The 57185-nt window shown below is 56.0% G+C and carries 56 protein-coding genes and 1 riboswitch (2 of these 57 only partly in view); of the genes, 41 read left to right on the top strand and 15 right to left on the bottom strand.

Annotated elements, in window-relative coordinates; all coding sequences use genetic code 11:
• From RDQ42_RS01080 to rpoD, 4 genes are all read left to right on the top strand, one after another.
• Positions 1–7, top strand: partial view of a YigZ family protein gene (locus tag RDQ42_RS01080; protein ID WP_054331804.1) — the 3' end only. The gene continues 626 nt to the left of window position 1, outside the view; only the last 7 of its 633 coding nucleotides appear in the window; its start codon lies off the left edge, out of view; it ends in the stop codon at positions 5–7.
• Between the two features lie 183 nt (positions 8–190).
• On the top strand, positions 191–1186 hold the full coding sequence (locus tag RDQ42_RS01075) for a deoxyguanosinetriphosphate triphosphohydrolase (protein ID WP_231358185.1): 996 nt from the start codon (positions 191–193) through the stop codon (positions 1184–1186).
• 22 nt (positions 1187–1208) lie between these two features.
• Positions 1209–2966 carry a DNA primase gene (gene dnaG / locus RDQ42_RS01070; RefSeq protein WP_071428029.1) on the top strand — a complete coding sequence of 586 codons (1758 nt, stop codon included), beginning with the start codon at positions 1209–1211 and terminating at the stop codon, positions 2964–2966.
• 11 nt (positions 2967–2977) lie between these two features.
• Complete coding sequence (gene rpoD / locus RDQ42_RS01065; protein WP_071428031.1) at positions 2978–4066, top strand: RNA polymerase sigma factor RpoD; 1089 nt, start codon at positions 2978–2980, stop codon at positions 4064–4066.
• Positions 4067–4708: 642 nt separating this feature from the next.
• Here the strand turns inward: rpoD and RDQ42_RS01060 are convergent.
• Complete coding sequence (locus RDQ42_RS01060) at positions 4709–5707, bottom strand: zinc ribbon domain-containing protein (RefSeq protein ID WP_308588111.1); 999 nt, start codon at positions 5705–5707, stop codon at positions 4709–4711.
• Between the two features lie 314 nt (positions 5708–6021).
• Here RDQ42_RS01060 and RDQ42_RS01055 point away from each other — a divergent pair, with 314 nt between their 5' ends.
• The 17 genes from RDQ42_RS01055 to RDQ42_RS00975 all read left to right on the top strand — a co-directional run bounded on the left by RDQ42_RS01055 (position 6022) and on the right by RDQ42_RS00975 (position 23091).
• Positions 6022–6561, top strand: coding sequence for a stage V sporulation T C-terminal domain-containing protein (locus RDQ42_RS01055; RefSeq protein ID WP_054331812.1), 540 nt, complete (start codon positions 6022–6024; stop codon positions 6559–6561).
• 202 nt (positions 6562–6763) lie between these two features.
• The gene (rimP, locus tag RDQ42_RS01050; RefSeq protein WP_308588109.1) at positions 6764–7255 is read left to right on the top strand and encodes a ribosome maturation factor RimP; all 492 of its coding nucleotides are present in this window, start codon (positions 6764–6766) and stop codon (positions 7253–7255) included.
• A complete protein-coding gene (gene nusA / locus RDQ42_RS01045) occupies positions 7255–8307 on the top strand; it encodes a transcription termination factor NusA (RefSeq protein ID WP_054331814.1) in 1053 nt (350 codons plus the stop codon). The genes rimP and nusA overlap by 1 nt, the downstream gene beginning before the upstream one ends.
• Before the next feature lie 61 nt (positions 8308–8368).
• A complete protein-coding gene (gene rnpM / locus RDQ42_RS01040; RefSeq protein ID WP_054331815.1) occupies positions 8369–8638 on the top strand; it encodes an RNase P modulator RnpM in 270 nt (89 codons plus the stop codon).
• Entirely contained in the window at positions 8631–8960 is a 330-nt protein-coding gene (locus RDQ42_RS01035; protein ID WP_054331816.1) for a ribosomal L7Ae/L30e/S12e/Gadd45 family protein, read from the top strand. Before rnpM ends, RDQ42_RS01035 begins: the two co-directional genes overlap by 8 nt.
• Complete coding sequence (gene infB, locus RDQ42_RS01030) at positions 8957–11407, top strand: translation initiation factor IF-2 (protein WP_195254295.1); 2451 nt, start codon at positions 8957–8959, stop codon at positions 11405–11407. The genes RDQ42_RS01035 and infB overlap by 4 nt, the downstream gene beginning before the upstream one ends.
• Before the next feature lie 148 nt (positions 11408–11555).
• On the top strand, positions 11556–11906 hold the full coding sequence (gene rbfA, locus RDQ42_RS01025; RefSeq protein ID WP_231358187.1) for a 30S ribosome-binding factor RbfA: 351 nt from the start codon (positions 11556–11558) through the stop codon (positions 11904–11906).
• Positions 11907–11916: 10 nt separating this feature from the next.
• Positions 11917–12858, top strand: a complete 942-nt coding sequence (locus RDQ42_RS01020; protein WP_308588107.1) for a bifunctional oligoribonuclease/PAP phosphatase NrnA — start codon at positions 11917–11919, stop codon at positions 12856–12858.
• Positions 12848–13768: a tRNA pseudouridine(55) synthase TruB gene (truB, locus tag RDQ42_RS01015; protein ID WP_308588105.1), complete on the top strand. Its 921-nt coding sequence runs from the start codon at positions 12848–12850 to the stop codon at positions 13766–13768. Before RDQ42_RS01020 ends, truB begins: the two co-directional genes overlap by 11 nt.
• Positions 13769–13786: 18 nt before the next feature.
• A complete protein-coding gene (ribF, locus tag RDQ42_RS01010) occupies positions 13787–14710 on the top strand; it encodes a riboflavin biosynthesis protein RibF (protein WP_308588103.1) in 924 nt (307 codons plus the stop codon).
• Positions 14711–14881: 171 nt separating this feature from the next.
• Positions 14882–15148, top strand: coding sequence for a 30S ribosomal protein S15 (gene rpsO, locus RDQ42_RS01005; protein WP_054331824.1), 267 nt, complete (start codon positions 14882–14884; stop codon positions 15146–15148).
• Between the two features lie 187 nt (positions 15149–15335).
• Entirely contained in the window at positions 15336–17450 is a 2115-nt protein-coding gene (locus RDQ42_RS01000; RefSeq protein ID WP_308588101.1) for a polyribonucleotide nucleotidyltransferase, read from the top strand.
• 228 nt (positions 17451–17678) lie between these two features.
• Complete coding sequence (locus RDQ42_RS00995; RefSeq protein WP_054331825.1) at positions 17679–18299, top strand: hypothetical protein; 621 nt, start codon at positions 17679–17681, stop codon at positions 18297–18299.
• A gap of 13 nt (positions 18300–18312) precedes the next feature.
• Positions 18313–18540 carry a helix-turn-helix transcriptional regulator gene (locus RDQ42_RS00990; protein ID WP_054331826.1) on the top strand — a complete coding sequence of 76 codons (228 nt, stop codon included), beginning with the start codon at positions 18313–18315 and terminating at the stop codon, positions 18538–18540.
• 240 nt (positions 18541–18780) lie between these two features.
• Entirely contained in the window at positions 18781–20067 is a 1287-nt protein-coding gene (locus tag RDQ42_RS00985; RefSeq protein WP_054331827.1) for a hemolysin family protein, read from the top strand.
• 260 nt (positions 20068–20327) lie between these two features.
• Positions 20328–22289 (top strand): methionine--tRNA ligase, encoded by a 1962-nt coding sequence (gene metG, locus RDQ42_RS00980; protein WP_195254294.1) that lies wholly within the window; start codon positions 20328–20330, stop codon positions 22287–22289.
• Positions 22290–22302: 13 nt separating this feature from the next.
• The gene (locus tag RDQ42_RS00975; RefSeq protein WP_308588098.1) at positions 22303–23091 is read left to right on the top strand and encodes a TatD family hydrolase; all 789 of its coding nucleotides are present in this window, start codon (positions 22303–22305) and stop codon (positions 23089–23091) included.
• Between the two features lie 173 nt (positions 23092–23264).
• Here the strand turns inward: RDQ42_RS00975 and RDQ42_RS00970 are convergent, their stop codons facing one another.
• The 5 genes from RDQ42_RS00970 to RDQ42_RS00950 all read right to left on the bottom strand — a co-directional run bounded on the left by RDQ42_RS00970 (position 23265) and on the right by RDQ42_RS00950 (position 28700).
• Complete coding sequence (locus RDQ42_RS00970; protein WP_308588096.1) at positions 23265–24440, bottom strand: phosphoribosylaminoimidazolecarboxamide formyltransferase; 1176 nt, start codon at positions 24438–24440, stop codon at positions 23265–23267.
• A 44-nt stretch (positions 24441–24484) separates the two neighbouring features.
• Positions 24485–24564: riboswitch (ZMP/ZTP riboswitch) on the bottom strand.
• Positions 24565–24605: 41 nt separating this feature from the next.
• The gene (locus RDQ42_RS00965) at positions 24606–25319 is read right to left on the bottom strand and encodes a hypothetical protein (protein WP_143117213.1); all 714 of its coding nucleotides are present in this window, start codon (positions 25317–25319) and stop codon (positions 24606–24608) included.
• 18 nt (positions 25320–25337) lie between these two features.
• Positions 25338–26573: a glutamate-5-semialdehyde dehydrogenase gene (locus RDQ42_RS00960; RefSeq protein ID WP_231358193.1), complete on the bottom strand. Its 1236-nt coding sequence runs from the start codon at positions 26571–26573 to the stop codon at positions 25338–25340.
• Positions 26570–27364: a glutamate 5-kinase gene (proB, locus tag RDQ42_RS00955; protein WP_231358194.1), complete on the bottom strand. Its 795-nt coding sequence runs from the start codon at positions 27362–27364 to the stop codon at positions 26570–26572. The genes RDQ42_RS00960 and proB overlap by 4 nt, the downstream gene beginning before the upstream one ends.
• Before the next feature lie 262 nt (positions 27365–27626).
• On the bottom strand, positions 27627–28700 hold the full coding sequence (locus tag RDQ42_RS00950) for a DUF6612 family protein (RefSeq protein WP_231358195.1): 1074 nt from the start codon (positions 28698–28700) through the stop codon (positions 27627–27629).
• 295 nt (positions 28701–28995) lie between these two features.
• On the opposite strand from RDQ42_RS00950, the gene RDQ42_RS00945 reads away from it, so the two are divergent.
• The 3 genes from RDQ42_RS00945 to RDQ42_RS00935 all read left to right on the top strand — a co-directional run bounded on the left by RDQ42_RS00945 (position 28996) and on the right by RDQ42_RS00935 (position 31485).
• Positions 28996–29691, top strand: a complete 696-nt coding sequence (locus RDQ42_RS00945) for an aspartate/glutamate racemase family protein (RefSeq protein WP_231358196.1) — start codon at positions 28996–28998, stop codon at positions 29689–29691.
• 160 nt (positions 29692–29851) lie between these two features.
• Positions 29852–30730 carry a transporter substrate-binding domain-containing protein gene (locus tag RDQ42_RS00940; protein WP_054332488.1) on the top strand — a complete coding sequence of 293 codons (879 nt, stop codon included), beginning with the start codon at positions 29852–29854 and terminating at the stop codon, positions 30728–30730.
• Positions 30731–30813: 83 nt separating this feature from the next.
• Positions 30814–31485: an amino acid ABC transporter permease gene (locus RDQ42_RS00935; RefSeq protein WP_071428053.1), complete on the top strand. Its 672-nt coding sequence runs from the start codon at positions 30814–30816 to the stop codon at positions 31483–31485.
• Between the two features lie 67 nt (positions 31486–31552).
• On the opposite strand, the gene RDQ42_RS00930 is transcribed toward RDQ42_RS00935, so the two are convergent.
• Positions 31553–32572, bottom strand: coding sequence for a peptidylprolyl isomerase (locus RDQ42_RS00930; protein WP_231358197.1), 1020 nt, complete (start codon positions 32570–32572; stop codon positions 31553–31555).
• Between the two features lie 245 nt (positions 32573–32817).
• On the opposite strand from RDQ42_RS00930, the gene RDQ42_RS00925 reads away from it, so the two are divergent.
• The 3 genes from RDQ42_RS00925 to RDQ42_RS00915 all read left to right on the top strand — a co-directional run bounded on the left by RDQ42_RS00925 (position 32818) and on the right by RDQ42_RS00915 (position 33878).
• Positions 32818–33183, top strand: coding sequence for a DUF3796 domain-containing protein (locus RDQ42_RS00925; protein ID WP_054332490.1), 366 nt, complete (start codon positions 32818–32820; stop codon positions 33181–33183).
• Positions 33184–33195: 12 nt separating this feature from the next.
• Entirely contained in the window at positions 33196–33399 is a 204-nt protein-coding gene (locus tag RDQ42_RS00920) for a helix-turn-helix transcriptional regulator (RefSeq protein WP_054332491.1), read from the top strand.
• 110 nt (positions 33400–33509) lie between these two features.
• Positions 33510–33878, top strand: coding sequence for a DUF3796 domain-containing protein (locus RDQ42_RS00915; protein ID WP_269215248.1), 369 nt, complete (start codon positions 33510–33512; stop codon positions 33876–33878).
• A gap of 122 nt (positions 33879–34000) precedes the next feature.
• On the opposite strand, the gene RDQ42_RS00910 is transcribed toward RDQ42_RS00915, so the two are convergent.
• Positions 34001–37423 (bottom strand): pyruvate carboxylase, encoded by a 3423-nt coding sequence (locus RDQ42_RS00910; RefSeq protein ID WP_308588092.1) that lies wholly within the window; start codon positions 37421–37423, stop codon positions 34001–34003.
• A gap of 451 nt (positions 37424–37874) precedes the next feature.
• On the opposite strand from RDQ42_RS00910, the gene RDQ42_RS00905 reads away from it, so the two are divergent.
• The gene (locus RDQ42_RS00905; protein WP_071428057.1) at positions 37875–38984 is read left to right on the top strand and encodes a M20/M25/M40 family metallo-hydrolase; all 1110 of its coding nucleotides are present in this window, start codon (positions 37875–37877) and stop codon (positions 38982–38984) included.
• Between the two features lie 69 nt (positions 38985–39053).
• The gene (locus tag RDQ42_RS00900; RefSeq protein WP_231358199.1) at positions 39054–39536 is read left to right on the top strand and encodes an HAD family hydrolase; all 483 of its coding nucleotides are present in this window, start codon (positions 39054–39056) and stop codon (positions 39534–39536) included.
• 137 nt (positions 39537–39673) lie between these two features.
• Here the strand turns inward: RDQ42_RS00900 and RDQ42_RS00895 are convergent, their stop codons facing one another.
• A complete protein-coding gene (locus tag RDQ42_RS00895) occupies positions 39674–41173 on the bottom strand; it encodes a TrkH family potassium uptake protein (RefSeq protein ID WP_341484278.1) in 1500 nt (499 codons plus the stop codon).
• A 26-nt stretch (positions 41174–41199) separates the two neighbouring features.
• Complete coding sequence (gene trkA / locus RDQ42_RS00890; RefSeq protein ID WP_054332495.1) at positions 41200–42561, bottom strand: Trk system potassium transporter TrkA; 1362 nt, start codon at positions 42559–42561, stop codon at positions 41200–41202.
• A gap of 366 nt (positions 42562–42927) precedes the next feature.
• Between trkA and RDQ42_RS00885 the strand changes: the two genes are divergently transcribed.
• Positions 42928–44100, top strand: a complete 1173-nt coding sequence (locus tag RDQ42_RS00885; protein WP_308588090.1) for a M20 family metallopeptidase — start codon at positions 42928–42930, stop codon at positions 44098–44100.
• 140 nt (positions 44101–44240) lie between these two features.
• On the opposite strand, the gene RDQ42_RS00880 is transcribed toward RDQ42_RS00885, so the two are convergent.
• Positions 44241–45059 (bottom strand): metallophosphoesterase, encoded by an 819-nt coding sequence (locus RDQ42_RS00880; RefSeq protein ID WP_071428061.1) that lies wholly within the window; start codon positions 45057–45059, stop codon positions 44241–44243.
• Between the two features lie 91 nt (positions 45060–45150).
• Here RDQ42_RS00880 and RDQ42_RS00875 point away from each other — a divergent pair, with 91 nt between their 5' ends.
• The 11 genes from RDQ42_RS00875 (at position 45151) to RDQ42_RS00825 (ending at position 53511) form a co-directional block, all read left to right on the top strand.
• The gene (locus tag RDQ42_RS00875; RefSeq protein ID WP_054332498.1) at positions 45151–45585 is read left to right on the top strand and encodes a DUF6838 family protein; all 435 of its coding nucleotides are present in this window, start codon (positions 45151–45153) and stop codon (positions 45583–45585) included.
• Positions 45582–46874: a phage tail sheath C-terminal domain-containing protein gene (locus tag RDQ42_RS00870; RefSeq protein WP_231358200.1), complete on the top strand. Its 1293-nt coding sequence runs from the start codon at positions 45582–45584 to the stop codon at positions 46872–46874. The genes RDQ42_RS00875 and RDQ42_RS00870 overlap by 4 nt, the downstream gene beginning before the upstream one ends.
• Complete coding sequence (locus RDQ42_RS00865; RefSeq protein WP_308588088.1) at positions 46874–47341, top strand: phage tail tube protein; 468 nt, start codon at positions 46874–46876, stop codon at positions 47339–47341. Before RDQ42_RS00870 ends, RDQ42_RS00865 begins: the two co-directional genes overlap by 1 nt.
• 368 nt (positions 47342–47709) lie before the next feature.
• Entirely contained in the window at positions 47710–48132 is a 423-nt protein-coding gene (locus RDQ42_RS00860) for a phage portal protein (RefSeq protein ID WP_308588086.1), read from the top strand.
• Positions 48133–48614: 482 nt separating this feature from the next.
• Positions 48615–49610, top strand: coding sequence for a hypothetical protein (locus RDQ42_RS00855; protein WP_308588084.1), 996 nt, complete (start codon positions 48615–48617; stop codon positions 49608–49610).
• Positions 49610–50362 (top strand): phage baseplate protein, encoded by a 753-nt coding sequence (locus tag RDQ42_RS00850; RefSeq protein WP_308588082.1) that lies wholly within the window; start codon positions 49610–49612, stop codon positions 50360–50362. Before RDQ42_RS00855 ends, RDQ42_RS00850 begins: the two co-directional genes overlap by 1 nt.
• An 11-nt stretch (positions 50363–50373) precedes the next feature.
• Complete coding sequence (locus RDQ42_RS00845) at positions 50374–51300, top strand: hypothetical protein (RefSeq protein WP_054332567.1); 927 nt, start codon at positions 50374–50376, stop codon at positions 51298–51300.
• Entirely contained in the window at positions 51297–51530 is a 234-nt protein-coding gene (locus RDQ42_RS00840) for a hypothetical protein (protein WP_231358206.1), read from the top strand. Before RDQ42_RS00845 ends, RDQ42_RS00840 begins: the two co-directional genes overlap by 4 nt.
• Positions 51531–51534: 4 nt before the next feature.
• Positions 51535–51894, top strand: a complete 360-nt coding sequence (locus RDQ42_RS00835; protein ID WP_231358207.1) for a DUF2634 domain-containing protein — start codon at positions 51535–51537, stop codon at positions 51892–51894.
• A complete protein-coding gene (locus RDQ42_RS00830) occupies positions 51884–52945 on the top strand; it encodes a baseplate J/gp47 family protein (RefSeq protein ID WP_231358208.1) in 1062 nt (353 codons plus the stop codon). Before RDQ42_RS00835 ends, RDQ42_RS00830 begins: the two co-directional genes overlap by 11 nt.
• Entirely contained in the window at positions 52945–53511 is a 567-nt protein-coding gene (locus tag RDQ42_RS00825) for a putative phage tail protein (RefSeq protein ID WP_231358209.1), read from the top strand. Before RDQ42_RS00830 ends, RDQ42_RS00825 begins: the two co-directional genes overlap by 1 nt.
• A 288-nt stretch (positions 53512–53799) precedes the next feature.
• On the opposite strand, the gene RDQ42_RS00820 is transcribed toward RDQ42_RS00825, so the two are convergent.
• The 4 genes from RDQ42_RS00820 to RDQ42_RS00805 form a co-directional block, all read right to left on the bottom strand.
• Positions 53800–54603 carry a transporter substrate-binding domain-containing protein gene (locus RDQ42_RS00820; protein ID WP_071428081.1) on the bottom strand — a complete coding sequence of 268 codons (804 nt, stop codon included), beginning with the start codon at positions 54601–54603 and terminating at the stop codon, positions 53800–53802.
• Between the two features lie 51 nt (positions 54604–54654).
• Positions 54655–55389 (bottom strand): amino acid ABC transporter ATP-binding protein, encoded by a 735-nt coding sequence (locus RDQ42_RS00815; RefSeq protein WP_054331564.1) that lies wholly within the window; start codon positions 55387–55389, stop codon positions 54655–54657.
• Positions 55390–55411: 22 nt separating this feature from the next.
• Entirely contained in the window at positions 55412–56074 is a 663-nt protein-coding gene (locus tag RDQ42_RS00810) for an amino acid ABC transporter permease (protein WP_308588079.1), read from the bottom strand.
• 476 nt (positions 56075–56550) lie between these two features.
• Positions 56551–57185, bottom strand: the 3' portion of a protein-coding gene (locus tag RDQ42_RS00805; RefSeq protein ID WP_308588078.1) for an ABC transporter ATP-binding protein. It continues 379 nt past the right edge of the window; 635 of the gene's 1014 nt are visible here — the last part of the coding sequence; its start codon lies beyond the right edge, outside the window; the stop codon is at positions 56551–56553.

The following is a 57185-nucleotide window of genomic DNA, read 5'->3' as shown; positions in this document are numbered from 1 at the left end:
ACCGTGACGAGGGCGTGTTTTTTTCCCCTTGGATTGTCGAATCCAGACCCCTTGTGGGGAACTGAGGCTGATTCACCGTTTTTCAAGAATTTTTGGGCGTCAGGCAGGAATTTTTAAATCGATACGGTATATAGTATATATCTAAGGATTCTACCCCTACATCGTTGGGTTTTGACAGGAGGGACGTTTTATGACCATACGGGAACAGACCGAGGAGCTGGAGCGGAAAACCCTGTCCAGCTTCGCCACCCTGGCCTCTGAGACCAAAGGCCGGGTCCGGCCAGACGAACCTTGCCCCATCCGCACCGATTTCCAGCGGGACCGGGACCGGATTATCCACTGCAAATCCTTCCGGCGTCTCAAGCACAAGACCCAGGTGTTTCTCTCCCCGGAGGGGGACCATTACCGCACCCGCCTGACCCATACCTTGGAGGTGAGCCAGATTGCCCGGACCATCGCCCGGGCCCTGCGGCTCAACGAGGATCTGACCGAGGCCATCTCTCTGGGGCACGACCTGGGGCACACCCCTTTCGGCCACGCCGGGGAACAGGTGCTGGATGAGATCTGCCCCCATGGCTACCGCCACAGCGCCCAGAGCGTCCGGGTGGTGGAACGGCTGGAGAACGACGGCCGGGGCCTCAACCTGACCTGGGAAGTCAAAAACGGCATCGCCTGCCATTCCAGCGGCAAGGAGGCTGAGACCTTGGAGGGGCGGATTGTCCGGTATGCGGACAAGATCGCCTACATGAACCATGACATTGAGGACGCGGTGCGGGCCGGTGTCCTGCGGGAGGACGACATCCCCTGGGATTTGAAATACCTGTTGGGGAGGACCAAATCTGACCGGATTACCACCTTTATCACCGCCATCATCGAAAACAGCAGCGACAACATCCGCCTGGGGCAAGAGATGCAGGATGCCTACAACAAGCTCAACCGCTTTTTGTTCGACGCAGTCTACACCAACCCCAGCGCCAAAGGGGAAGAGGGGAAAGCCCAAACCCTGTTGCGCTATCTCTATCGCTATTTTGCCTCCTCACCGGAAAAAATGCCGGAGGAATACCAGAAAATCGCCCAGCAGGAAGACCTGGACCGGGCGGTCTGCGACTACATCTCCGGCATGACCGACCGCTATGCCGTCGCGGTGTATGAGGAGCTGATGATCCCCCGGGCCTGGGGGATTTAACCGCCAAAAAGGGGGGAGCGGTTTGATTCCGGAACGCTTTATTGAAGAACTGAAATACCGCAGTGACATCGAACAGGTCATCTCCTCTTACGTGCCCCTCAAACGCACCGGGCGGAACTTGAAAGGGCTTTGCCCTTTCCATTCAGAGAAGACGCCCTCTTTCACCGTCTACCCAGAGAACCAGTCCTTTTACTGCTTTGGTTGTGGGGCAGGGGGGGACGTGGTCACCTTCATCCGCAAGATTGAAAACCTGGAGTATGTAGAGGCGCTGCGCTTCCTGGCCCAGCGGGCGGGGATGACCCTGCCGGAGGAGGCGCGGGACGATGGGACCGCCCTTCTGCGGACGAAGATATTGGAGATCAACCGGGAGAGCGCCCGCTTCTTTTTCGACCAGCTGGCCCACGGGCCGGACCGGCGGGCCATCGCTTACCTGCGGGGCCGGGGCCTCTCGGATAAAACCATCAAGCGATTTGGGTTGGGATATGCCCCCAACACCTTTGACTCCCTGAAAAACCACCTGAAGGGGAAGGGGTATTCCTTTGAGGAAATGGCCGCCGCGGCGGTGGTGGGCAAGGGAAAAAACGGGGGCTATTACGATATGTTCCGCGACCGGGTGATGTTTCCTATTATCGATTTGCGGGGCAGCGTCATCGGCTTTGGCGGCCGTGTGCTGGAGGGGGACGGGCCCAAATACCTCAACTCCCCAGATACGTTGGTCTTTAAAAAGACCCGGAACCTCTTTGCTATGAATATCGCCAAGAACACCAAAGAGGGCTCTTTGATTCTGGCCGAAGGGTATATGGATGTCATCTCCATCCACCAAGCGGGGTTTGACAACGCTGTGGCCTCCCTGGGGACCAGCCTGACCGCGGAACAGGCCCGGCTGATCTCCCAGTACGTGAACCAGGTGATCATCGCCTACGACGCTGACGGCGCCGGCCAGAAGGCTACCCGGCGGGCTATCAGCCTGTTTGAGGAGACTGGGGTAAAGATCCGGGTGCTTTCCATCCCGGACGCCAAGGACCCCGACGAATACATCAAGAAATTCGGCCCCGCCCGGTTTAAGCTCCTTCTGGAGGGGAGTGCCGGTGCGGTGGATTTTGAAATTGCCAAGCTCCGGCAAAAGTTTGACCTGGAGACCGCCGACGGCAAAGTGGCTTTCCTCAAGGAGTTCTGCTCTCTGATGGCGGGCATAAACAGCCCGGTGGAGCGGGATGTCTATATCATCCGCACCGCCCAGGAGCTCTCGGTCTCCAAGGAGGCGGTGGCCGACCAGGTGGCAGCTCTGCGCCGGCGGCGGGCTGGGGCGGCAGAGAAAAAAGCCCGGCGGGACATCCGCCCCTACAGCGAATCAGCCGCCGGCCAGCCCCGGGATTTGGAGCGGAGCCGGAACATCCGCTACGCTTTGGCGGAGGACAAGCTGATCACCACACTGCTCAAGCACCCGGACTTCTACGATGCCATCGCCGCCAAAATCCGGCCGGAGCAGTTTGTCACCCAGAAAAACCGGGAGCTGTTTGAGGCTTTGTGGCAGCGGCTGCAAAACCGGCAGGACATCGGGATGATGTCCCTCTCCGCTTTGTTGGAGCCGGAACAGATGGCCCGGGTCTCCTATCTGCTGGCATCGGCGGAAGGGGTGGCCTACACGATGCAGGAAGCTGAGGACTGCATGAAAACTATACTGGAATACCAATCGGTAAAAACACCGGATCAGGTCGCAGGCATGTCCAATGAGGAATGGCTGGAATACGCCAAAAGCCTGGCGGCCAACAAGAAATAGGGGGAATCAATTTGGCTACACAAGACAAAAAGCAGGTCATCCGCGATCTTCTGGAGCAGGGGAAGGCCAAAGGCAAGCTGACCACCAAGGAGATCACCGACGCTCTTGAGGAGCTGGATTTTGACGTGGAGCAGGTGGATAAGCTCTACGACACCCTGGAATCTTTGAATATTGAGATTGTAGAGGACTACGCCCAGACCATTGACACCGAGTTCGCCACACCCATGCTGAACAACGAGGATCTGGAGGTCTCTCTCTCCGCCGAGGGTATCAGCATCGACGACCCAGTCAAGGTCTACCTCAAAGAGATCGGCCGGGTGCCGCTCTTGACCCCAGAAGAAGAGATCGACCTGGCCACCCGTATGGCCCAGGGGGATCCTTACGCCCGCAAACGCCTCTCGGAGGCAAACCTGCGGCTGGTGGTCAGCATCGCCAAGCGGTATGTGGGCCGGGGGATGCAGTTCCTGGATTTGATCCAGGAGGGCAACTTGGGCCTGATCAAAGCGGTGGAAAAGTTCGACCACACCAAGGGCTTTAAGTTCTCCACCTATGCCACCTGGTGGATTCGCCAGGCCATCACCCGCGCTATCGCCGACCAGGCCCGGACAATCCGCATTCCAGTCCACATGGTGGAGACCATCAATAAGGTGAAAAAGGTATCCAGCCAGCTGCTCCACAAAAACGGCCACGAACCCACCGCCGAGGAGATCGCCGACGAACTGGACATGCCGGTGGATAAGGTGCGGGAGATCATGCGGGTCGCCCAGGAGCCGGTCTCTCTGGAGACCCCTATCGGCGAGGAAGAGGACAGTCATTTGGGCGACTTCATCCCTGATGACGATGCCCCCGCCCCGGCAGAGGCCGCTTCCCACACCCTGCTGCGGGAACAGCTGGGCGAAGTGCTTCAGACCTTGACTCCTAGAGAGGAGAAGGTGCTGCGGCTGCGCTTCGGCTTGGAGGACGGCAGAAGCCGCACCTTGGAAGAGGTGGGCAAGGAGTTTAACGTCACCCGGGAGCGCATCCGCCAGATCGAGGCCAAAGCCCTGCGGAAGCTGCGCCACCCCAGCCGCTCCAAAAAGCTGAAAGACTTCCTGGACTAAGCTATTTTCCCCTCTTTCATGGGAATAACAACATACCGGCAGGACATTCCGGCCGGAGGAAATGCACAATCCATACATGCTATAGTAGAAAAAGGGGTCATCCCAATTGGGATGACCCCTTTTTGTTTTATTGTGCTGCAGTTGTGGGATGCTTGCCCCTCCATCTGGACAATTTTTCCCGCTGGCAATGATGGTGAGAAACCTGCAGATTATAATAGAACCCTATTCGGCCATCTTTTGGAATCCTCTGGTTCCATAGTGTGCTAAGGACACAAATAGGCCTATAATGGCAAGATATTCCACAAAAAACAGAGGGAACGGTCGTTCAAAATCAAAGAAGATAAACCTGGTTGTTAGGAACATATCAGCAAGAAACTGATTCTTAAGGAAAATTACATCATAGCTGTCGGGATTTTCAATTTGTTCGGCAAGCTCCGGCTTTGCGTTCTTCGGGCGCTCGTTGCAGGCGAATTCCAAAAGAGGATCGTGTCAGACGGGATACTCCTAGACCGTTTCAATACAGAATAGATCGCCGCTAGTTTCCTGCTGGATGAGTTGGGCGATATATTAATTAGTTTTTTAAACAAGGCGGCCATCCACGGATGGCCGCCTTGTTGTTTGGAAACCCTAAGAGGCAAGGAATCAATAAACGATATAGATGGGATCATCCAGGTCGTAGATAGGATCCCCAGCTTCATAACCATAGTCGCCCAAAACCTCAGCCCCTTCGGGGGTGAGACAGCCAAAGCTGTCCAGCAGCTCCCGCTGATCGGTAATTTCTGTATCATCCAGCCTCAAATAGACCACATAATAGCTGTATTCCGAAACCATGATACAGGCGGTGAAGTCCGAAGAGAGGGAGGAACCATCCAGGCTGTAATCCATCAGCCCGCTGCACCACAACTGCCCGTAGTCCTCAAAGTACAGCTCGTCGTCAAAGGTGATGGACAGGAACTGGGCGTCTGCGTCGGCGTACACAGCCAAGTTGGAGGCGATGTCCATCTCCACAATATCATAGACCTGCTGCTTCCGATAGTCGGGGTCATCCAGCGGGGAACCAGCCGGGCGGGCATCCTCATAGGCCGGGGCACTGTAGGACGGCTCAGGGACGGCGGGTTCCGGACGAGGGGAGTCAAAACTGTCTTCCACAAATTCAAACGCCAGCTGGATGATGCTGATCAGCATGGGAAAGAAGATCAGCAGAAAAACGATAGTCACCAAACAGCCCCGGGGACTACCCTTTTTTGCGCGAGCATCCCGAGAGGAAGAGGTGGTGCGGCTTCGAAATGTCTTAGGCCGGACCTGTTCCGCCGCTTGGCTAAACTGCTCCAGGGTGGTCTTCACCCGCCCTTGGTCGCTGCTTCTGGCCTGGGAAGCAGCGCTTTTTTGCAGCTGTACCCTCTCCTGGGCCTTTTGATAGGTTTTGGGATCCTTGAGGCAGTGGCGGCAATATCCGCCCAGCGAACCGGCACCCAATATCTCCCCGCAGCTGCGGCAGGTAGTCTCCGGCTCGGAGCTGCTGTCATAACGGGTGGTTTTATCGCAGAACTGACAATAGCGGGAATCGTCCACCGGGGAGCCGCAGAAGGGACAGGTCTTGGCGTTGGGCGGCAGCGTGCGCCCGCACCGGGAACAGAACATGGTCATTCCCCTTTCAGATGGTATTACTCTTAAAGACACAGAATGCGCTGGGTTTCGCTGGAAATCCCCCGCCCACGACCAAAGCTGAGGAGATAAACGGTAGGGGCGCGACGGGTTTTGACAAATTTTTCTTCTGTTTTTATATTAAAGATTCGGGGCACAAATGTCAATCGACCGGCAAAAATTCCCTTGTGTGGGCCCGGCGGAATTTCCGTTTTTTTCGGGTTTTGGCGGCATAATCCTTTGGGCGTTGTAAATAATAGGAATAGTTCGGCGCGAACGATGGATTAGTCAATACAGGAGGTATATCATAGATGAAAGCTACGGGAATTGTGAGAAGAATCGACGATCTGGGCCGTGTGGTCATCCCCAAAGAAATCCGGCGCACCATGCGCATCCGGGAAGGCGACCCCTTGGAAATTTACACCGACAACGACGGAGAAGTGATCTTTAAAAAATACTCCCCCATCGGGGAATTGGGCATCTTTGCTGCCCAGTACGCCGATGTGCTGTATAAAACCTCTGGCCTGCCAGTGGTGGTCTGCGACCGGGATCATGTGATCGCCGTTGCGGGCATCCCTAAAAAGGAGCTGCTGGAGCGCCGGGTTTCCCCCGCCTTGGAAGAGGTGATGGAACACCGCAGAAGCTTTGCCTTCACCGATGACGGCCGCCGGATCCAGCCGGTGGAGGGGGTGGACCGGTACGCCATGGTAGCAGCCCCCATCGTGGCGGCGGGCGATGTGTGCGGCTCTATCCTGCTGCTGGCCGGGGAGGGTGGAGGCCCTGCCGGTGACACCGAGGTCAAGCTGATTGCAGCGGCGGCGGCCTTTCTGGGCAAGCAGATGGAGGAATAATTCCCCTCTCTATCCAATAAATACGGGATTTTGCGCCTTTTTAAGCCTAAAATCCGAAAGAAAGACTTGAATGTTGGGCGGAGTTGTGGTAAATTATATATATAGTACGCAAGACGAAAGAGTGGGAAACGATTCCCGCTCTTTCGTTTATGTAGGGCAAAATTGCGGGGGTCCCCTTGGGGGACGCCATGAGGAGGATACAATGGCAGGCAGTAAAAAACCAAACACAGTGGCCGTCGCCACCCAGCTGGCCGAGCCGGTGATTGAGGAGATGGGCCTCATGCTGTGGGACGTCCGGTATGAAAAGGAAGGAAGCTCCTGGTACCTTCGGTATTTTATCGAAAAAGAGGGGGGCGTCACCATCGACGACTGCGAGGCGTTCAGCCGCCGGATGAGCGACATTTTGGACGAGGCCGACCCCATCAGCCAGAGCTATTACTTAGAGGTCTCCAGCCCCGGCATCGAACGGGCGTTGGTGAAAGACTGGCATTTTGCCCGGTACATCGGCGCCCCAGTCAGCGTGCGGTTAATCCGCCCTGTAGAGGGCGTCCGGGATTTTGTGGGGGAACTCACCGCCTATGAGGATGGCAAAATCACCGTCCTCCTGGAAGACGATGTGGAAATGACCTTTGACAAAAGCGAAGCTGCTTTTGTCAGATTGTATGACGACTTTACAACCGGAGGAGAAGAGTAATGAACAGCGAATTTTTCGAGGCCCTCGCCCTTTTGGAGAAGGAAAAAGGCATCCCCATGGAGTATTTGATCGAGAAGATTGCCGGTGCGATCTCCATCGCAGTCAAGCGGGACATGGGCGGCAGCGAGGACAATGTGGTGGAAATTGACCCGGCGAACCAGCGCTTCTATGTGGCGGTCCGCAAAACGGTGGTGGAAGATATTGAAGACCCCACCACCGAGATCCTGATGGCCGACGCTGCCAAATACAACAAGCACGCCATGGTTGGCGAAGTGGTGGAAATCCCCTTGGAGACCAAGGAATTCGGGCGCATTGCCGCCCAGGCCGCCAAACACGTCATTCGCCAGGGCATTCGGGAGGCGGAGCGGGGCCAGCTGTTGGCCGAGTTCCAGAACCGGCAGTATGACATCGTCACCGCCACCGTGCTGCGCCACGACCTCAAAAAAGGCAGCGTCACCCTGGAGATCGGCAAGAACGAAGCCATCCTCCCCAAAGCGGAACAGGTCCCCGGGGAGGAATACAACGACGGCGACCGGATTAAAGTATATGTGGTGGATGTCTCCAACGGGGAAAAAGGCCCCCGGATGATGATCTCCCGCACCCATCCTGGGCTGGTTAAACGGCTGTTTGAAATGCAGGTGCCCGAGATCTACGACGGCACCGTGGAGATCAAGGCCATCAGCCGGGAGGCGGGGAGCCGCACTAAAATCGCCGTTTACTCCAAAGACCCCAACGTGGATGCGGTCGGCGCCTGCATCGGCCCCAAAGGCGCCCGGGTCTCCAGCATTGTGGATGAATTGGGTGGGGAGAAGATCGACGTGATCAAATACTCCGAAGACCCGGCGGAATTTATCTCCGCCGCCCTCTCCCCAGCCGAGGTGCTGGGTGTGGACATCGAGGAGGAGTCCCCCAAGAGCTGCAAGGTCACTGTGCCGGATAACCAGCTCTCCCTGGCCATCGGCAACAAGGGCCAGAACGCCCGCCTGGCCGCCCGCCTCACCGGCTGGAAGATCGACATCCGGCCGGAAAGCGGCTTCTACGGCGAGGAATAAACCCGCTGATTCCGCCCTATAAGGGCGTTTTCATACAACCCTGTAGGAAAGGATGGTTGACGTGCAAAATCGGAAGATCCCGGTCAGAATGTGCACCGGCTGCGGCGAGCAAAAGCCCAAGAAAGAGCTGGTGCGGGTGGTAAAAAGCCCCGAAGGGGAGATTTCCCTGGACTTGACGGGCAAAAAGTCCGGCAGGGGCGCATACGTCTGCCGGAATGTTGACTGTCTGAAAAAGGCGCGAAAGGCCCGCCGCCTGGAGCGCGCTTTCTCCTGCCAGATTCCCGAAGAGGTATACGACCGCATGGAGGAGGAAATGCAAAAAGGTGAATAACAACAGGATTCTTTCCACCATCAGCCTGTGCAAACGGGCCGGCAAGCTGCTATTGGGCTTTGACGTCGTGGGGGAGGCCATTCTGTCAGGAGAGGCCAAGGTGGTAATCATCGCCAGCGATCTTTCCCCAAAGACCCAAAAAGAGGTGGAACTTGCCGCTCAAAAGGGCGGGGTGCGGGTGCTCCCCATCCCCAGCACCATGGATGAGATTTGGCAGTTCGTAAACAAACGGGCCGGCGTACTGGCGGTAAGCGACCAGGGTTTGGCCGGCAAGCTGTGTGGATTGATTGACCACCAAGACAAGGAGGACGAGTGCTTATGATGGATAAATACCGCGTACATGAAGTGGCAAAAGATCTGAATGTACCCAGCAAAGAGGTAGCAGATCTTTTGACCCAAAATACCGACAGCCCCAAAAAACACATGACCGCACTGACCGAGGAAGAGCTGGACATCGTGTTTGACCACTACACCAAGCAAAAGGAAGTACGGAGCTTTGAAACCTATTTTAAACTAGGTGAAAAAGCCCGGCCCCAGCAGGCTGCCGCCCCGAAGGGCGAGGAGAAGCCCGCCGGGGAAGGCCGCCCCGCCCAGCAGGGCCAGCGTCCCCAAGGCCAGCGGCCCCAGGGGAATTCCCAGCAGCCCCGCGGCGGCCAACAGCGCCCTCAGGGCGACCGTGGCCCCCGTCCCCAGGGGGGGAGCCAGCCCCGCCAGCAGCAGGGCCGGCCAGCTCCCCGTCCTGCGGCACCTGCCCGCCCCGCTCCCGATCCCTCCAAACGGACTGACGATGGCACCGGTGTGCGCCATGTCGACATGCGGGCGAGCCATGTGGATTTGGACAAATACAACGAGCGGTATGAGCAGATTGCCCCCACCAACCTGGTGGCCCAGAAGGATACCGGCGTCAAAAAACAGAAGATCAACCAGCGCTCTGCCCAGCGGGGCAAGCCGGTGCTGAGCCGCAAACAGAAGGAGGAAGAGAAACTCCGCCGCCTGGAACTGGAGCGGCAGCGCCGCCAGAAACTGGAGATCACCATCCCCGATGAGATCACCGTCGGCGACCTGGCCCTGCGCCTGAAAGTCACCGCCGCTGAGATTGTCAAACGGCTGATGGGGGTAGGCGTCATGGCTTCGGTCTCCCAGGTGATCGACTACGACACCGCCGCCCTGGTGGCCATGGAAATCGGCGCCAAGGTGGAAAAGGAAGTGGTGGTCACCATTGAGGACCGGTTGTTTGTGGAAGAGGAAGACTCGGAAGAGAACCTCCAGCCCCGCTGCCCCATCGTGGTGGTCATGGGCCACGTCGACCACGGCAAGACCTCCCTTTTGGATGCCATCCGCAACACCAACGTCACCAGCGGCGAGGCCGGCGGCATCACCCAGCACATCGGCGCTTACCAGGTTCAGGTGAACGGCGAGCCCATCACCTTCTTGGATACCCCCGGCCATGCGGCCTTTACCTCCATGCGGGCCCGCGGCGCCCAGGTCACCGACATCGCGGTGTTGGTGGTGGCCGCCGACGACGGCATCATGCCCCAGACGGTGGAGGCCATCAACCACGCCAAGGCGGCCGAGGTGCCGATCATTGTGGCCATCAACAAAATCGATAAACCCACCGCCAACCCTGACAAGGTGAAACAGGAGCTGACCGAGTACGGCCTGGTGCCCGAGGAGTGGGGCGGCGATGTGATCTGCGTTCCCCTTTCTGCCAAGACCGGCGAAGGGGTCAACAACCTGCTGGAGAATATTCAGCTGGTGGCCGAAGTCCAGGAGCTGCGGGCCAACCCCGACCGCCTGGCCAAGGGCGCAGTCATCGAGGCCAAACTGGACAAAGGCCGCGGCCCTGTGGCCACCATCCTGGTCCAGAACGGCACCCTGCACACCGGCGACATCGTCATTGCGGGCACCTCCCTGGGCAAGGTCCGGGTGATGCTCAACGACAAGGGGCAGCGGGTCCAGTCCGCCGGACCCTCCACCCCTGTGGAGATCACCGGCTTGGCGGAAGTCCCCTCTGCCGGCGATATCTTCAATGCCGTTGAGGATGAGCGCCTGGCCAAAGAGCTGGTGGAGAAGCGCCGCACCGAGGCCAAGGAAGAGGTCTTCAAGGCTTACCAGAAGGTCACCCTCGACAACCTGTTCAGCCAGATCTCCGAAGGGGAGATGAAGGAGCTGCCCATCATTGTCAAGGCCGACGTCCAAGGTTCGGTGGAGGCGGTGAAACAATCCCTGGAAAAACTCTCCAACGACGAGGTCCGGGTACGGGTCATCCACGGCGCGGTGGGCGCAGTCAGCGAGTCCGACGTGATGCTGGCCACCGCATCCGGCGCCATCATCATCGGCTTCAACGTCCGGCCCGACCCTGTCGCCCGGGACAACGCCGAGCGGGATGGGGTGGAGATCCGCCTGTACCGCATCATCTACGACGCCATCGAGGATGTGCAGTCCGCCCTCAAGGGCATGCTGGCTCCCAAATACCGGGACGTGGACCTGGGCCGCGCCGAAGTGCGCCAGGTGTACAAGATCAGCAATGTGGGCACTGTGGCCGGCTGTTATGTGGTGGAGGGTAAAATCACCCGCTCCGCCAACATCCGGGTGGTGCGGGACGGCATCATCATCGCCGACGACAAGCTCTCCAGCCTCAAACGCTTCAAAGACGATGCCAAAGAGGTGGCAAGAGGCTTTGAGTGCGGCATGACCTTGGAGAAATACAGCGACATCAAGGAAGGCGACGTGTTCGAAGCATACATTGTGGAGGAATACCGCGACTAGCCCTTTGGAACAATACAACCGTGCTGTTGTCCCCTCTTCAGTAGGGAGGGCGGGGCGGCAGCTGAGCAAATAGGACAACCCGACTGCACCCGCTTCCCGCCGCCTGCGCGGTGGGAAGTTGTGCTTTCTGGCAAAAGGAGGCAACAACATGGCTTCGTTTCGCGTTTCCCGCCTGTCGGAAGACATCCACCGGGAATTGACCGACATCATGCGCTCCCTGAAAGACCCCCGGATTACCGGCCTTTTAAGCATCGTAAAGATCGACCTTTCCAGCGATCTATCCTACTGCAAGGTGTATATCTCCTCCATGGAAGGGATGGAGAACGCCAAAACCGCAGTAAAGGGCCTCAACAGTGCAGCTGGCTTTATCCGCCGGGAGATCAACAACCGGCTGGAGATGCGCCGCAGCCCGGCGTTCCAGTTTGTGGCGGATGACTCCATCGCCCACAGCGCGGACATCGCCCGGATTCTGGGCAACCTGGCTGATGAAAAGAAATAAGGAGGCCGCCATGCTGACCGACTACGCAAAGGCAGCGGGCCTTCTGACCGCAAGTGAGGATATTGCCATCCTCTGTCACCGCAGCCCCGATGGGGACACCCTGGGCTGTGGCTACGCCCTCTGCCTGGCCCTCCTGGGCCTAGGCAAACGGGCCAGGGTTCTGTGCAGCGACCCTCTTCCCCGCAGGTATCAATACTTGGCCCAGGGGGTTCCCTCCCTGGACTTTTCCCCGCAGTTTGTCGTTGCGGTGGATGTGGCGGACGCAGCCCTCTTGGGCGGCCTTTCCTCCTATGGCGACCGGGTAGACCTGTGCATCGACCATCACCCCTCCAACACCGGGTATGCCAAAAGCCTGCTGCTGGAAGGGGATTCGGCGGCGGCCTGTGAAATCCTCTTCCTGCTGCTGGGGGAGATGGGGGCGGCAATCACTCCGGCTATTGCGGGCTGTCTGTACACCGGCATGGCCACCGACACTGGCTGCTTCCGGTACAGCAACACCACCGCCCGCACCCATCGCATCGCGGCCCAGCTGATGGAGCTGGGGGCAGATGTGGGGGCTATCAACAAGTGGCTGTTTGAGACAAAGACCAAGGCTAGCATGGAATTGAAGCGGCTGGCGGAGGGAACCCTGGAATACCACTTTGGCGGCCGCTGTGCTTTTATCACCGTCACCCAGGAGATGCTGCAAAAGTCCGGCGCGTTGGAGGAGGACCTGGAAGGGGTTTCCTCCATTCCCCGCCGGGTGGAGGGGGTTGTGGCCGGCGCCGCATTCCGGGAACAGCCGGACGGCATCTGGCGGCTCTCCCTGCGGACCGGCGAACCCATCGATGCTAGCGAGGTCTGCCGGAGGATGGGGGGCGGCGGCCATTCCCGCGCTGCGGGATGCACCCTGCGCTGCCCTTTGGAACAAGCAAAACAAACTGTGCTGGAGGCCCTATCCCATGACCTGTAATGACACCATGAACCTGTGCGGTATCATCTGCATAGACAAGCCGGAAAACTACACCTCCTTTGATGTAGTGGCCCGGATGCGGGGCATCTGCCGCACTAAAAAAATTGGACACGCCGGCACCCTTGACCCTATGGCCACTGGGGTTCTGCCCCTGTTTTTGGGGCGGGCCACCAAGGCCTGCGCCATCCTGCCGGATCAGAACAAGCGCTACCGAGCCTCCTTCCGGCTGGGGATCACCACCGACACCCAGGATATCACTGGAAAAGTGGTAAGGGCGCGGCCGGTGACCGCCTCTGCCCAAGAGGTTCGGCAGGCCCTCCAGGGCTTTGTGGGGGACATCCTCCAGCTGCCGCCCATGTACTCCGCTGTACAGGTGGGGGGACAGCGGCTCTACGACCTAGCCCGCCAGGGCATCGAGGTGGAGCGGGAGCCCCGGGAGGTCTCCATCCTCTCCATCGACCTGTTGGAGGAGAGCCCGGAGACGGGGGAGTATGCCATCGACGTCCTCTGCGCCAAAGGGACCTACATCCGCACCCTCTGCCACGATTTGGGGGAGAAGCTGGGCTGCGGCGCCACCCTGACCAAGCTGCGGCGCACCATGGCAGCCGGGTTCACCGAGGCGGACTGCATCACCTTGGAGCAGGCGGAAGAACTGCTGGCCGACCGGGAGCTGGCCAGCCGGGTGCTGCCGGTGGAGAAGGCGTTCGCCTCTTTATACCGGGTGGATTTGAGCGAAAAACAGGCGAAGATGTACCAAAACGGGGTGAAGCTGGACCCGAAAAAGACCCGTTGTTCCCATGTGGAGGGGGACATCGCGGTCTACGGGCCAGGGGGCATCTTTTTGGGGGTCTCCGCCGTTAACCGGGAGACCGGCCTTTTGGAAACCAAGAGTTTATTTGCGCTGGCATAGTTAAGGGAGGGACAGCCTTTGATTACAACAGAATCTTTGGAGGAAAACCTCCCCGCCGGGCCGTCGGCCATCGCCTTGGGGCTGTTTGACGGGGTCCACCGAGGGCACCAGGCGGTGATTGGGGCAGCAGTTGCCCAAAGGGGGGCGGGTTTGATCCCCTGCGTTTTCACCTTCACCACCATAGGCGGTGCGCCAGAATCCAAACGGGATTTCAGCCTGCTGCAAACCGAGGCCCAGAAGGAAAAAACCCTGGAACGGTTGGGGGTGGAGTGGGTCATCACCCCGGATTTTTCCTGCTTCCGGGGGATGAGTCCTCAGGACTTTGTCACCCAGATCTTGGTGGAGAAGATGAACGCCAAATTTATCGCCTGCGGGGAGGACTTCCACTTTGGGAAGGACGCCGCCGGTTCTGCCCGGGATCTCCAGGAGATCTGCGCCCCCTTGGGCGTAGAGGTCCAGCTGGTCCCCCCGGTGCTGGAGGAAGGGGAGCCCATCAGTTCCACCCGCATCCGCCGGGCGCTGCGGGAAGGGGAGGTGGAGGCGGTGGACCGTCTGTTGGGCCGCCCCTTCGCCATAGAAGGGGAAGTGATCCACGGCCGGCAGCTGGGCCGCGCCATGGGCTGCCCCACCACCAACCAGCGGTTCCCCATAGGGATGACCATCCCAAAATTCGGGGTGTACGCCGTGGTGGTCACCCTGCCCGACGGCAGGCGATACACCGGTGCTGCCAATGTGGGGGTCAAGCCTACGGTGGGCAGCGAGGAAGTTCTCTGTGAGACGCTGCTCAACGGCTTTTCCGGCGACTTGTACGGCCAGAACCTGACGGTGGAGTTCCACCGCTTCATCCGGGGGGAGCAGAAGTTCCCCTCTCTGGAAGAACTGTTTGACACCATCCGGGAAAACGCCCGCCAGGCAGGGGAGATCTGCCGGGAGGCCCTGTAGCTGTTTTTTCCTGCGGGAGCGGGGAAAAGCCTTTACAACACATTCTCAATATGCTATAATCTTTTCTTGATATGACCATTTCTTGGCTTTGTGGAGAAAATGCCTCTTGATGAGGGATCACCCGTCCCGTTGCTATGATTTGAGTCGTAAATTTAATTTGAGGTGATACCAATGCTGCTGAAAGAAGACAAAACCGCAATTATCGAAGCTAACCGCACCAGCGAGAATGACACCGGTTCCCCTGAGGTCCAGATCGCTCTGCTCACCAAGAGAATCAACGACCTGACCGAGCATGTGAAGGTCCACAAAAAGGACCATCATTCCCGCCGCGGCCTGTTGAAGATGGTCGGCCACAGAAGAAACCTGCTCAACTACCTCCAGAAGAAGGACATTGAGCGGTACCGTGCCATCGTCGCTAAACTGGGCCTTCGTAAGTAAGTTTTTGCGCAAAAAGGCAGGTGTTTTGGCACCTGCCTTTCACTGCGTTTAGCAACTGGAATCCGCCGGAATCCATACGGGGGTTTTAGCAGTGAATCGAGGGCTTGAAAGCACAGTCAAGCGCTGGGTTAATTGCTAAAAGCATCCCGGGTGGGGCCGGCCCAATCAACAAGGAGGAAACACCCGCATGTTTGAAAACTACCACGTATTTGAAACCGAGTTCGCCGGCAAAAAGATCAGCTTTGAAACCGGCAAAATGTGCTGCCTGGCCGGCGGTTCCTGCTTGGTCCGCTACGGTGAGACCACGGTGCTGGTCAACGCCACTATGGCGGCCAAACCCCGGGACGGCATCGATTTCTTCCCCCTCTCGGTGGATTTTGAAGAGAAGCTGTACGCCGTGGGCAAGATCCCCGGCTCCTTCTTGAAACGGGAGGGCCGCCCCAGCGAGAAGGCCGTCCTCACCTCCCGGATGGTGGACCGCCCCATCCGCCCCTTCTTCCCCCACGACCTGCGCAACGATGTGTCGGTAGTGATGACCGTTTTGTCGGTCGACCCCGATTACTCCCCTGAGATCGCTGGCCTGATGGGCACCGCCTTCGCCCTGTCCATCTCCGACATCCCGTGGAACGGGCCGGTGGCCGGTGTCAGCGTGGGCCTGGTGGACGATAAGATCGTCCTCAACCCCAACGCTGAGGAGCGGGAGAAATCCACCCTCAACCTGACCGTCGCCGGCACCGCGGAGAAGGTCTGCATGATCGAGTGCGGCGCCAATGAGGTCCCCGAGGACACCATGTTGGAGGCCATCATCACCGGCCACAAGGAAATCCAGAAGATGTGCGCTTTCCTGAAGGATGTGCAGTCTAAGATTGGCAAACCCAAGATCAACTTCGTCTCCCAGGAAGTGCCTGCCGAGATGTTCGAGGCCATTAAGGACTTCGCCATCGACAAGGTAAAGGCCGCCCTGGACACCGACGACAAAAACATCCGCGAGGAGCGCCTAGCTCCCGTTGTGGCGGAGATCCACGAGAAATTCGACGAGGTTTACCCTGAGGAGATCGCCAAGATCGACGAGTGCATCTACAAATTGCAGAAATTCGTCGTCCGCCGCTGGCTCCTGGACGAGGGCAAGCGGGTCGACGGCCGCGGCCTGGATGAGATCCGCCCCTTGGCGGCTGAAGTTGGACTGATCCCCCGCGTCCACGGCTCCGGCCTGTTCACCCGCGGCCAGACCCAGGTGCTGACCATCACCACCCTGGGCCCCATCAGCGACAGCCAGCTGCTGGATGGCATTGACAACGAGGAAACCAAACGGTATATGCACCAGTACAACTTCCCCTCCTACTCGGTGGGTGAGACCCGTCCTTCCAGAGGCCCCGGCCGCCGGGAAATTGGCCACGGCGCCCTGGCGGAGAAGGCTCTGGTGCCGGTGCTCCCCTCGGTGGAGGAGTTCCCCTACGCCCTGCGCGTGGTCTCTGAGGTTCTGTCCTCCAACGGCTCCACCTCCCAAGGTTCTATCTGCGGTTCCACCCTGTCTCTGATGGACGCTGGCGTTCCCCTGAAAGCCCCGGTGGCCGGTATCTCCTGCGGCTTGATCACCGAGGGCGACCGCTGGATGACCATGGTGGATATCCAGGGCCTGGAGGATTTCTTCGGCGACATGGACTTTAAAGTGGGCGGCACCCATAAAGGCATTACCGCCATCCAGGTGGATATCAAAAACGACGGCCTGACCTATGACATCATCAAAGAGGCCTTTGAAAAGACCCGCGCCGCCCGGATCCACATCCTGGACGACATCATGCTCAAAGCCATCCCCGCCCCCAGAGCGGAGCTTTCCAAATACGCGCCCAAGATGCTGACCATCAAGATCCATCCCGATAAGATCCGTGAAGTTATCGGTTCCGGCGGCAAGGTCATCCAGAAGATCAGCGCGGAGTGTGGCGTCAAGATCGACATTGAGGACGACGGCAGCGTCTTTGTCTCCTCCGTTGATATTGAAGGGGCAAAACGGGCCATCCAGATCATCAAGACCATCGCCATGGACCCTGAGGTGGGCGCCATCTACAAGGGCCGTGTCACCCGCCTGATGGCCTTTGGCGCCTTTGTGGAGATCGCCCCTGGCAAGGAGGGCTTGGTTCATATTTCCAAGCTGGATACCAAACGGGTGGAGAAGGTAGAGGATGTAGTCACCGTCGGTGACGAGATCCTGGTCAAGGTCACTGAGATCGATTCCCAGGGCCGGATCAACCTGTCCCGCAAGGATGCGCTGGCTGCCGTGGAAGCCAAACGGAAATCTGAATAATCCCTGTTTTTAAGCGGAGGGCACTGCCCTCCGCTTTTTTGTTTTGTTGAAAAGGGGGAAAACGGGTAGAGAAGAAGACTTAAGCTCGAGAACCTGGACGCGATTATGAAAGAAAAACGGGGAAATACTGTAAAACGAGAAATATTTAACGATAAACATTAAAAATATATTGAAAAACAGTATATTCCTTGTTATACTGAAGGCAGAAACTAGATGGGGGGGATTGGAATGAACCTAAAAATTGAACGCTTTCGCAAATACAGCAAACTGGTGGGCCTGGTGATCAAAGCGGCCAGCATCCTGTTGTGGCTGTCGGTTCTAAGCGGGATGATCGGCCTTTTGTACTGCGCTGTCTCTTCGGAAGAGGATTTCGGGGTGTTCCCGGCCGGGGAGGGGACGGTCTACTATGGCTTAAAGAACAGCTCTACCCGATATGGGCCACTGCCCGCTCCCTTGCCGGATGAGTTTAGCGTCCGAGGGGAAACCCTTTCTGCCATTGTGGTTTCCACCAGCATTAATGGGTTGGCCGCCTACTCCATCCATTGCTTAGTCAAAATTTTCCAGGATGCCGCAGGGGAAGAATATACCCCATTTTCCATCCCGACCGCCAAGCGGCTGAAACGGATGGGCATTTCCACCGCTCTTATTGCACCAGTGTTCAACATCACAAACAGCTATGCCCTGTCGATGATGTACGGCGTCCCCTTTCAGTTGGAAATCACCCTTGGCGGTTCGCCCCGTGGTTATTTTTATCTGTTGCTGCCGTTGATGGGCCTGGCCCTCTATGGGGTGGGGCTGATCTTTGAATACGGGATAGAGTTACAGCTCCAGGCGGACGAGACGTTATAAAGGGGGCGGGGCTATGGCAATTATCCTGCGATTGGACCGTGTGATGGCCGACCGGAAAATTTCTCTCAACCAGTTGGCAGAACAGGTGGGCATCAGCAACGTCAACCTCTCCAATATCAAGACGGGAAAAATCAGCGCCATCCGGTTTTCCACTCTGAACGCCATCTGCCGGGTGCTTGATTGCCAGCCGGGGGATATCCTGGAATATCAGCCCGACGACCCGGAAGAGATGGGCAAATAGTCGGTCCCCTTTTCATGTTTTGTTGGGAAGGGGGAAAAGTGAAATTGGAAGCGGGCTTGTGCGGGCGACCTAGCGGGCGGCAGGATTTGAGCGAGGGTCACCTTGGGCAAAAACCCCTGAGAAAGGGAAAAAATCGGTGGAAACCACCCTTTTGACCCATTGAGGGAACGCCGGGTTTCTGATACAATTAGTAACTAACAAGCCTAAAAATACAGTAAATGAAATTGGAGTTGAGACAGTTTGGACAGTAGCAGTTGGGTCATGTTCGCATCCATCGTGGTGTTGATCCTTCTATCCGCATTCTTTTCCGCTTCGGAAACCGCATTTTCCACCGTCAACAAAATACGCCTGCGCAACTATGTGGACGGCGGCAGCACCAAGGCGCAGCGAGCCTTGGAAATCGCCGAGGACTATGACAATGTCCTTTCCACCATTCTCATCGGCAACAATGTGGTGAACATCGCCTCCACAGCCATCGCCACCATCTTGTTCACAAATTTGTTTGGCGCGTCTGGCGCGGCAATTTCCACAGCAGTGATGACTGTGCTGGTGCTGATTTTTGGTGAGATCCTTCCCAAAAGCTATGCCAAGGAGAACAGCGAAGCCTTGGCTTTGCGCTTTGCTGCCCCTCTGGGCATGCTGATGACGGTGCTAAAACCCTTTGTGTGGTTTTTTGTAAAACTCAAAGGCATGATGGCCCGCTTCACCGGATCGGGGGACAACAGCCCCTCGGTGACCGAGCAGGAACTGAAGGTGATTATCGAAACCATTGAGGGCGAAGGGGTGCTGGAAGAACAGGAGAGCGACCTGGTCCAATCTGCTTTGGAATTTGATGAAATCGATGCCCAGGAGGTTATTACCCCCCGTGTGGATATGATCGCGGTGGACATCGATGACCCCATTGAGGAGACCATCAAAACGGTGATGGAGTCCCGTTACACCCGAATCCCGGTGTACCAGGGCAGCACCGACAACATCATCGGCATCCTCCAGGCCCGCGACCTGCTGGAAAGCATCATCCGGGGCGGGGAGATCGACCTGCGCCGCCTTCTCAGCGACCCCCTCTTTGTACACAAGACCAAGAAGATTTCCACCTTGCTGTCGGATTTTAAACGCAACAAAGTCCACATTGCTGTGGTCACCGATGATTACGGCGGCACCATGGGTATTGTCACCATGGAAGACCTGCTGGAAGAACTGGTGGGCGATATTTGGGATGAAGATGAGGAAGAGGTTCAAGAACTGGTCCAGGTGGGCGAAAACCGCTATGAAGTCACCGGCGACATGAACGTCTATGAGATGTTTGAACAACTGGGGGTGGATGACCGCTCCTTTGACAGCGATTACAACACCATAAGCGGCTGGGCTATGGAGATGCTGGAGCACATCCCCGAAGTGGGGGAGAGCTTCACATATAAAAATCTGACCATCACCGTTTTGGAACAGGAGAACCAGCGGATCATCAAGCTGCTGGTGGAGGTCACCCCGGAAGAGGGGCCTTCTGAGATAGAGCAGGATGGCAAATAGAAATGAAAAAAGAGAGACAGCCGTGTCGGTTGCCTCTCTTTTTGTATATAATATATTTTTTATACTAAAAGTCTAATTTGATGGGATATCCACGGCGGGGGAAGGGCGAAAAAAGCGGATGGGAGAGGGGCGATTGGTTGAGTTTGGGAAAAAACGGTGGTATAATAAAACAGTATATTTCAATGAGATCACCCGTCTTTTTGACGGTACCTATAGGGCTGTCATCGGGATCAACGGCCCCTACAGGAGGAGGAGAAACAATGAGCGATAAAAAGTTTTACATCACCACCCCAATTTATTACCCATCGGATAAACTGCACATCGGCCACAGCTACTGCACCGTGGCCACCGATGTGATGGCCCGGTATAAACGCCTCCAGGGTTATGACGTCATGTTCCTCACTGGAACCGACGAGCACGGCCAGAAGATTGAGGAGAAAGCCAAGGCGGTGGGCAAAACCCCAAAACAGTATGTAGATGACGTGGTGGCCGGCATCCAGGATCTGTGGAAGCTGATGAACATTTCCAACGACCGGTTTATCCGCACCACCGACGATTACCACGAGCTGGCAGTGCAGCGCATCTTTAAAAAGCTGTATGACCAAGGGGACATCTACAAATCCACTTATAAGGGCAAATACTGCACCCCCTGTGAATCCTTCTGGACCGAGAGCCAGCTGGTGGACGGCAAATGCCCCGACTGCGGCCGGGAAGTCCACGACGCCGAAGAGGAAGCCTACTTTTTCCGGCTGTCCAAGTACAGCCAGCGGCTGGTGGAGTACTATGAGGAGCACCCCGACTTCATGGAGCCCCAGTCCCGCCTCAACGAGATGATCAACAACTTCATTAAGCCCGGCCTGGAGGACCTGTGTGTCACCCGGACTTCCTTCAAATGGGGCGTCCCGGTGGACTTTGACCCCGCCCATGTGGTGTACGTCTGGGTGGACGCCCTCTCTAACTACATCACCGCTTTGGGTTACATGAACGACAAATACGATGATTTTGAGAAATACTGGCCCGCAGACGTCCACTTTGTGGGCAAGGAGATCATGCGGTTCCACTCCATCATCTGGCCCGCCCTGCTGATGGCCCTAGACCTGCCCCTGCCCAAAAAGGTGTACGGCCATGGCTGGCTGCTGCTGGAAGGCGGCAAGATGAGCAAATCCAAAGGCAATGTGGTGGATCCGGTCGTCCTCTGCCAGCGGTATGGGGTGGATGCTATCCGCTACTTCCTCCTGCGGGAATTCCCCTTTGGGTCGGATGGTGTGTTCTCCAACGAAGGGCTGATCACCCGCATCAACTCCGATCTGGCCAACGACCTGGGCAACCTGGTTTCCCGCAGCGTTTCGATGATTGAGAAATACTTCGGCGGCACCCTGCCAGAGGAGCGCCAGGCTGATCCCCTGGACGATGAGCTGATCGCCATGGTGGGTGGCCTTCAGGCCAAATATGAGGAGCAGATGGAGAAATACGCTTTCCAGAACGCCCTCATCGAGGTGTTCAAGGTGGTGAGCCGCGCCAACAAATATGTGGACGAGACCGCCCCCTGGGTCCTGGGCCGGGATGAGGCCAACAAGGCCCGCCTTGCCACCGTGCTGTACAACCTGGTGGAGACCATCCGGGTGTGCGCCATCCTGCTGACCCCCTTTATCCCCTCTACCACCCCCAAGATTTTTGAGCAGATCGGCGCTGGGGAGGAGATCAGCCAGTACGCTTCTGCCGGGATCTTTGGCCTGCTGCCAGTCAACGTCACTGTGAAGAAAGGGGAGACTCTGTTCCCTCGCATTGATATGGCGAAAGAACTGGCCGAGCTGGAAGCGGACCGAAAAGCCAAAATGGAGGCCGCTGCAAAGGCTGCTGCTCCCAAGGCAGAGAAGAAAGAGGAGGCCGGGGTGGTTTCCCTCATCGACATCGACGACTTTGCCAAGGTGGAACTGCGGGTGGCCCAGGTGACCGCCTGCGAACCAGTTCCCAAGGCGGATAAGCTGCTGAAACTCCAATTGGATGACGGTATGGGCGGCCGCCAAGTGGTATCTGGCATCGCCAAGTTCTACACCCCAGAAGATTTGATCGGCAAAAAGCTGGTGCTGGTAGCCAACCTGAAGCCCGCCAAACTGCGGGGTGTCCCCTCTGAGGGGATGATCCTGGCGGCCGACTGCGGCGAGGAAATCAAGGTCCTATTTGTGGATGGCGCCATCCCCTGCGGCTCCAAAGTCCGCTAGGAGGGCTGGGGAAATGGTTCATCACATCTTCGACTCCCACGCCCATTATGACGATGAACGGTTTTGCGAGGACAGAGGGGAACTTCTGTCCTTGTTCCCTGCTGCGGGGGTTTGCCGGGTGCTCAACGCCGGCTGCAATTTAGAAGCCAGCCGGGCGGGCATCGCCTTGGGGAGGGAATACCCCTTCCTCTACTCGGCGGTGGGTTGCCACCCAGACGCGGCGGATGAGGTCACCCCTCAAAGCCTTGCCCTCCTGCGGGAACTTGCCGGGGAGGAAAAGGTCAAGGCCATTGGGGAAATTGGCTTGGATTACCACTATGAGGACATCCCCCGCCAGCGGCAGATCCCCGCCTTTGAGGTCCAGCTCCAGCTGGCTGGGGAACTGGATATGCCGGTGATCATCCACTCCCGGGAGGCGGTGGAGGACACCATGCGCCTGCTGAACCAGTACCGGCCCAAAGGGGTGGTCCACTGTTTCTCCGGCTCGGTGGAGACCGCCAAAGAGGTGCTGCGGCTGGGGATGTACATCGGGGTCACCGGGGTCATCACCTTTAAAAACGCCCGCCGCATCCGGGAGGTGGTGGAGTCTGTCCCCCTGGACCGCCTTCTCATTGAAACCGATTGCCCCTACATGGCCCCGGAGCCCTACCGGGGCAAGCGGTGCGATTCCACTATGCTGCCCCGCATGGCCGAGGCCATCGCCGCCATCAAGGGGATCACCGCCCAGGAGGTGGCTGACGCCACCTGCCGCAACGCCTGCCGGCTTTTTGACATCCCTCTGCCGGAGGGTTTGGGCGAATAACTGGAAATACAAATTGTATTATTTAAAACTAAAATTATAAATTTACCTCAGCCGGTCTGAAATTAGATAATATATAACGATAATAGTACATTTTGTATATTTATTTTCTTTGGTCGGCTCCAATTTGTGAAAATCCCCCGTTCTTTCTTTTGGAAAGAACGGGGGATTTTAGCTTAGTGGTGGAACAGGCGGACGCCGGTAAAGGCCATGGCGATGCCGTACTTGTCGCAGGTGGCTATGACGTTGTCATCCCGCACCGAGCCACCGGGCTGGGCGATGTAGGAGACGCCGCTCTTGTGGGCCCGCTCGATGTTGTCCCCAAAGGGGAAGAAGGCGTCGGACCCCAGGGAAACGCCGGTGAGCTGGGAGAGCCAGGCGGCCTTTTCCTCCTTGGTGAAGACGGCCGGTTTTTCGGTGAAGGTATTCTCCCAAATACCGTCGGCCAGCAGGTCCATGTACTCATCGGAGATGTAGACGTCGATGGCGTTGTCCCGGTCGGCGCGGCGGATGCCAGGCCGGAAGGGCAGGGAGAGGACCTTGGGGTTCTGCCGCAGGAACCAGTTGTCCGCCTTGTTGCCAGCCAGGCGGGTGCAGTGGACCCGGGACTGCTGCCCGGCCCCCACGCCGATGGCCTGGCCATCCTTGGCGTAGCAGACCGAATTGGACTGGGTGTACTTGAGGGTGATGAGGGAGACAATCAAATCCCGCCGGGCCTCATCGGGGATCTCCTTGTTCTCGGTGACCAGGTTGGTGAGCAGCTCTGCGGTGATTTTGGCGTCGTTGCGGTGCTGTTCAAAGGTGATTCCGAAAACGTCCTTGCTCTCCACCGGGGCGGGGACATAGCTGGGGTCGATTTGCAGCACTGTGTAGCTGCCTTTGCGTTTGGCTTTGAGGATGGCCAGGGCCTCCTCAGTATAGCCGGGGGCGATGACCCCATCGGAGACCTCCCGGTTGATGAGGGCGGCAGTCTCCTTGTCGCAGACATCCGAGAGGGCGGCGAAGTCCCCGTAAGAGGACATCCGGTCAGCGCCCCTCGCCCGGGCATAGGCGGTGGCTAAGGGGGAGAGGGGCTTGTCGTCCACAAAGTAAATCTTCTTGAGGACATCGCTCATGGGGACGGCCACTGCGGCCCCGGCGGGGCTGACATGTTTAAAGGATGCAGCGGCGGGCAGGCCGGTAGCCTCCTTCAGTTCTTTGACCAGCTGCCAGCTGTTGAGAGCGTCCAGCAGGTTGATGTAACCAGGGCGGCCGTTCAGCACGGTGATGGGCAGGTCCGAGCCATCTTTCATGCGGATTTTGGCCTCCGGTTGGTTGGGGTTGCAACCGTATTTCAGCGCGAGTTCATTCATGGGGGAAATCTCCTTTCAGATGACAAAAAAGCCGGCCATCCGGGCAAAATCGCCCAGACGGTCGGCTCTCTTCAATCCTACTCCCTGTGGGTGCTCCCACATTCCGTCAGTCATAGGACCGGTACAAGGTTTAGTATACACGCCCAGCCTCTGGCTGTCAACCAGTTAGCCGGGGATACCCATGCCGCTGCTGGCGTTGTTGGTAGGCAGGTCGCGGATGGCAACCAAGTTGTAGCCCCCCTTGACTTTTTTCATTACATACAGCATGTATTTGTCAGGGGTGGGCTCGTATTTGGTCCCGGAGAGGTCGCTGGTCCAGGCATTGCCCGGCGGCAGATACCCCACGGTCAGGGTGTAGGTGTCGCCCTTTTTGGAGATTTTCTCCACCTTGGGGGTATAGTATCCAACCTGGGCGGCTATTGGGATCTCATAGACGTTGCTCTCCGTGTTGAGGGTATAGGTGATGTTGAGGTCTCCGAAGGATTTGTGCTCCAGCTTGATGTCGGGGCCGAACAGCTTGGCGCACTCCACGTCCACATCAGAAACCGGCACCATCAGAAGGCCATTGTCGCTGTAGACGTAGCTGTCCCGCTTGTCGCTGTATAAAGCTGACCAGAGGGAATACTGCAAAATGGCAAGGGGATCGGCCTCCGCTGGGGATTCAAAAGGGACTGGGTCAAACATGAGGACGGGAAGCAGCATCCGCTCAAACTTGGCCTTTTCCTTGGAATTGTCCAGGACTTGCTGGGTCAGGTTGATGGACAGCATCCCCACCGTTGCCAGGCCGATGACGGCCAGCACCAGGAAGAGGGCGCCCAGCGGGGCTGCACGGCGGTTTTTTCGCCGCCTGGGCTGGGGCATAGGGGTAGTACTCGACATAACAATTCTCCCGTTTGGCTAACGGATCTGGCCGTCGCCAAAGATGATGTATTTTGTGGTGGTCAATTCCGAAAGGCCCATGGGCCCGCGGGTATGGAGCTTTTGGGTGGAGATGCCAATCTCCGCGCCGAAGCCGAACTCGCCGCCGTCGGTGAACCGGGTGGAGGCGTTGACATACACCGCAGCCGAATCCACCTGAGAGAGGAACTGCTGGCTGTGGGCATAGCTTTCGGTGATGATCGCTTCCGAGTGGTGGGTGGAGTGGCTCTCGATGAAGGAAATGGCCTCATCAATCCCCGAAACCACTTTGACGGCTAGGATATAGTCGTTGTACTCGGTGTAGAAATCCTCTTCGGTGGCGGGCTTGGCGCTGGGAAGGATGGCACAGGTCTCGCTGCACCCGCGGATCTCCACCCCGGCATGGGCGAGGGCTTCGGCCATCTGGGGCAGGAAGGCGGGGGCGATAGCCCGGTGGACCAGCACGTTTTCCACCGCATTGCAGACCGAGGGACGGCTGGTTTTGGCGTTGTCGATGATGCTGGCGGCCATGTCAAAGTTGGCGCTGTCGTCCACAAAGATAAAGCAGTTGCCAGCGCCGGTTTCGATGACTGGGACGGTGGCGTTCTCCACCACCGATTTGATTAGCCCCGCCCCGCCCCGGGGGATGAGGACATCCACATAGCCGTTCAGGCGCATGAGCTGGGCAGCGGATTCCCGGGAGGTGTCCTCCACCAGCAGGATGGCATCCGGGCTGATGCCTGCCCCGGCGATAGCCTGACGCATGATGCCGGCCAAAGCCTTGTTGGAGTGGATAGCCTCCTTACCGCCCCGCAGGATGCAGGCGTTGCCGGATTTAAGGCAGAGGACGGCAGCATCTACCGTTACATTGGGCCGGGATTCAAAGATGATGGCCACCACGCCCAGAGGTACTTTTGTTTTGGAGATGCGAAGGCCGTTGGGCCGGGTAAACCCGGTTTCCACCTTGCCCACCGGGTCTTCCAGCTTCACCACCTGCCGCACCGCATCGGCCATGGAGCGTATGCGGGACTCGGTGAGGGTGAGCCGGTCGATCATCGCCTCGCTGATGCCAGAGGAGCGGGCGGCGGCGATGTCTTTCTGGTTGGCGGAAATGACCATCTCCATATTATCACAAAGGGCGTCTGCAATCGCAAGTAAGGCGTTGTTTTTTGTCGCAGTGGGGGCAATTTTTAAGCCTCGGGAGGCTGCTTTTGCCCGTTTTCCTAGCTGAATCATTTTATGCTTCCTCCTACAAAATGGGTGCCGACCTCTTTGCCCTCCATCAGATCATAGAGCAGGTCGGGGTTTTCCCCTTGTATAATGGCCATATCAATCCCCTTGGAACAGGCGATCTGGGCGGCGTGGATTTTGGTAATCATCCCGCCGGTGCCCCGGTTGGATCCCGCTCCGCCTGCGATGGAGAGGATGGAGTCATCAATGGTTTCCACCCGGCGGATGAGGGTGGCATTTGGATCTTCATGGGGGTTGGCGGTGTAGAGTCCATCAATGTCGCTCATTAGGATAAGGGCATTCGCACCCACCAGGGTGGCCACAATGGCGGAGAGGGTGTCGTTGTCGCCGAATTCAATCTCCTCTACCGCTACGGTATCGTTTTCGTTGACCACCGGGATCACTCCCATCTCCAGCAGCCGGTTAAAGGTGTTGACCACGTTTTCGGTCCGTTTTTCCACCTCCACAATGTCCCGGGTCAGCAAAACCTGGGCAACATTGTGGTTGTATTCGGCAAACAGCTTGTCGTAAAGGTACATCAGCTCGCATTGTCCGACGGCCGCCGCCGCCTGTTTGGAAGGTGTGTCATGAGGTCGCTCTTTCAGGCCCAGCTTGCCGACGCCAACAGCCACCGCGCCGGAGGATACCAGCACAATTTCTTTGCCGCTATTGCGCAGGTCCGCCAAAACTTTGACCAGCTTTTCTACCCGGCGGATGTTGATCATGCCGGTTTCATAGGTCAAAGTGGAGGAACCCACCTTTACTACAATTCGTTTTGCGTCCTGAAAAGATGCCATGTCACACACTTCCTCACAAACTTTCTTACTTTTCCCCAGCCCATACCTTGGCGGGAACAGGGAAGGGAATGGAGTTATTATAGCATATTGCGCAGGAACTTTCATCTATTCCGCCGAAAATTCACCCAAATTTCGCATTTGCATGAGGGAAGGGCGCATAGATGAGGTGCCATTTGGAATCGAGCTGGGGGAGTTTATGGGGGATCTACCGGGATACAAAAAGGCCCTGTGAACCAAGTTCACAGGGCCTTGGGGAGTGGGGTTAGAGGGAAGGCCGGACAGGGGTGCCGGTCTCCGGCAGGGGAACCGAGGTGGGGAGATCGTCTTGGTTCTCCTCCCAATCCTTCCAGCTCTCCTCCTGCATCCGCTGGATCATGCCAAAGAATGGGTTGAGGTCGTCCATGCTGACCTTGCCTTTGGAGATGTCGTCCAGCTTAATGGTGTTGGAAGAATCGCTGGGGAAGGCAATCTCGCCCACCTTGTTGATGTTGGAGAGGGTAGCGCTGTATTTCATTGTCATAGGTGTGTCGTACAGGCTGAATTTCAGCTCGAACTCCGAAGCGGAGAAGAAGCCGTCTTTGCCGATGGTGGACTGGCCCTTCAGGGAGGTGATCTCCATCTTCTCAATCATCTCGCAGTAGCTGTCCATCTGTTCGTCGTAGGCGGTGGCGGCTTCCTCCCGCATAGAGGCCCAATCCTCTTCGGTGAAATCCTCGGCAAAACCGTATTCCTCCCAGGTCTTCTTTTGGGATTGGAAGGATTGTTCAATGGATTTTTCCCGTAATTCCGGATTTTTCAGAATTTTATCCACCAGCACATCAGTGAGGAAGGATTTGGTTGCAGCGCCGTCCAACTCAAAAGAGGCAACGATATCCGACCCCTTTTTGTTGATCTGGAGGGATTCCCCCATCTGCTCGTAAAGGCTCTTGCTCTCCTGGGAGACCAAGTCCTGCAGGGACTTCATCTCTTCAGGATTGTAGATATTGAACAGCTCTGACGGCATTTGGACGTATTTGGCGACGATGGGCATTTTGACAAGGGCATCCTCCCCTTTTTTGTAGAGCTCCATCTTCATGCCGATGTCCATGAGGCTGAAGTCATATTTCACCGCCATGTCATAGGTTTCTAGGCTGACATCGCCTTCCAGCTGGATGTCCATAAAGGTATAAGGGGAGCCTTCATTGTCCATCACCAGGGAAATGGCTGCAACTTCATGGGCGTTTTTGACCTCACTGTTTCGTTCCAAAGCGCTGAAAAACGCATCTTTGGGGTCAGTGGCCTTGCAGCCTGCAAACACCAGCAGCGTGGCAAGCAGCAGTGCAAACGTTTTTTTCATATTGGATTTCCTCCTTGCATCCGAAAATAGGATGGCTGTAAGTAGTGGTGTACTTCTTTCAGTATAGCGGATTCCCTTTGTTTTTACAAGGGAAGGTGCGGAAAAAGTGACAAAATACACTGAGAAATGACGGCTTCTTTTGACAGGGGAATCGAGGCACGGCCCCTCCCATTTTATAGGGAGTTGTGTTACAATGTTTCAAGATCAACTTTGAGAATAGCTTAAAATCGCAATTGGCAAATACCCCGGTTGGAGGGATCTCACCCCAGTCGGCCACCGAAAAGGAGGATATTTTGTGAAAAAGAGCATTGGTATTTTAGGCGGCATGGGCCCTATGGCCACGGCCGACCTGTTTCAAAAGATCGTCGCTTTGACCAAGGCGGATTCGGACAACGATCACATCCGCATTTACATCGACAACAACCCCCAGATCCCCGACCGCACCACAGCGATTTTAAAGGGCGGGGAGGACCCGGTTCCCCAAATGCTGGATGCCCTGCGCCATTTGGAAGCCTGCGGCGCAGACTGCATCGTCATGCCCTGCAATACGGCCCACTACTTTCTGGACCGGCTGCAGCCGGAGACAAAAATCCCCTTTATCAGCATATTGGAGTCTACTGCTAAGGCTTGTGCGGCTGCACACCCAGGGAAGACCGCTTGCATCCTGGCCACCACCGGAACCTTGTGCACCGGGATTTATGAGAAGGCCCTCTCCCAAGAAGGGGTCGCCTATCTGCTTCCGGGCGACCGCCATCGGGAGATTCTCATGGATGGGATCTATCGGATCAAAGCGGGGGAGCGGCTGACCGATCCCGCGCCTTTCCAAGGGATGCTGGAGGATCTGCAGGCTGCCGGGGCGGATTACTTTATCTTGGGGTGCACCGAACTGCCGTTGGCGGTGGAGCAGCTTTCCCTTTCGGGGAGCTTTGTTGACCCCACCTTAGAGCTGGCAAAAGCGGCCATCCGTTTTTGTGGGGGCGAAATCAAATAACACTATCTTCAAAGCTTGTGTTTTCTATAGCCAAATCAGCTGACATTGATAATTTCAATATTTGCTGACAACGGGCCGGAAGGCTGTTATCCTTTTTCCTGTGTGGGACGATTGCCAAATGCAATTTTCTCAACAATTATGTGAAAAAGGAGATTATGTGATGAAGATCAAAAAATGGATAGCCTCTTTGCTGGCCGTATGCGCTCTGGCAGCGGTATTCAGCGGTTGTTCCAACCCTTCCTCTACCCCTTCTGGGAGCAGCTCCAGCACCAGCAGCGAGGGACAAAGCGGGACTGCAGAAGATGAAAACGTCATCCGCGTGGCGACTGCGGGCAGCTACCCCATGTTCACCCAGCTGAAAGAGGATGGCGAGACCCTGGAAGGCATCGACATCGAGGTTTGGGAAGAGATCGGCCGCCGAACCGGCAAAGAGATCGTCTTTGTTGTGGAAAACCTGGACGCTGCCTTTGGCGACATTGATGCGGGCCGCGTGGATTCTGCAGCAAAGCAGATCAGCATCACCCCCACCAGACAGGAAAAATACAACTTCTCCGAACCTTACTTTTTCAGCCCCTATCGGATGGTTGTTCAGGAGTCAAACAACGAAATCACCAAGTTTGAGGACCTCTACGGCAAAAAGATCGCCCTGGAAACAGTGAGCGCAGCCCACGAGTACATCAAGGCACTGGATCCAGAGGGCAAAATTGAGATTTTGACCTTCCCCTCCGACCTGACTATGCTGCAAGAGGTGGAAGCGGGCCGTGTAGACGCCGCCCCCTACGCAGAGCCGGTCTTGGATTACGCGATGAAACAGTCTGGCCTGCACTTGAAACCCATCGGCGATCCCATCTACACCGAAGTCAATGCTTTCCCCTTTGCCAAAACAGAGCGGGGAGACCGCATCCGTGCAGAGGTAGATAAAGCCCTTGCTGAGATGAAAGCAGACGGCACTTTGAGTGAAATCTGCATCAAATGGTGTGGGTTTGACCCCATGCTGTCGGACGCTGCCAAGGAGTATGAAGCAAGCCAGGCAAAATAGTTGCAGCTGAATAAGAAGGCAGGGCAATACAGGTTGTTTCAACTGTATCTGCCCTGCCTTATCTTTGGGGGAGGAAAGTATTTGTGAGCAGTGCATTCAATGTGCAATATTTTGTGAAGGTGTTTCCAAAGATTTTACAATTCTTGCCCACTACCGCTGCTGTGGCTGTTGTGTCATTGCTGGCGGCCCTTGTTTTTGGGATGATTCTGGCCCTTATACGGCGGTTCCGTGTAAAGATGCTCTATCCAATCTCCAATGTATATGTGTCTTTTTTTCGCTCCACCCCCTTTATCGCCCAGATATTTCTTCTTTACTACGGCATGGCCCAGGTGTTTCCCTTTATCCGGGGGATGTCCCGCTTTATGGCGGTCTGCACCATACTCTCCCTGAGCTATGGCGCTTTTATGGGGGAGAATATCCGGGCGGCCCTCAGTTCGGTGGACCGAGGGCAGTATGAAGCCGCCTTATCCATCGGCTTGACATTTTCCCAATCGATGCGCCGGGTTATTGTTCCCCAGGCCGCTCGTGTGGCGGTTCCCAGCTTGATGAACTCGTTTATCGACCTATTTAAAGCCACTTCTTTGTGTTACACCATTGGCCTGCGGGATATGATGGGAGGAGCAACGATGGAGATCAATTTCTCCTACCGCTATCTGGAGTGCTACACCGCTGTAATTGTTATATATTGGAGCATTATTGTGCTGCTGACTGCATTGCAGGGGAAGCTTGAACACCATTTAAACCAAGCGTATTAGCCACGGGCAGAAGAGAAACCATAAAACTAAAAAACCCCCTCTACGGAGGGGGTTTTTTAATAGCAGTTTACTTTACTGTTTCAGGGGTGATGGTGTCATATTTCTCCCAGGTTTCCACAGTGAGACTGTCGTAGACCTCCTCCAGGAGAGGGGTAATTTTTTCATCCATCATCGACTGGCGGTAGGTGTCCTTGTTCTCGGCGATGTACTCGTCAGTAATGGGAAGGCGGAGCAGAACATGATAGCCGTAGGTGGTTTCCACCACATCGCTGATGCCGTTTTCCGCCAGTTCAAAGGCAGCGGTTTCGAACTCTTCCACCATTTCCCCTTTGGTGAAGACGTAGCCGTCGGGGTAAACCTCGGTGCCGGGGTCCTGGCCGTACTGTTTGATCAGCTCGTCAAAATCTGCGCCGTTTTTGGCCTGGGCCAAAACGTTCTGTGCCTTTTGCTTGGCCGCCGCATTCTCTGCCGCGTCGCCGGTTTCGCTCTTGTTGATGAGCACATGCTTGGCCCGGACATAGTTGCCCAGGATATAATCGGTCACATCCTGGTCGGTGATCTCCTCGCTGCCACCGGGGCCGTAGAGGGCTTCCTCGGTCTTGGTCAGCAGGATATCATCCCCGATAAACTCCCGCAGCAGGGGCTCGGTCAGGTACATACTGGTGAGCGCTTCCTGGTAGCCCTCCTCACCGCCGGCGCTCTCCTTGTTGGAGGCGAGGCGCTCGTCAATGGTTTTTTGATCCTCATCATCCAGGGAGACATTGTTGTCTGCGGCCAGTTTGCGGATGGCCCGGCTCTGGCGGATCATGCTCTCGGAGGTGGCTTTGAGGTTGTCAGCCATCTCAGGGACTGTCTCCCAGATATCGGAGCCCATGTACATCTCCGCTTGGGCTTTGGTGTTGAGGTAATAATAGCGATACTCTTCCATAGAGATTTTCTCGTCCCCAATTTTCAGGACATAGGGGACTGCGACCTCTTTGCCATCCACCACCAGGTAGGGGGAGGTCTTCTGCTGGCAGCCGGCGAACAGGGAAAGGGCCACGGCGCTGGCCACAAGAGCGGTTACAATCTTTTTTGTTCCATTCATCGAAAAGGGTTCTCCTATCTTTTGTTGTAGAAAGATGCCGGAGGAAACCGGCGCTATAGAAAGTATTGTACCGCACTGGGCTGGTTCAATCAAGGGAGAGGGGGAAAATTCAAAAAACCGACACATTTTCTCCGGTCAGATTTTTCCAGCAAAAAACGAGGGGAGGCCCTTGACAAGAAAAAATGATAGTGATATATTTATATCATAAAGTGATAAATAAATCACTAATGAAAGGAGCGGTTCTTATGACAAACAATCGGCACCGCAGACAGTTTCTGCTTGGATTTTTGGGATTTCTTGGGTTTTTGGGAATCCGGTATTTCACCACCCATGAACTCTCTGACCTATTCTGGTTCTCCTGGCTGGCTTTTTTCGGGTACTTCCCAGTGGCCAAGGTGACTAGGGAAACCCCGGACGAGCGCTACTGGGAGAACGCCGCCAAAGCGCGGAATGTGGCCTTTTTCATTCCTCTGCTGGCGCTGTTTATCATCGGGTTCTCCGGCGGATTCCCCTTTGGCACAAGGGAGTTTATGGTGATTGCCAGCGCCTTGGGCTGGGCGGGGACGCTGCTGGCCTACTCCGGCGCCCTCTACTACTACGAGACCCGCTAGGAGGGAGCCGACATGCCTGACTTCGAGAGCAATTTAAAGAAATACCGGCAGCTGGCGGGCCTCACCCAGGAAGAGCTGGCCCAGCGGGTTGGGGTCCGGCGGGAGACCATCGTCCGGCTGGAGGTGGCAAAATACAACCCCTCCCTCAAGCTGGCAGTGGACATCAGCCGGGCGGTGGGCGCCCCCATTGAAGAGATTTTTGTGTTTGAATCCTAAGAGGTACTGCGGGAACGGCCCTCTCGTAGGGCGCTTATGAGAATGGAGCTGATACAATGACAAAACAGTAGAGCCAATACACCAGGACGATTTCCCCCAAGCTGGGCATATTGGGCATACTTGGATTCGTGGGGGTTGCAGGGTTCCTCCCCAAAATCTACCATATTACTGAAATTTTGCCCACGCCGACCTTCTTCTTTTTCTTTGCTTTTTTCGGGTTTTTTGGCTTTTATTATGAGGGAAAAATGTCCCACACCCTGATGGACGAACGCTTCCAGGCAAACGCCTACCGCGCCATGGCCATCGCCAACAAATTTGCCTTGACACTTATTTTGGCAGCGGCAATTTTGTCCATGTCGGTGCTCCGGCTGGAAGCCTATGACATGCTGGCGCTCCTCATTGCAGTGCTGGGGCTGGCATTTGGCCTTTCGACATTCCTACAGCAGTATCTGCTGTACCGGTTTGAGAATGAGGAGTAACCCCATCCAGCTGTTTGGAAGCAAAAGAGAATCAGAGGCGGCGCGCCCCATAAAAAAAGAGGAATCCCACTTGGGATTCCTCTTTTTGGGTAAGTCCTGCGCCCATAGCGGGGAGGGCTGGGTTACTGGATGGTGATGAGCAGTTCGCCGGCTTTGACCGACTGGCCTTCTTTGACCAGGATTTCCTTGACGGTGCCGCCCATCCGGGCACAGACACTGGTCTCCATCTTCATGGCCTCGATGATGGCGAGGACTTGGTTTTCCTCGACTTTGTCGCCGGGTTTGACCAGGACCTTGCTCACCGCACCGGGGATGCTGGACCCCACTTGGGATTGGTCAGAGAGGTCGGCCAAGCGGACATGTTCCTGGGCGGCGGGAGCGGTTTTGTCCTCCACGGCGATATCCCGGCGGGCGCCGTTGAGCTCGAATTGGAGGAACCGGGTGCCGTCGGCGTTGAGTTCGCCAGGCCCGATGTATTTGATGATCAGGGTCTTGCCGTCCTCAATGGCCAGCTCGGTGGTTTCGCCCCGGGTCAGTCCGCCGAAGAAGGCGGGGGTGGTCATCCGGCTGATGTCGCCGTAGGTCTCCCGGTAGCGCAGGAAGTCCTCCATCACTTTGGGATACAGGCAGTAACCAATGATATCCCGGTTGGTGGGGTTCGGGTAGAACTCCTCCAGCTTGGCACGGATGGCTTCAAAATCCGCGGGAGGAAGGAGTTCGCCGGGGCGGCAGGTGATGGGTTCCTCCCCTTTGAGGACCACCTCCTGGAGCTCCTTGGGGAAGCCGCCTTGGGGCTGGCCGATCATCCCTTTAAAGTAGCCGATGACCGAATCGGGGAAGGTCAAATCCCTGCCCCGCTCCAGGATGTTCTCCGGGGTCAGGCCGTTCTGCACCATAAAGATGGCCAGGTCACCCACCATTTTGGAGGAGGGGGTCACCTTGATCAGGTTGCCCAGCAGGAGGTTGGCAGTGCGGAACATCTCCTTGACCTCATCGAACCGGTGGCCCAGGCCCAGGCTCTCCACCTGAGGTTTTAAGTTGGTGTACTGGCCGCCGGGGATTTCGTAGCGGTAAATCTCCGTCTCCGGGGTGTGGATATCCGCTTCAAATTCCTGGTAGAATTTGCGGACATCAGCCCAGTAGTTGGATAGTTTTTGCAGTTCTGCCGGGTCGAAGCCGGTGTCCCGCTCGCCATTTTGCAGGGCGTATACCAGGGAGTTCATCGACGGCTGGCTGGTCAGGGAGGAGAGGGAGGAAATGGCGGTGTCCACAATGTCCACCCCGGCCTCGGCGGCCAGCAATAGGGCGGCGATCTGGTTGCCGCTGGTGTCGTGGGTGTGCAGGTGGATGGGCAGGCCCACCTCCTCCTTTAAGGTTTTGACCAGCTTCTTGGCGGCGTAGGGCTTGAGGAGACCGCCCATGTCTTTGATACACAGGATGTGGGCGCCCCGCTTCTCCAGCTCCTTGGCCAGGTTTACATAGTATTGGAGGGGGTATTTATCCTCTTTGGGGTCGAGGATGTCACCGGTGTAGCAGATGGAAGCCTCGGCCACTTTGCCTGCGGCGGCTACTTCTTCCAGGGTCAGCTCCATGCCGGGAATCCAGTTGAGGGCGTCGAACACCCGGAAGATGTCAATGCCGCTTCTTGCCGCCTCCCGGATGAATTCCTTGATGACGTTGTCCGGGTAGTTGGTGTAGCCCACGGCGTTTGCGCCCCGAATCAGCATCTGGAAAGGGATGTTGGGGATGCGGCGCCGCAGCTCATCCAGCCGTTCCCAGGGGGATTCGTGGAGGAACCGGTAGGCCACGTCGAAGGTGGCGCCGCCCCACATCTCCAAAGAGAAGGCGCCGTTTAAAATGTGGCTGGTGGCGTCTGCGATGGTAATCAGATCCCGGGAGCGGACCCGGGTGGCCAGCAGAGACTGGTGGGCGTCCCGCAAGGTGGTGTCGGTGATCAGCAGCTTCTTCTGGCTGAGGATCCAATCCTTGAGACCCTCGGGGCCGTGCTGGTCCAGGTACTGTTTCAGGCCGGTAGGGCGGGGGACGTCGGTGAAATCCGGCACCCGTGGGGCTTCATAGGTGCGTTCCGGGGCCTCCGGGTTTTGGATGATGATGTTGCCCAGGTATTTGAGCACCTTGGTGGCCCGGTCCTTGGACTCGGTGGTGGCGAACAGCTCAGGGGTGTCATCGATGAACTTGGTGTGGCACCGGCCGGACAAGAACACCGGGTGGGTTAGGATGTTGTTGAGGAAGGACATGTTGGTTTTGACGCCCCGGATGCGGATTTCCGCAATGGCCCGGAGCATCTTGCGGGCGGTGCCTTCAAAGGTGTTGTCGAAGGTGGTGATCTTGACCAGGAGGCTGTCGTAGTAAGGGGTGATCTCTGCCCCAGTGAAGGCGTTGCCCGCATCCAGACGGACGCCGAAGCCTCCGCCGGAACGGTAAGTGGTGATCTTGCCGGTGTCCGGGGCGAAATTGTTGCGGGGGTCCTCGGTGGTGATCCGGCACTGGATGGCGTAACCTCGCTGGCTCACCGCCTCCTGGCTGGGGATGCCGATGGATGGGTCGGAGAGGGGCAGGCCCTGAGCAATGTTGATCTGGGCCTTGACAATGTCAATGCCGGTGACCATCTCGGTGACGGTGTGCTCCACCTGGATGCGGGGGTTCATCTCAATAAAGTAGTGACGGCCGTCGGCAGCCACCAGGAATTCCACTGTGCCGGCGTTGACATAGCCGGCCTCCCGAGCGATCTTCACCGCATCAGAGTGGATTTCCCGCCGCAGCTCCTCGGGCAGGGTGAAGGCGGGGGTGAACTCCACCACCTTCTGGTAGCGGCGCTGGACTGAACAGTCCCGCTCATACAAGTGGACGATGTTGCCGTATTGGTCGGCGAGGATCTGCACTTCGATGTGTTTGGGATTTTCCAGGTATTTTTCCAGGAAGATGTCCTCGCTGCCGAAGGCTTTGCGGGACTCGTTTTTCACCAGCTGGAAGGCGTCGGCCAGCTCCTGGGGGGTGTTTGCCCGCCGCATGCCCCGGCCGCCGCCGCCGGCAGAAGCCTTCAAGATCACAGGATAGCCGTACTCGGAGGCCTTCTGTAGGGCATCCTCCAGAGAGGCCAGGGGTTCGGTAGTGCCAGGGATAGTGGGGACGCCGCAGCGAAGGGCGATCTCTTTGGCGCTCAATTTGTCGCCCATGCTGGCCAGCACCGAGGAGGGTGGACCGATGAAGATGAGGCCGGCCTCTTCACAGGCGCGGGCGAAGTCAGCGTTCTCCGACAGGAAACCGTAGCCGGGGTGGATGGCGTCCACCCCCTTGCGCTTGGCTAATCGGATGATCTCATCGATGGCTAGGTAGGCGCCCAGGGGGCTTTTGGTCTCTCCGATTAAGTAGGATTCATCCGCTTTGGTGCGGAACAGGTTGTATTTATCCTCTTTGGAGTAGATGGCCACGGTGGAGAGGCCCAGGTCATAACAGGCGCGGAACACCCGGATGGCGATTTCACCCCGGTTGGCCACAAGAACTTTTTTGATTTGTTTTTGCATGAAAATCACCTCAAAAAATCAAAATACAGGAAAAATAAGTGAAAAAAAGAAAAAGAGGAATAAAATTTGAAATTTTGAATCTATTAAATTTCATTTTTCTCATTCTATCACGATCGGGTGAAAAAAGATACCCCTTTTTTTACTAGAGAAAAAAATTATCTAAATTCACCGAAGTTTTTGATAAATCACCGCTGATTTTGGCTTATTTTCCTTTTGAGGACAAGATTTCTCCATTTTTTTGCCGGAAGCGGCAGGATGGGAACTACCGGGCAGTACTTCCAGAGGAGACGGTTGTTCTTGTTTGGAAAATCCGTGGGGAATTGCACAAAATTCCTCCTAGTGATTTTGCAGGGGCGGTCCGTTGCAATGCCGCGCTGGGGCTGGTATACTGGAGAAAAGGAAAATCTTGCAAGCGCGCAGCCGGCGCCACCGCCGGAGGAAAGGAGCTTTTATGCAGGTCAATGAAAAACGCCTTTTGGATAGGCTGCTGGAGATGATCGCCATCGACAGCGTATCCTATGAAGAGAAGCCCATGTCGGATTTTTTGGAAACCTACTTTAAAAATAAGGGGCTGGAGGTCTACCGGGACCAGGCCGGTGAAAAATTCGGCGGCAACGGCAGCAACATCTTGGTCCACATCCCCGGCACTATGGAAGGGGAGGCGATCTGCTTCAATGCCCACCAAGATACGGTGGAACCCGGCCGCGGCATTAAGCCGGTGGTCAAAGACGGCTACCTGGTCTCCAGCGGGGACACCATTTTGGCCGCTGACGACAAAGCTGGCATCGCCACCATTATGGAGGCTTACGACTACGTCAAGGAAAACAACATCCCCCACCGGGAGATGTACTTCCTCTTTACCATTTGTGAAGAGCTGAACATGATGGGCATTAAAAACTTTGATTTCTCTAAACTGCCCACGAAAAATATCTACGTCATCGATTCTGCCGGCTCCCCTGGTGTCATGACCATGAAGAACCCCGCTAAGGTGGGGATAGTGGCCACCTTCACCGGCAAAAAGGCCCATGCGGGCATCGAGCCGGAAAAAGGCGTCAACGCTTGCTGCGCCATGGCCAAAGCCATCGCCGGGGTGCACTTCGGTCGGATCGACCCGGAGACCACCTCCAATGTGGGCCGGGTGGAAGGCGGCGGACAGACCAATGTGGTCTCGGACAGCGCTTTCTTTACTGCGGAAATCCGCTCCCACAGCGCCGAAACCCTGGAGGCGGAGATTGAGAAGGTCCGCAAATCCTGTGAGGAGGCCGCCGCTGCATTCGGCGCCCAGGTGGATGTCCAGGTCAGCTACGACTACCCCACCAAGAAGCTGGACCCGGAATCTTTTGTGTACAAACAGTGCTATGCCGCTTATGTGAAAGAGGGGATCACCCCCAAACAGATCATCGGCGGAGGCGGCGGAGATTCCAATATCATGGCGGGACATGGCTATATGGCCTGTGGACTGGCCTGCGGCATGACCGACGTCCACAGCTCCAAAGAGAAGCTGAACTTGGCGGAGTTTGCCCAGACGGTGCGGATTGTCGTCACCTTGATGACCGAATAAAAACACTGCTTCTGAAAGGGGCCGGGGAAAGACCGGCCCCTTTTATCTGCCTTGTGAGGCGAAGAAAGGATGGATGAGATGCTGGAGCTGGAAATCCCCGGCTGGGGAGAGGCGGCCATTGAAAACCTGGTGCTGGATTACAACGGGACCATTGCGCTGGATGGGGAACTCTTGCCCGGCGCGGCGGAGAGGATTGAAAGAATAGCAGCCCAGGGGATCCAGGTGTTTGTAATCACCGCCGACACCAACGGCACTGTCAAGGCCCAGTGCGCCGGGCTCCCATTGGAGGTGCTGGTATACGGCGGTGGAGCGGTAGCCAAGGAGAAGCTCCGCCTGGTGGAGCGGCTGGGCCGGGAGTCCACCATGGCCATCGGCAACGGGAATAACGACCGGGAGATGCTGGAAGGAGCGGGAATCTCCGTGGCAGTTCTGGGCAAAGAGGGGTGCTCTGCCAAAACGTTGGCTGTGGCGGATATCCTGGTGCCGTCCATTGAGGACGGCCTGGACCTATTGCTGAAACCCCACCGGCTCAAGGCTACCCTGCGGGGGTAAGAAGGGGAGATCATCTCTCCTGGGTAAAACGCGGAAAAGGGCCACGGGATCACAGGTGATACCTTCTATATTGGGCCATACAGACAAAGAAAAAACTCCCCTTGGAAACTGTCTTCCAAGGGGAGTTTTTGGTGTGGTTACAGGTCGATGTTGCTGGTGGCTTCCCGGTAGCTGCCGGCGATCTCCGCTGTTTTTTGTTTCTGGCGCCACACCGAGGGGGCGAACAGAAACAAAATGGGGAAGATCTCCAGCCGGCCGATGAGCATATCGGCGGTGAGCACCAACTTGCTGAAATCGGAAAACTGGGAGAAGTTGCCTACCGGGCCGACAATATCCAGCCCCGGGCCGATGTTATTGAGGCAGGAGGCCACGGCGCTGATAGTGGTGGTCATGGAAAAATTGTCCACTGAGATGAACAACATGGAAAACCCGAAAATCAGGAAATAGCAGATCATGTAGACATCCACACTGCGGATGACCTGGTCATCCAGCACCTTGCCGTCCATTTTGGCCACTTTGACGGTGCGGGGGGAGAGGAGGGAACGGATGTCCCGGGCGGCGGATTTGATCAATATCAGGAGCCGGGCCACTTTGATGCCTCCTCCAGTGGAGCCCGCCGACGCCCCAATGAACATCAAAAGCAGGAGGATCAGCCGGGAGAACTCCGGCCACAGGTCAAAGTTAGCAGTGGCATAGCCAGTGGTGGTCATCACGGAGGAGACCTGGAAGGCCGCATGGTGCAGGGCGTCCCGGAAGCTGCCGCCATAGGTGGGCAGGATATTCCAGGTGATGGCGGCGATGGAGGCGAACATGATGCCGAAGTACAGCCGCAGTTCCTCATTGTGCAGGGCCTGGGAATACTCTTTGATCAGCAGGAAATAGAAGATGTTGAAGTTGACCCCAAATAAAGCCATAAACACGGTGATCACCGATTGGAGGTAGTAGCTGTCATAAGCGGCAAGGGAGGCGTTTTTGATGCCAAAACCTCCAGTGCCCGCGGTGCCAAAGGAGTGTAGCACACTGTCAAACAACGGCATTCCCCCTAAGAGGAGAAGGATAATTTCCACAATGGTCATGACGATATAGATGCTGTAGAGGATTTTAGCCGACTGGTGCATCCGGGGAACCAGCTTGCCCACCACGGGGCCGGGGCTTTCCGCCTTTAAGATGTGGATGGTGGAGCCCTCCCCCTTTGCCATGGGAACGATGGCCAGCAGGAAGACTAGAACCCCCATGCCGCCCACCCAGTGGGTGAAGCTGCGCCAGTAGAGGAGGCCCATGGGGAGGATCTCCACATCGGTCAGGATGGTGGACCCAGTGGTAGTGAAGCCGGAGACGATTTCAAAGAATGCGTCCACAAAGTGAGGGATATACCCGCTGATATAGAAGGGCAGGCAACCGAACAGGGACATGAGAATCCAGGCGAGGGCGACTACCACAAAACCTTCCCGGGCATAGATTGCCTTTTTGCGGGGTTTGAAAAGGGCTAAAAGCCCGGCGGCCATCAACATGATGCAGATGGCGGCAATGAAGGCGCTGACCGAGGAACCCTCTCCTTGAAAATAGGAGATGGCGGCCGCTGGCAGCATAAACAGGCATTCAATGCCCAGCAAGCGGCTGAGGACATATGCGATCATTCGATAATTCATCCTTTTATCCCCCGCTAGTCCTCAAAAATGTCGTTGATGTCGCCGATGACCCGGTCCGCGGTGGTGACTACGATGATGTGGTCGCCCTTTTGGAAATGGTCGCTGCCCTTGGGGATGATCAGTTTGCCGGGGCGGCTGATGCAGGCCACCAAAATCCCTTTCTTCAGGGAGATCTCTGCCAGGGACTCCCCCAGGTGGCGGGTGCATCCGGTGACAAGGAACTCCAATGCCTCTACCTGGTCATTGGCGATGCGGTGCAGGGTGAGGGCGGAAGAACCAGTGGTGTTCTCCATGGCCCGCACATACCGGACAATCTCGTTGGCGGTGAGGGACTTGGGGCTGATGACGCTGTCAATCCCCATGTCTTTAAAGACCCCCACATACTCTAACCGGTTGACCTTGGTGATGGCCTTGGGAACTCCCAGGTGGTGGGCGTACATGGAGATGATCAAATTCTCCTCATCGATGTTGGTCAGGGTGACGATGGCGTCGACCTCCTCCAGCCCCTCGGAGTGAAGAAGGGTCTGCTGGCTGCCGTCCCCGCAGATGATCTGGGCTTTGGGGAGAAGGTCCGCCAATTTGAGGCAGGTGGCCCGGTCCCGCTCTACAATTTTTACCCGGATCCCCGCGTGGAGCAACATGATAGCCAAATAAATGGCAATGCGGCTGCCGCCTACGATGATGACGCTCTTGGTTTTTTGAGGGATGATCCCCAAGTTTTTGATCAGGTCCGCCAGCAGGTTGGTGGCGGCAGTGACATAGATTTTATCACCGGCCTGTAGGACAAAAGCGCCGGTGGGGATGGTGACCTCCCCGCCCCGTTCCACAGCGCAGACCAGAACCTGGACTTTGACAGTCTCATATAGCTCGCTCAGGGGTTTGCCATGGAGCTTGCTTTTGTCCGAGATGCGCAGTTCCACAATCTCCACTTTGCCACCGGCAAAGGAGTCCCGCTTGATAAAGGTTGGGAACTGGAGGATGCGGAAAATCTCACGGGCGGAGGTGCGCTCCGGGTTGATAGTCATGGAAAGGCCCAGCTCTTCTTTCAAAAAGATCAACTGCTCCGCATACTCCGGGTTGCGGACCCGGGCGATGGTGTGCGGGGCGCCTAATTTTTTGGCAAGAATGCAGCACAGAAGGTTGATCTCATCGGCGCTGGTGGCGGCGATGACCAGATCGCTGGAGCCCACGTTGGCTTCCTTCTGCACCGTCAGACTGGCACCGTTCCCTTGGACGGCCATGATGTCATAGAGTTCCATGGAATTGGTGAGCACTTCGGCGTTGTTGTCGATCACGGTGATGTCATGTCCTTCTTTGGAAAGCTGCTGGGTTAAGGCGGCACCGACTTTGCCGTCCCCCACAATGACGATGTTCATGGTTCGGATCCCTTTCTGCAATAAAATTATAGATGGATCTTTACAGAGTTTTAATGGAAATTGATGATTTTGGGGTAAAATTGGGGTATTCCTTTATGCGTTCTTAATCTATGACCAGTATAGCATTATTCTGGCAACTGACAAGAAGAAATTCGAAAAAAATTCAGAAAAAATACGAAAATGCCACACATCTTAGGGAATTTAATAAAAAACAAGATTCTACTATGGAATATTTGTAGATTTTTAGCGGGAGTATCTGCGGGAATGGGCAAAGCGGTTGACAGCCTACCCAAGGGCAGATTATGATTAGATCAAGCATCCCAAAGAATGGAAACCCGCAGTTTGAGAGAAAGAGAGAAAAATACCATGGACAAACGACTGGAAGCCATAAAAGCATATGTGCAGAGCCATCGGGATGAAATGATCGCCCTGTGGCGGGACCTGGTCAACCTGGAGGGCAACGCCCCTGAAGTGGAGAACTTGGACAAGGTTGCCCAGCGCCTGAAAGAAGAGTTTGAGAAGACCGGCATGGACTGCCGCCTGGCGGATGTCGGGCCCAATGCTGGAAAATACCTGGTGGGGACCATTGGAGCGGACCGCCCCGGCAAGCCGGTGATCTTCTCCGGGCACTTTGACACAGTGTTTGCCAAAGGCACCTTTGGGGCGAACCCTTTCCGTATCGAGGACGGCAAAGCTTACGGTCCCGGCGCTTTGGACATGAAGGGCGGCATCGTCATCTCCCTATATGTGATCAAAGCGTTGGAGAGCATCGGGTACAACGAACACCCCATCAAGGTGATTTATGTCTCGGATGAGGAGATTGGCCACCGGAACTCCAGCGGGTCGGACCTCTACCTGAAGGAGGGGGAGGGCGGCATCTGCGCCTTTAATATGGAGACCGGTTTGGTGGACGGCCGCCTTTGTGTGGGAAGAAAGGCTGCGGTGTTCGGCCACTGTGTGGTCACCGGCGTGGAATCCCACGCGGGCAATGACTTCCCCAGCGGCCGCAACGCCATCGAGGAGATGGCCTATAAAATCATTGATTTGCAGAAGCTGACCGATCTTGACAAAGGCAGTACTGTCACATGCAGCGTCATCCAGGGCGGCACGGTGCAAAACGCCATCCCCGGCCGCTGTGAGATGAAGATCGACATGCGGTTCGAGAAGATGGCGGAGATGAACCGCGTCATGGAGGCGGCGAAGGAGATCTGTGCCCAAACCCATGTGGAGGGCACTTCTACCCAGTTGGAACTGCGGGTCACTATGCCGGTGTTTGAAGTGACCGACGCGGGGATGAACTTCTACAACATGGTTCACGATGTGGCGCTGGAAAACGGATTTGGAGAAGTGGGGTACACCACTTTGGGCGGCGGTTCCGACGCCTCCTACCTGACCATGGCGGGAACCCCCAGCATCTGCTCCTTTGGGGTACAGGGCCAGTGGAACCACACCGACCGGGAGTATGCGGTGGTGGAGAGCCTTTTCACCCGCACTGAGATGATCGTGGCGGTGATCCTCAACCTGGGCCGGCTAAAATAACCATTTAAAGCGTATGTTGAAGAAAACCACCCCAGTGGCATTGCCACTGGGGTGGTTTTTTCTGGATTTTACACGTGGTGTGCGGCGGGAATATAAGGAATGCAGACCGTTTGTAGCCCTTTTGAGGGACTAGGTAACATCTAACGGGGGAGGCCCTGTATCATTTGGGCAATGGATTTTCGCTGGAGGACCTGCACCTCCGGATAGAGCAGCTGGTTGTGAGTGGTGACCCGGCCCTGTTCATCCAGCCAGCAGAGGTTGTAGGAGCTGCGGGAGGTGTAGATGACCTCCGATTGGATATATAGCATCCCAAAGGCGAGGGAATCGGCAGTGTAAAGAGGCTTCCCGGCAAAAAAACCGTTGTAGTTGGAATGGGTGTGGCCGGTAAAGATGGCGTGAATATCCGAATTCTCCACCAGGGAGGAGAATTCGGGTGAAACTTCCAAGGCCATAGCAGGATGTTCGCAAACAGTGGGGTGGTGCATCATCAAAAAGGTGCCCCGAGGTGCAGGGGAGGCAAGCCGTTCTTCCAGCCAGTCCACTTGGGCATCGCTTACCGAACCGATGAGCCCTGATTTGGCGGAGTCCAGGACCAGGATGCGAAGGCCATCCAGCACTACTTCCTGGGTAAAATCTTCATCGCCGGGGGAAGGGATCCCCAAGAATCCCTCCCGGAAGGCGGCGCGGTGGTCGTGGTTGCCCATAGCGGCAATCACCGGCACACCGGGGAGGTATTTATCAAACAGGCGGCGCAGGATGGCGTAATCTCCAGCGTCGCCCTCGTGAACCATATCCCCGGTGTGGAGGACAAAGGCCACTTTACGGGCGGCGAGTTCCTGAAGGCAGCAGGTGAGATTCTCCAAGGGATCCCGAACCTCCCGGTGGAGCCTTTTGATGAAGTCGCTGCTGCCAGGGCAATCCAGATGGGTGTCACTGATGTGGGCAAAGGGCATGAGCATAATACTTCCTCCTTGATATAGGGCTTATAACAGGACGAATAAGACGGTTGATTGGGTGTTTCATAAGAGTGTGCTCCGGCGGAAAGCTGGAGTGGAAAAGGGGGGAACAACTATCGTACCAGAGATCTTAGATGGGATCGACCAGAGGTTGGAGGCGCTGTACCAGGATGTGCCCCGGCATCGCGGGCCGGTCCAAGCCGGGGAGAGCCCGCCCTGTTTCTTTGTGGACTGCCCGTCTATACAGGCTGGACGCAAACGGATGGGGGCGCGGGAATTCCTCGCCAAATTCCAGGTGGCCTTCCTGGCCGGAATGGAATCTGCCGACAGCCTGACAGTTGCCATGAACCTGCTGCGGGAATTGGACCGGCTGGAGACCGCTTCGGGATTGGTGATCCCCCAAGGGATGATTGCCACAGTGGGAAAAGACCAAGCCACGGTGGGATTTGAAGTCCGATATCGGGAGGCCCCTGTGGCAGAAGAAGCACAGACTATGCAGCGTGAGACAACGAAAGGAGCGATTCGATGAGCTTTATCAGCCAAAACAAGATTTTGCCCGGGGTGTATGCCAACTTCACCGCTTCGGGCCTTCACGCCTTCACCCCTGGCCAGCGGGGCCGGGTGGCAGTGTTTGGGGTGTTCTCCTGGGGCGAGCCCAAAAAGGTGTTGGAGGTGGAGGATGTGACCCTCACCGCCAAGATGGGCTACGCCATGGAGGACAGCGCCATGCTGCCCCTGAAGCTGCTCTTCCAGAATGCCACCAAAGCCTTTGTCTACCGCCTCAATGAGGGGGTACAGGCCAGCGCCCAGCTGGTAAGCGGCCTAACCGCCAAAGCGAAATGGGGCGGCAGCCGGGGCAACGACCTGTCGGTGGCGGTCAAAGCGGACGGCGAACTGTTTGAAATCACTACCTACCTGGCGGGCAAAGCGGTGGATGCCCAGATGGTTGCTTCCGCTGGGGACTTTCAAGAAAATGGCTGGATCACCTTGGAGGGCTCCGGCAGTTTGGGAGAGGCCAGCGTGACCCTCACCGGCGGCGCCGATGGGGAGAACCCGGAAGCAGCAGATTATGAGGCCGCTCTCGCCGCCTATGAGCTCTGCGACTTCGACGTCATCGTCTACTGCGGGGAGGACACTGGGGTAAAAGCCAAGCTGATCCCCTGGGTGAAGAGCCGCCGGCAGAACGAACAGTTCATCCAGTGTGTGGTGGTGGATGAGAAAGCCGACCACGAGGGGGTTCTCTCCCTGCGGCAGGGTTTTGTAGATGAAGACGGGGTGGAAATCCCCGCCCGCATGGCTGCTTGCTGGCTGGCCGGAGCCGCCGCAGGGGCCAAGATGACCGAGAGCAACACCTATAAGGTGGTATCCGGCATGAAGGATGTGAGGCCCCGGTACACCCGCTTGATGCAGGAGACCGCAGTGCTGGACGGCCAGTGCGTCTTTGATGTGGACGCAGACGGGGTGCGGCTGGTCTATGACATCAACACCCTGACCACCTACAACAGCGAGAAGCCCCAATCCCTTCGGAAGAACAAGATCCTGCGGGTGATTGACACCAGCGCCCGGGATGTGGCCGACATACTGAAAAAGGAATTCCTGGGAAAGGTGGCCAACAGCGAAGAGGGCCGCTCCCGGGTCAAGGGCCGCTTGGCGGAGTACTTCTCCACCTTACAGGACCAGGGCAGCATTGAGAACTTTGAAGCGGCCAGCGACGTGGAGGTGCTCAAGGGCGCCGACAGCGACGCCATTGTGGTCAACTACGCCATCAGCCCGGTGGACACCGGCGATAAATTCTATCTGACTGCGGAGGTGCGATAATGGAATACACTCGTCTGACCGATACGGTCAATGCCCAGGAGGGCCGTGCATATATCACCAAAAACGGCAAGAACCGCCGGCTGTTTGAACTCTCCAAGCTCAGCGCCAACGTGGAAATCAAAACCAAAACCAAACAGATGCTGGGCAACCGGGTGGAACAGACCAAGCCCACCGGCATGAAGATCACCGGCAGCTTGACCGCCTACCTGATGACCAGCGACTTTATCGATTACGCCAAATCCTACAAGGAGACCGGCGTTTTGGAGCCCATCACCATCCAGACGGTGATGGAGGACCCCCAGTCCACGGTGGGCCGCAGTGAAATCCTCTTGAAAGACGTGGTTCTCTCCAGGGCAGCGCTGGTGAACATCGACGATTCCACCGATGACGCCGCCACCTTTGACACCGACTTTACCGCCGGGGATTTTGAAATCCTCAGCCGGTTTGTGGAACCAGAGGTTCGATAGGGATTTTAAGGCGGAGCGCCCTGGTACCTAAACTATGCAGGGCGTTGCGCACCCCTGCACCCCGCGCCCTCTTTTTTGTGTGAAAGAAAGCCCAGCCCAACAAAGTTGGGCTACGAAAAAGCACATTTAAAGGGGAATAGGCAAACTCACGGCACAGTTGAAGTCAGTACGGTCAGCGTTAGCTGACTGTGCCCCCTTAAAAATCCCCCTCTGCTGGAGGGAGTGAACTTGGAAAGCACAGGGTAATCCATCTTTCCGCTGGCGCGGATGCCCTCGCGGGGGTGAACTGGATTTTTTCTGCAATCTCCGGCGGGGCGCGGGCGGCCTTGAAAAACGACTGCCAAATTTATGTATTAGGAGGATGTGCAATGAACAGCATTCAAGCGTTTCTAAATCCTATTCCCTTGGAACCGATTCAAGCACCAGTATCCCAGCGGTATTTGGATGAGGCGGGCAATCCCATCCTGTGGGAATTCCGCCCCATCTCCCACAAGGAAAATGAGGCCATCAACCGGCGCTGCATGCGGCGGGACAGCAAAGGCGAACACTTCGACCTCCAGGGCTATAAAGAGGGGTTGGTAGCGGCCTCTATCGTTTACCCCGACCTCTCTGACGCCGCTTTGCAGGAAGCCTTGGGCACCCAGGGCGATGAGGTGAAAACCATGAAAGCCCTTTTGCCGGTAATGGGTGAATTCGCCGCGGCTTACCAGGCCGCATGCCAAGTCAACGGCCTGCTGGAAAGCCCCGGAGACCTGCTGGATGAAGCAAAAAACGCATCCGGCAGGGCATAAAAGAGGGCAATGAATTCGGTTTTGCCCATTATGCCCTGCAGAAACTGCATATCCGGTTTGGGGAATTCGCCGCCATGAGCCGCGAGGAACGGGCGCTGACCATTGCCTCCTGCGCCATTTATTTGGAGGAGGAGAAACGGGCCCTGGCGAAACGGAACTAGGGCGGGGTAACCCGCCCTTTTCCGTTATTGGGGAGATGATGATTCGGATTCTGTGGATTCGGTTTCGGGGATATACGGTTTGTTATCTTCATATACCAAAATTATATAACCGTTATCATCAGACCGAAGCAATTGGATGATATCATTTTTTGTTATTCCATTTTCGTTTATATAGGCTTCTATTTCTTTCATACAATTTTTATCTCTCAAAAATGGAGAAAAAAACGGTATCACACGAATCATGAAAATCTCCCCTTTTTAATTATTATCTCACATAATAGCAGACAGATATAGAAATTACAACTTGGAGAGGAGGAAAATATGGATAAAATTTTAGAGGCCATTACTATCTGGAAGAGTGACACGACAATGGAATATTTGGATTATTTGAAAAATCCAAATATCCTAACTCCTGTTACTCTAATGGCTGTAGAATTGCATGGAATTGCCGGAGATGTAAATGACATACGGGAAAATATGAAAGGGATTGTCAATGTTGAGACCATTGCATCTGCTGAACCTAAGAAGGATGAAGTGATTGACCTTATTTCTCTAGCAAAAGATGGGATGGGGTGGGTTGCTGCAATTGTTGGTTTCACATCCAATTGGGATAAGTTTAAATCTATTTTTAATGGATTACTTGGAAAACTGCTTGGCGTGGAAGCTAGACGGGTGAGCGGCAACCCAGAAAGCTTTAAACAAATGGTGGAAGGGTTTACGCTGCTGCCTTCGGTCAAAGAGGGGATCAGCTCCGGCACCTTGCCCGGTTGGATTTCCGCGGTCAAGGCGGCGCTGTCGGGTTTTGGTGGAAGCATAATGGGGGCGTTATCCGCCGCCTTTACTGCCATTATACCATATTTGATGCCGTTGTTGGGGCTTGGGGCAATTCTTTTTTTGGGCAAAAAGCTTGTTGACGCCGTCATGAAATGGGCAACAGGCAAAAATTTTGATTTTTCTTTCTGGGGCATGAAAAAGAATGTCACAGAAGCCATTACGCCAAATGTATCCAACAGCATTAAGGAATCTCTTCCTACAGCCAGTAGAAAAATTGAGAGCATCTCCAGCCTAGCAATGGAGAAAATGAACGCCACCTCAAGGGAGTTGGGCACTGACGCATCGTTTACTGACAGAAGCGCCATGTTGGAGGTTCAACAGCCATGGAGTTCATTGCAACCGCAGGGCGACACCGTCTACCAAATCACCATGAACAACTCCTTTGCTGTAGACCGGGAGGAAACCGCCGATTACTGCATCCGAGAGCTGTACCGCCGGATGCGGGCGGAACTGGACGGCGCTAGACTGGGGGTGGCTTACTAATGGGATACAGCCTGTTTTTAGACGGCATCCATCTGCCGGTGGGCACCGACAAATTGACGGTGCAGCACGGGATGAAATCCAAAGAATACGACGTGCTGGGCCAGGGGCGGGTGCAGACCCCGGACAGCCAGGAGCTGCGGACGGTCTCCTTCACCACCGAGTTCCCCGGCCAGGTGTACAGTTATGTGGAGGAATCCGCCTTCCAGAGCCCAGGGAAGCTGATTGCCAAACTGCGGGCGCTCCAGGAGGAGAAAAAGCCCTTCCGGTTTGTGGCGGTGGGCGGCGATAAGTTGACCATGCGGGTGACCTTGGAACAGATGGACACCACCGAACAAGGGGGCGAGGACGGAGACTATGAAGTCTCGATCCGGCTGAAAGAATACCGGGAATTTGGGGTGAAAACCACCGATATCCCCAGTTTGCCCCGGCCTGGAATGGTGCCGGAACCCAAGACGGTGACCCTCAATCCCGGGGAGACGCTGCAGGATAAGCTCACCCCCTCCCAGAAGAAGGCGGTGGAAACTGGGGCGAAAACCGTCCTCGCCTTTGCCATGGGGAAGGTGATCAACCCGGCGATTGCCCCGGCGTTTGTGCCGATTCAGATTGTACCCACTGAGGTACATGACTCCGCCATTGACCTGGCCGCCGACCGGGAAAAGATGCGCCAATGGGTGGGCATTGCCAAGGATGTGAAAGACAGAATCCAAAAGCTGAATCTGCCGGATGATTATGACTTTGGCAACCAGATGTAGGGGGGAGTTCATTGAAACTGTATATAGAATCCTCAGGGAAAGTGTTCGATTTGACCGATGCCGCCACTGGAATTACCTGGGAATCCACCTATCAGAGCGGCGCGGCCCGGCTGGAAGTGACGGTGCTGGGAGGGGGATTCTCCCCTGGGGATATGCTCACCTTTGAAAAGGACGGGGAAAAGGCGTTCAGCGGGCGGGTGTTTTCCATCCGGCGGGAGGGGGCGGGGACGGTGCGGCTCACCGCTTATGACCAGCTGCGGTACCTGAAAGCCCAGGATGTCATCTTCCGCAAAGGGATGACTTTGGAAGACTTACTGGCACAAGGGTGTACGGCGCTGGGCCTGCGGCTGGGGCAGTGTGCCTCCACTGGGTTCCCGCTGCCGGACAAGACCTTTGACAACAAAGCTTGGCTGGATGTGCTGTATGATTCCATCCAGGAATTGAAACGGCTCACCGGGGCGGAATACTGCCTCTACGACGATTTTGGAGCCATCCGCCTCGCTCTGCTCCAGGATTTGCGGCAGCCGATCATCTTGGGGGAGGGCAGTTTGATCACCGGCTACAGCCAGGAGGAGAGCCTGGAAAATGCCGCCAACCGGATCAAGCTGGTGCAACCGGGCAACGGGGTGTTCCTCTATGAGGACAATGCCTCCATGAAGAACTGGGGCGTTTTGCAGCACCTGGAAAAATTGGATGGTGGGGAGAATCAGGCCCAGGCCGACCAGCTGGGCAAATCGCTGCTGCAGGAGAAGAACCGAGTTGGAAAGACGTTGTCCCTCTCCTGCCTGGGCGATCTGCGGGTCCGGGGAGGACGGGGGGTGCGTGTAGTGCTGCCGGATCTCTCCCTGGACGGCTGGATGGTAGTGGACCGGGTGCGGCACACCATCCGCCATGGGGATCACACCATGGAAGTGGAGCTGGTAGGAGGTGCTCAATGAGCATTGTAGAACTGGTGAAAGAGATTGCGGCCGGGGTGCTGGACAACAGCGACCAGCCAGCTATCCAAATTGGGGTGATGACTGGCCCCGCCGAAGTAAAACTGGAGAGCCAAAGCGGGGCCCGGGCCTGTGTAGCGGTCAAACACCCGCTGGAGTATATGCCTAAGGCGGGGGACAAGGTCGCCGTATTGCGCCATGGGCAAACCTGCATCATTTTGGGAAAGGTGTGATGGAATGGAACCAAGTTTGACCCTTGGCCTCGACTTTGAACGTGGCCGGATTTCCGGGGAGGTAGACGGCCTGGCAGCGGTGCAGCAGGCGGCGAAGCTGGCGCTGGAGACCCCGCGCTTCCGACATGTCATCTTTTCCGGGGAATACGGAAGCGAAGTGGACCGCCTGTGGGGGAAGCACCGGGACTTGATCCGGGGGGAACTAGAGAGGCTCATCGCCGAGGCCCTCACCCAGGACGACCGGATTGAGGGCATAGAGGATTTTTCCTTGGAATTTTCCGGGGATGAAGTGATCTGCCAATTCACAGTGGTTTCCGCCGAAGGCAGCTTTGCCATGGAAAGGAGAATGGAGCTTGGAGTATAACGTGATTTTACAGAGGATGCTTGCCCGCCTGCCCAGCCGCTATGACAAACGGGAGGGCAGTGTTTTGTATACCCTGCTGGCACCGGTGGCTTGGGCCATTGCCCAGTGCCATTATATTTTGAGCTGGGCGGTGAGCCTGGTATTCCCCGACACGGCGACCGGGGATTTTTTGGACCTCTCCTGTTCTGCCTTTGGGCTGGACCGGGAACCGGCTACTTACAGCGTGCGCAAGGTGGTTTGTACCGATTCTGCCGGTGAGCCCATGGCAGTGCCGGTGGGCGCCCGCCTCGGCTTGGGGGGGATGATCTTTCAGATTGAAAAGGAGCTCTCTTCCGGGGTGTACCAGGCGGTGGCCCAGACGGCGGGGGCAGCTGCCAACCTCCTGTCCGGGGACCTGCTGCCCATCGACAACATCTCCGGCCTGGGCCGGGCGGAACTGGGAGAAGTCTTAATCCCTGCCCGAGACGCCGAGACCGATGAGGAGTTCCGGGCGAGGTTTGCCCAATCGGTGCGGGAGACCCCCTATGGCGGCAACATCGCCGACTACCGGGAAAAGACGTTGACGATTGAGGGGGTGGGGGCCGCCGCTGTCTTTGGAGCTCCTTCTTTGGGAGCCGGCCAGGTGGGCATCGTCATCGCCGACGAGCAGAAGGAGCCAGCTACAACCGAACTGGTGGACAAAGTCCAAACCCTCATGGGGGTGGATGGATCGGGGATCGCACCCATTGGCCACACCGTCACCGTGAAGTCCTGTACCAGTCTGGAAATTCCAGTGGACGCCCAGCTTTCCCTCAAAAGCGGCGCCAACCTGGATCTGGTGAAACCCTATGTGGAGGAGGCCATCCGAGATTACATCTCCTCCATTGGGTTTGAAGCCCCCACTGTCTTTTATGCCCGGTTGGTATCGGCCATCCTTACCAGCCATGAGAGCATCCTGGATGTGGGAACTGTCACCTTGGGGGGTGGGAGTGCAAACCTCGCCCTCTCCAAAACTTTTGACAGCTATCAGGTGGCCAAAACTGGCACGATCACCGTTTCGGAGGTGGTGTAATGCTGTGGTGGGATTCCCAGTCGGATTACGCGTCCTTTTTGCCCAAGATGTGGGACCAGATCGAAGAGGTGGCAGCCATTGCCCAGGCGGTCAACCCGGAGATTGACAACATCAAAGGGGAGTTGCGCCGGCTAGTGTACAATCGGTTCCCTCAGGCCGCGGATGAGGAGGGCATCGCCCGATGGGAAAAACTGCTGGGGGTCTCCTCCCCTCTCAACAGCAGCTTGAAGGCCCGCCGGGAGGCGGTGCTCGCCAAGCTGCGGACCAAACCGCCCATCAACCTGATAACCCTGAAAGAGATCATCGAAGCATATATGGGGGTAACCGTGGAGATCTACCTGGATGGCTACACCGTCAAGGTGCGGTACAGGGGAGAGAGCCGGATTGCTGACCTGGCCCCGCTGTATGCCACCGCCTATGAGACCATTCCAGCAAACCTGATCTTGGAGATTGCCTACGCCTATGTCACCTGGGGAGAAGTGCTTTCCAAGAGTTGGGAGACCGCCAAACAGGGGAGCTGGGATCAACTGCGAAGGGGAGACAACAATGCCAGCGGGAACCGCTAACTTGTATGTGGCCTTGCCCCATTATGAGTACACTGTCTGCGTGGGGTTCTCATCGACAACATGCCGGTGCTGGACAGCAGCGTCCGCCTTTTTTTAGGGTGGAAAATGCACCGTTTTGCATATTTATAAAGAGGGGAGCCGGCTACAATAGCCGGCTCCCCTCTTGTGCCCCCAAAATACCTTGGACAAGCAGGCTGGATTAGACCGCCGTCATTGATGCAGTTAAGCGGACAACAACAAATCCCCCGGCCCTCCTTGGTGGAGGGCCGGGGGAAACAACGTATGGATTTATTTTTTGGAGATATCGTAGCCAAACCACTTGTTGGAGAGCTCAGTCAAGGTGCCATCTTCGTGCATTTCAGTCAGGGCGGCATCCACCTTGGCGCGCAGGGCATCGCCGCGTTCGGTTTTGGCAAACAGATAGGCATCTTCCTCCAGGTAAATGGCGTCGCCGACGATTTCAAGAGGAAGATCGTTGTCTTTGATTTCGACAGAGGAAGCGGCAGCACCCTGAATGCAAGCGGAGGTCTTGCCTGTTGTTACCTGGAGAAGGTTGCCGGTTTCCACGGGGATAAGCTCGATTTCCCCGTTGGGATACATCTCCTTGAGCATGTCGGTTTCATTGCCGCCAACGCCGCAGGTCACCTTTTTGCCGATGAGGTCGTCCAGACTCTGAATATTTTCCGGATTTCCTTTGGGGACAACAATCTTTAGAGGGTTGTAGCAGTAGGGGACGGAGAAGTTGTAGTTCTTTTCCCGTTCAGGGTTTTTGGAAACTTGGTTCGCAATAGTGTCGATGTCGCCCTTATCCACCATGCCGAAAAGGCCGGAGTAGGCAGCCTGTACATGGATAACCTCCAAACCGCTGCGCTCACCAATCTCTTTCCAGACGTCTACCTCAAAGCCGACCTTTTGGTCGCCTTCCATATAGTCGAAGGGATAGTAGGTGAAAGAGGAGCCTACTTTGATGGTGGTAGGATTGGAGGGGTCTTCCGACGCCTCCGGTTCATTTCCATTGGAGCAGCCCATAAATGCGCTGCCGACCAGCGCCGCGGTCAGGAGAAGTGCCAGAATTTTTTTTGTTTTTTTCATCTGTTATTCCTCGCTTTTACTTCACTTTTATTGACAAAAAATTTCCTTCTCTTACCGCTGGGATAATTGGAGGAAGTTCTTTGTTCTCTCATTTTGAGGGTTGCCGAAGATCTGCTCGGGAGGGCCTTGCTCCACAATTTGGCCATCGGCCATAAAGACCACCTTGTCTGCCGCTTCCCGGGCGAAGCGCATTTCATGGGTGACGATCAGCATGGTGGTGTGCTTTTTGGCCAGGTCGCGGATGACCTCCAACACCTCGCCCACCAAGCTGGGGTCCAGGGCTGCGGTCGGCTCGTCAAACAAGATAATCTGGGGCTTTACTGCCATGGCCCTGGCGATGCCGACCCGCTGCTGTTGGCCACCAGAGAGGCGGGAGGGATACTCGTTTTCTTTGTCCAGTAAGCTCACCTGTTTTAAATAGCCGCGGGCTTCTTCCAGGGCCTTGTCCCTGGGCATCTTTTGGACGGTCACCAGCGGTTGGAGGACGTTATCCAGGACAGTCATATTTTTAAATAGGTTGTAGCTTTGGAACACCATAGCGGATTGATGGCGCAGAGCTTTGATCTCCTTAGGGGTAGAGGATTGGGCATCCACCGAAACCTCCCCGATGGCGATGGTCCCTTGCTCGGGCTGTTCCAGGTAGTTGATACAGCGCAGCAGAGTGGACTTCCCAGTGCCGGAGGGTCCGATGACTGCGACTACCTCCCCCTTTTGAATCTCAAGGTCGATCCCACGAAGGACCTCCAGCTGATCGAACTTTTTATGCAGATTGGTAATTTTAATCATGATATTTTCTCCCCAAGCAGTTTTAGTACGCCCGATTCAGTCGTTTTTCCAGCATCTTTTGCAGGAAATTGATGAAAATGGTGATGATCCAGTAGATGATGGCGGCCACAAAAAAGGCTTCAAAGAAGTTGTAAGTTGCTATACCGGCCATATTGGCGGAGGCCATCAGCTCCGCCACACCGATGGTAAAGGCCATAGAACTGCCTTTTACCAGGTCCACAAAACTATTGCTCAGAGAAGGTACGGCAACCCGGAAGGCCTGTGGGAAGACAACCAAGGAGAAAATCTGCAAGCTGCTCATGCCAATGGAAATGCCTGCTTCACTCTGGCCCTTTTCTACAGATGAGAGGGCGCCCCGCAGGTTTTCCGCCATATAGGCGGACATATTCAAAGACAGGGCAATTACCACGGCAGTATAGCCGGTCATTTTGGCAAAGAAGGGAATCCCCATGTTGCCAAGCCCAAAATAAATCAAATACAATTGGCAGAGAGCTGGGGTGCCGCGGAAAAAGGAAACATACACTTTAAGAATAGGCGTAATTATTTTTACGTTATAGTAGATAATGGATGAAATTATAATTGCTAAGGTCAGAGAAATGATCAATGATAGGATTGCCAGGCTGATTGTATGCTTTGTTGCAGCAATCAGCTGTGGGATGATTTTGACGATAAATTCGAAATCCAAAATGTCCTCTCCTTTTTAATTGTTTGACTTTTATCAGCTTACGTCGAATGCCACCAGAAATCAAATTGTTTTTTTGAATTGAACCGAAAATTCAATTGACTTTTTCTATTTTTTATTCTGTTTTTCACAAAATTCGACCATATTTTTTATTATATATTTTTGAAAATAGTTGAGAATTTGAATTTTTGATTTTGCAATTGTGAAAAGTGAAAGGCGGAAATATTCTTTTCGGAATTATTCGGAGTTTTTTAATATGTCTAAATAGGGATATAGAAGAAATGAAAAATTGTCCTGTGTTCGATAGTATAAAAAGAATCCACATAAACACAGTTTATGTGGATTCTTTTTATATGACTCCCCAAAACGGATTTCCAGCAAACAAAAAGCGGATATCTGGAGGTGATCACCTGTAAAAATGGTTGAAAGACCGGCGTTTATATGTGTGTATGCCCCAGGGAGAAATGGAGTAGCAAGAGTTATGCTTCGTAATGGATGACATCTTTGTTGTCTAGCATAAGATAAACAGTATCGCCTCTATAAAACTGATGTTGCCCCTCATAAAGTTGGTCCACATCCAACTGCAGCTGACCTGCCGTCACTGTGTAACGGATGACGTTGCCTTGATAGATCACCTGCTTGACCACGCCTTCCAGGGTGAATTGTCCTTGGGAAGGAGGGGTATCGGAAAGGCAGATGCTCTCTGGGCGCACGGCATAACTGCCACTGGGATCCTGAGTAAAGCCAAGGAGAGCCCAAAGTTCCCCCGGGATGATATTGTAATGGCCGATGAAGCTGGCCGCGTAGTGGGTCTTTGGGGAAAGGTAGAGCTCCATGGGGGAGCCGCTCTGTTCAACGCGCCCTGCGTTCATCAGATAGATCCGGTCGGACATCCGCATGGCTTCTTCCTGGTCGTGGGTGACGAATATAGTAGTGATCCCCAGGGATGTGTGAATGTTTTTGATGCGGATTTGCAGTGCTTTGCGCAACTTGGCATCGATGGCGCTGAAGGGCTCGTCTAGCAACAGGACCTTGGGGTTTGTCACAATCCCACGTGCTAGGCTGACCCTTTGCTGTTCCCCACCGGAGAGCTGAGAGGGGTATTTTGCCTCAC

This window comes from uncultured Merdimmobilis sp. (assembly GCF_902471145.1).
GTDB lineage: Bacteria > Bacillota > Clostridia > Oscillospirales > Ruminococcaceae > Merdimmobilis > Merdimmobilis hominis.
The sequence above is the reverse complement of the archived record's forward strand: the minus strand, read 5'-3'. Positions and strand labels throughout refer to the sequence as shown.

What these genes read in the sequence shown, in the direction of transcription:
- RDQ42_RS01075 (WP_231358185.1), top strand. Translation starts at nt 191, where the DNA reads ATGACCATACGGGAACAGACCGAGGAGCTGGAGCGGAAAACCCTGTCC.
- RDQ42_RS01060 (WP_308588111.1), bottom strand. Translation starts at nt 5,707, where the DNA reads ATGTTCTGTTCCCGGTGCGGGCGCACGCTGCCGCCCAACGCCAAGACC.
- RDQ42_RS01055 (WP_054331812.1), top strand. Translation starts at nt 6,022, where the DNA reads ATGAAAGCTACGGGAATTGTGAGAAGAATCGACGATCTGGGCCGTGTG.
- rimP (WP_308588109.1), top strand. Translation starts at nt 6,764, where the DNA reads ATGGCAGGCAGTAAAAAACCAAACACAGTGGCCGTCGCCACCCAGCTG.
- nusA (WP_054331814.1), top strand. Translation starts at nt 7,255, where the DNA reads ATGAACAGCGAATTTTTCGAGGCCCTCGCCCTTTTGGAGAAGGAAAAA.
- infB (WP_195254295.1), top strand. Translation starts at nt 8,957, where the DNA reads ATGATGGATAAATACCGCGTACATGAAGTGGCAAAAGATCTGAATGTA.
- rbfA (WP_231358187.1), top strand. Translation starts at nt 11,556, where the DNA reads ATGGCTTCGTTTCGCGTTTCCCGCCTGTCGGAAGACATCCACCGGGAA.
- RDQ42_RS01020 (WP_308588107.1), top strand. Translation starts at nt 11,917, where the DNA reads ATGCTGACCGACTACGCAAAGGCAGCGGGCCTTCTGACCGCAAGTGAG.
- truB (WP_308588105.1), top strand. Translation starts at nt 12,848, where the DNA reads ATGACCTGTAATGACACCATGAACCTGTGCGGTATCATCTGCATAGAC.
- rpsO (WP_054331824.1), top strand. Translation starts at nt 14,882, where the DNA reads ATGCTGCTGAAAGAAGACAAAACCGCAATTATCGAAGCTAACCGCACC.
- RDQ42_RS01000 (WP_308588101.1), top strand. Translation starts at nt 15,336, where the DNA reads ATGTTTGAAAACTACCACGTATTTGAAACCGAGTTCGCCGGCAAAAAG.
- RDQ42_RS00995 (WP_054331825.1), top strand. Translation starts at nt 17,679, where the DNA reads ATGAACCTAAAAATTGAACGCTTTCGCAAATACAGCAAACTGGTGGGC.
- RDQ42_RS00990 (WP_054331826.1), top strand. Translation starts at nt 18,313, where the DNA reads ATGGCAATTATCCTGCGATTGGACCGTGTGATGGCCGACCGGAAAATT.
- metG (WP_195254294.1), top strand. Translation starts at nt 20,328, where the DNA reads ATGAGCGATAAAAAGTTTTACATCACCACCCCAATTTATTACCCATCG.
- RDQ42_RS00975 (WP_308588098.1), top strand. Translation starts at nt 22,303, where the DNA reads ATGGTTCATCACATCTTCGACTCCCACGCCCATTATGACGATGAACGG.
- RDQ42_RS00970 (WP_308588096.1), bottom strand. Translation starts at nt 24,440, where the DNA reads ATGAATGAACTCGCGCTGAAATACGGTTGCAACCCCAACCAACCGGAG.
- RDQ42_RS00965 (WP_143117213.1), bottom strand. Translation starts at nt 25,319, where the DNA reads ATGTCGAGTACTACCCCTATGCCCCAGCCCAGGCGGCGAAAAAACCGC.
- RDQ42_RS00960 (WP_231358193.1), bottom strand. Translation starts at nt 26,573, where the DNA reads ATGATTCAGCTAGGAAAACGGGCAAAAGCAGCCTCCCGAGGCTTAAAA.
- proB (WP_231358194.1), bottom strand. Translation starts at nt 27,364, where the DNA reads ATGGCATCTTTTCAGGACGCAAAACGAATTGTAGTAAAGGTGGGTTCC.
- RDQ42_RS00950 (WP_231358195.1), bottom strand. Translation starts at nt 28,700, where the DNA reads ATGAAAAAAACGTTTGCACTGCTGCTTGCCACGCTGCTGGTGTTTGCA.
- RDQ42_RS00940 (WP_054332488.1), top strand. Translation starts at nt 29,852, where the DNA reads ATGAAGATCAAAAAATGGATAGCCTCTTTGCTGGCCGTATGCGCTCTG.
- RDQ42_RS00930 (WP_231358197.1), bottom strand. Translation starts at nt 32,572, where the DNA reads ATGAATGGAACAAAAAAGATTGTAACCGCTCTTGTGGCCAGCGCCGTG.
- RDQ42_RS00925 (WP_054332490.1), top strand. Translation starts at nt 32,818, where the DNA reads ATGACAAACAATCGGCACCGCAGACAGTTTCTGCTTGGATTTTTGGGA.
- RDQ42_RS00920 (WP_054332491.1), top strand. Translation starts at nt 33,196, where the DNA reads ATGCCTGACTTCGAGAGCAATTTAAAGAAATACCGGCAGCTGGCGGGC.
- RDQ42_RS00910 (WP_308588092.1), bottom strand. Translation starts at nt 37,423, where the DNA reads ATGCAAAAACAAATCAAAAAAGTTCTTGTGGCCAACCGGGGTGAAATC.
- RDQ42_RS00905 (WP_071428057.1), top strand. Translation starts at nt 37,875, where the DNA reads ATGCAGGTCAATGAAAAACGCCTTTTGGATAGGCTGCTGGAGATGATC.
- RDQ42_RS00900 (WP_231358199.1), top strand. Translation starts at nt 39,054, where the DNA reads ATGGATGAGATGCTGGAGCTGGAAATCCCCGGCTGGGGAGAGGCGGCC.
- RDQ42_RS00895 (WP_341484278.1), bottom strand. Translation starts at nt 41,173, where the DNA reads ATGATCGCATATGTCCTCAGCCGCTTGCTGGGCATTGAATGCCTGTTT.
- trkA (WP_054332495.1), bottom strand. Translation starts at nt 42,561, where the DNA reads ATGAACATCGTCATTGTGGGGGACGGCAAAGTCGGTGCCGCCTTAACC.
- RDQ42_RS00885 (WP_308588090.1), top strand. Translation starts at nt 42,928, where the DNA reads ATGGACAAACGACTGGAAGCCATAAAAGCATATGTGCAGAGCCATCGG.
- RDQ42_RS00880 (WP_071428061.1), bottom strand. Translation starts at nt 45,059, where the DNA reads ATGCTCATGCCCTTTGCCCACATCAGTGACACCCATCTGGATTGCCCT.
- RDQ42_RS00870 (WP_231358200.1), top strand. Translation starts at nt 45,582, where the DNA reads ATGAGCTTTATCAGCCAAAACAAGATTTTGCCCGGGGTGTATGCCAAC.
- RDQ42_RS00865 (WP_308588088.1), top strand. Translation starts at nt 46,874, where the DNA reads ATGGAATACACTCGTCTGACCGATACGGTCAATGCCCAGGAGGGCCGT.
- RDQ42_RS00860 (WP_308588086.1), top strand. Translation starts at nt 47,710, where the DNA reads ATGAACAGCATTCAAGCGTTTCTAAATCCTATTCCCTTGGAACCGATT.
- RDQ42_RS00855 (WP_308588084.1), top strand. Translation starts at nt 48,615, where the DNA reads ATGGATAAAATTTTAGAGGCCATTACTATCTGGAAGAGTGACACGACA.
- RDQ42_RS00850 (WP_308588082.1), top strand. Translation starts at nt 49,610, where the DNA reads ATGGGATACAGCCTGTTTTTAGACGGCATCCATCTGCCGGTGGGCACC.
- RDQ42_RS00840 (WP_231358206.1), top strand. Translation starts at nt 51,297, where the DNA reads ATGAGCATTGTAGAACTGGTGAAAGAGATTGCGGCCGGGGTGCTGGAC.
- RDQ42_RS00835 (WP_231358207.1), top strand. Translation starts at nt 51,535, where the DNA reads ATGGAACCAAGTTTGACCCTTGGCCTCGACTTTGAACGTGGCCGGATT.
- RDQ42_RS00825 (WP_231358209.1), top strand. Translation starts at nt 52,945, where the DNA reads ATGCTGTGGTGGGATTCCCAGTCGGATTACGCGTCCTTTTTGCCCAAG.
- RDQ42_RS00820 (WP_071428081.1), bottom strand. Translation starts at nt 54,603, where the DNA reads ATGAAAAAAACAAAAAAAATTCTGGCACTTCTCCTGACCGCGGCGCTG.
- RDQ42_RS00815 (WP_054331564.1), bottom strand. Translation starts at nt 55,389, where the DNA reads ATGATTAAAATTACCAATCTGCATAAAAAGTTCGATCAGCTGGAGGTC.